The organism is Pseudorhizobium xiangyangii, from assembly GCF_020531965.1.
Lineage (GTDB): Bacteria > Pseudomonadota > Alphaproteobacteria > Rhizobiales > Rhizobiaceae > Neorhizobium > Neorhizobium xiangyangii.
In genome coordinates, this window is the sequence record NZ_JAJAWH010000023.1 from 1 (window position 1) to 57,671 (window position 57,671).

At 58.0% G+C, this 57,671-nt stretch carries 48 protein-coding genes and 1 riboswitch (1 of these 49 running past the window's edge); of the genes, 18 read left to right on the forward strand and 30 right to left on the reverse strand.

The features are described 5' to 3' along the window. Both LH464_RS24885 and napE read right to left on the reverse strand, forming a co-directional pair. A partial coding sequence (locus LH464_RS24885; RefSeq protein WP_390625012.1) for a 4Fe-4S dicluster domain-containing protein occupies positions 1-381 on the reverse strand: 381 nt, incomplete at its 3' end. Next, positions 320-511 (reverse strand): periplasmic nitrate reductase, NapE protein, encoded by a 192-nt coding sequence (gene napE, locus LH464_RS18775; RefSeq protein WP_226787940.1) that lies wholly within the window; start codon positions 509-511, stop codon positions 320-322. The genes LH464_RS24885 and napE, both read right to left, overlap by 62 nt. A gap of 307 nt (positions 512-818) precedes the next feature. Here napE and LH464_RS18780 point away from each other — a divergent pair, with 307 nt between their 5' ends. Then, positions 819-2,261, forward strand: a complete 1,443-nt coding sequence (locus LH464_RS18780; RefSeq protein ID WP_226787996.1) for a metal-dependent hydrolase family protein — start codon at positions 819-821, stop codon at positions 2,259-2,261. A gap of 396 nt (positions 2,262-2,657) precedes the next feature. Next, positions 2,658-3,869, forward strand: a complete 1,212-nt coding sequence (locus LH464_RS18785) for a M20/M25/M40 family metallo-hydrolase (protein ID WP_226787941.1) — start codon at positions 2,658-2,660, stop codon at positions 3,867-3,869. 288 nt (positions 3,870-4,157) lie between these two features. On the opposite strand, the gene LH464_RS18790 is transcribed toward LH464_RS18785, so the two are convergent. After that, positions 4,158-5,597, reverse strand: a complete 1,440-nt coding sequence (locus LH464_RS18790; protein ID WP_226787942.1) for a metal-dependent hydrolase family protein — start codon at positions 5,595-5,597, stop codon at positions 4,158-4,160. A 543-nt stretch (positions 5,598-6,140) separates the two neighbouring features. Further along, entirely contained in the window at positions 6,141-7,283 is a 1,143-nt protein-coding gene (locus LH464_RS18795; RefSeq protein WP_226787943.1) for an alpha/beta hydrolase, read from the reverse strand. Positions 7,284-7,823: 540 nt separating this feature from the next. Here LH464_RS18795 and LH464_RS18800 point away from each other — a divergent pair. From LH464_RS18800 to LH464_RS18825, 6 genes are all read left to right on the forward strand, one after another. Beyond that, the gene (locus LH464_RS18800; RefSeq protein WP_226787944.1) at positions 7,824-8,918 is read left to right on the forward strand and encodes an efflux RND transporter periplasmic adaptor subunit; all 1,095 of its coding nucleotides are present in this window, start codon (positions 7,824-7,826) and stop codon (positions 8,916-8,918) included. Further along, complete coding sequence (locus LH464_RS18805) at positions 8,915-12,004, forward strand: efflux RND transporter permease subunit (RefSeq protein ID WP_226787945.1); 3,090 nt, start codon at positions 8,915-8,917, stop codon at positions 12,002-12,004. The genes LH464_RS18800 and LH464_RS18805 overlap by 4 nt, the downstream gene beginning before the upstream one ends. A gap of 1,076 nt (positions 12,005-13,080) precedes the next feature. Continuing rightward, on the forward strand, positions 13,081-13,731 hold the full coding sequence (locus LH464_RS18810) for a helix-turn-helix domain-containing protein (RefSeq protein ID WP_226787946.1): 651 nt from the start codon (positions 13,081-13,083) through the stop codon (positions 13,729-13,731). A gap of 205 nt (positions 13,732-13,936) precedes the next feature. Continuing rightward, positions 13,937-14,875, forward strand: coding sequence for an ABC transporter substrate-binding protein (locus LH464_RS18815; RefSeq protein WP_226787947.1), 939 nt, complete (start codon positions 13,937-13,939; stop codon positions 14,873-14,875). A 17-nt stretch (positions 14,876-14,892) separates the two neighbouring features. Then, entirely contained in the window at positions 14,893-15,594 is a 702-nt protein-coding gene (locus LH464_RS18820) for a L,D-transpeptidase (RefSeq protein ID WP_226787948.1), read from the forward strand. Positions 15,595-15,612: 18 nt separating this feature from the next. Continuing rightward, positions 15,613-15,957, forward strand: a complete 345-nt coding sequence (locus LH464_RS18825; RefSeq protein ID WP_226787949.1) for a hypothetical protein — start codon at positions 15,613-15,615, stop codon at positions 15,955-15,957. A gap of 45 nt (positions 15,958-16,002) precedes the next feature. On the opposite strand, the gene LH464_RS18830 is transcribed toward LH464_RS18825, so the two are convergent. The 7 genes from LH464_RS18830 to LH464_RS18860 are packed head-to-tail and all read right to left on the reverse strand — an operon-like array spanning position 16,003 to position 21,553. Next, positions 16,003-19,098: a complex I subunit 5 family protein gene (locus tag LH464_RS18830; RefSeq protein WP_226787950.1), complete on the reverse strand. Its 3,096-nt coding sequence runs from the start codon at positions 19,096-19,098 to the stop codon at positions 16,003-16,005. Beyond that, positions 19,092-19,460 (reverse strand): sodium:proton antiporter, encoded by a 369-nt coding sequence (locus tag LH464_RS18835; RefSeq protein ID WP_226787951.1) that lies wholly within the window; start codon positions 19,458-19,460, stop codon positions 19,092-19,094. The genes LH464_RS18830 and LH464_RS18835 overlap by 7 nt, the downstream gene beginning before the upstream one ends. Before the next feature lie 23 nt (positions 19,461-19,483). After that, on the reverse strand, positions 19,484-20,182 hold the full coding sequence (gene mbhE / locus LH464_RS18840; protein WP_226787952.1) for a hydrogen gas-evolving membrane-bound hydrogenase subunit E: 699 nt from the start codon (positions 20,180-20,182) through the stop codon (positions 19,484-19,486). Then, positions 20,179-20,520, reverse strand: coding sequence for a monovalent cation/H(+) antiporter subunit G (gene mnhG, locus LH464_RS18845; protein WP_226787953.1), 342 nt, complete (start codon positions 20,518-20,520; stop codon positions 20,179-20,181). The genes mbhE and mnhG overlap by 4 nt, the downstream gene beginning before the upstream one ends. Next, positions 20,513-20,764, reverse strand: coding sequence for a hydrogenase subunit MbhD domain-containing protein (locus tag LH464_RS18850; protein WP_226787954.1), 252 nt, complete (start codon positions 20,762-20,764; stop codon positions 20,513-20,515). Before LH464_RS18850 ends, mnhG begins: the two co-directional genes overlap by 8 nt. A gap of 5 nt (positions 20,765-20,769) precedes the next feature. Further along, on the reverse strand, positions 20,770-21,030 hold the full coding sequence (locus LH464_RS18855; RefSeq protein ID WP_226787955.1) for a monovalent cation/H+ antiporter complex subunit F: 261 nt from the start codon (positions 21,028-21,030) through the stop codon (positions 20,770-20,772). Beyond that, the gene (locus LH464_RS18860; RefSeq protein WP_226787956.1) at positions 21,023-21,553 is read right to left on the reverse strand and encodes a Na+/H+ antiporter subunit E; all 531 of its coding nucleotides are present in this window, start codon (positions 21,551-21,553) and stop codon (positions 21,023-21,025) included. The genes LH464_RS18855 and LH464_RS18860 overlap by 8 nt, the downstream gene beginning before the upstream one ends. A 317-nt stretch (positions 21,554-21,870) precedes the next feature. On the opposite strand from LH464_RS18860, the gene LH464_RS18865 reads away from it, so the two are divergent. Further along, on the forward strand, positions 21,871-23,595 hold the full coding sequence (locus LH464_RS18865) for a hypothetical protein (RefSeq protein ID WP_226787957.1): 1,725 nt from the start codon (positions 21,871-21,873) through the stop codon (positions 23,593-23,595). Positions 23,596-23,617: 22 nt separating this feature from the next. On the opposite strand, the gene LH464_RS18870 is transcribed toward LH464_RS18865, so the two are convergent. The 8 genes from LH464_RS18870 to cyoA form a co-directional block, all read right to left on the reverse strand. Next, a complete protein-coding gene (locus LH464_RS18870; protein ID WP_226787958.1) occupies positions 23,618-25,450 on the reverse strand; it encodes an SLC13 family permease in 1,833 nt (610 codons plus the stop codon). 138 nt (positions 25,451-25,588) lie between these two features. Next, complete coding sequence (locus LH464_RS18875; protein ID WP_226787959.1) at positions 25,589-27,136, reverse strand: AbgT family transporter; 1,548 nt, start codon at positions 27,134-27,136, stop codon at positions 25,589-25,591. 94 nt (positions 27,137-27,230) lie between these two features. Then, positions 27,231-27,488 carry a YMGG-like glycine zipper-containing protein gene (locus LH464_RS18880; RefSeq protein ID WP_226787960.1) on the reverse strand — a complete coding sequence of 86 codons (258 nt, stop codon included), beginning with the start codon at positions 27,486-27,488 and terminating at the stop codon, positions 27,231-27,233. A gap of 299 nt (positions 27,489-27,787) precedes the next feature. Continuing rightward, positions 27,788-28,540, reverse strand: coding sequence for an SURF1 family protein (locus LH464_RS18885; RefSeq protein ID WP_390625013.1), 753 nt, complete (start codon positions 28,538-28,540; stop codon positions 27,788-27,790). 5 nt (positions 28,541-28,545) lie between these two features. Beyond that, positions 28,546-28,947: a cytochrome o ubiquinol oxidase subunit IV gene (gene cyoD / locus LH464_RS18890; RefSeq protein WP_226787961.1), complete on the reverse strand. Its 402-nt coding sequence runs from the start codon at positions 28,945-28,947 to the stop codon at positions 28,546-28,548. Next, positions 28,944-29,567 (reverse strand): cytochrome o ubiquinol oxidase subunit III, encoded by a 624-nt coding sequence (gene cyoC / locus LH464_RS18895; RefSeq protein WP_226787962.1) that lies wholly within the window; start codon positions 29,565-29,567, stop codon positions 28,944-28,946. The genes cyoD and cyoC overlap by 4 nt, the downstream gene beginning before the upstream one ends. 1 nt (position 29,568) lies before the next feature. Next, the gene (cyoB, locus tag LH464_RS18900; protein ID WP_226787963.1) at positions 29,569-31,569 is read right to left on the reverse strand and encodes a cytochrome o ubiquinol oxidase subunit I; all 2,001 of its coding nucleotides are present in this window, start codon (positions 31,567-31,569) and stop codon (positions 29,569-29,571) included. A 32-nt stretch (positions 31,570-31,601) separates the two neighbouring features. After that, a complete protein-coding gene (gene cyoA, locus LH464_RS18905; protein ID WP_226787964.1) occupies positions 31,602-32,798 on the reverse strand; it encodes a ubiquinol oxidase subunit II in 1,197 nt (398 codons plus the stop codon). Between the two features lie 312 nt (positions 32,799-33,110). On the opposite strand from cyoA, the gene LH464_RS18910 reads away from it, so the two are divergent. From LH464_RS18910 to LH464_RS18920, 3 genes are all read left to right on the forward strand, one after another. After that, on the forward strand, positions 33,111-34,454 hold the full coding sequence (locus LH464_RS18910; protein WP_226787965.1) for an MFS transporter: 1,344 nt from the start codon (positions 33,111-33,113) through the stop codon (positions 34,452-34,454). Between the two features lie 146 nt (positions 34,455-34,600). Then, positions 34,601-35,782, forward strand: a complete 1,182-nt coding sequence (locus LH464_RS18915; protein WP_226787966.1) for a glycosyltransferase family 4 protein — start codon at positions 34,601-34,603, stop codon at positions 35,780-35,782. Further along, on the forward strand, positions 35,779-37,359 hold the full coding sequence (locus LH464_RS18920) for a glucosamine inositolphosphorylceramide transferase family protein (protein ID WP_226787967.1): 1,581 nt from the start codon (positions 35,779-35,781) through the stop codon (positions 37,357-37,359). Before LH464_RS18915 ends, LH464_RS18920 begins: the two co-directional genes overlap by 4 nt. Before the next feature lie 123 nt (positions 37,360-37,482). Here the strand turns inward: LH464_RS18920 and LH464_RS18925 are convergent, their stop codons facing one another. Next, positions 37,483-38,217 carry a WecB/TagA/CpsF family glycosyltransferase gene (locus LH464_RS18925; protein WP_226787998.1) on the reverse strand — a complete coding sequence of 245 codons (735 nt, stop codon included), beginning with the start codon at positions 38,215-38,217 and terminating at the stop codon, positions 37,483-37,485. Between the two features lie 376 nt (positions 38,218-38,593). On the opposite strand from LH464_RS18925, the gene LH464_RS18930 reads away from it, so the two are divergent. The 4 genes from LH464_RS18930 (at position 38,594) to LH464_RS18945 (ending at position 43,769) form a co-directional block, all read left to right on the forward strand. Continuing rightward, on the forward strand, positions 38,594-39,529 hold the full coding sequence (locus tag LH464_RS18930) for a hypothetical protein (RefSeq protein WP_226787968.1): 936 nt from the start codon (positions 38,594-38,596) through the stop codon (positions 39,527-39,529). Positions 39,530-39,615: 86 nt separating this feature from the next. Further along, entirely contained in the window at positions 39,616-41,019 is a 1,404-nt protein-coding gene (locus LH464_RS18935) for a lipopolysaccharide biosynthesis protein (RefSeq protein ID WP_226787969.1), read from the forward strand. A gap of 130 nt (positions 41,020-41,149) precedes the next feature. After that, positions 41,150-42,433 carry a GNAT family N-acetyltransferase gene (locus LH464_RS18940; RefSeq protein WP_226787970.1) on the forward strand — a complete coding sequence of 428 codons (1,284 nt, stop codon included), beginning with the start codon at positions 41,150-41,152 and terminating at the stop codon, positions 42,431-42,433. 187 nt (positions 42,434-42,620) lie between these two features. Beyond that, the gene (locus LH464_RS18945) at positions 42,621-43,769 is read left to right on the forward strand and encodes a glycoside hydrolase family 5 protein (protein WP_226787971.1); all 1,149 of its coding nucleotides are present in this window, start codon (positions 42,621-42,623) and stop codon (positions 43,767-43,769) included. A gap of 57 nt (positions 43,770-43,826) precedes the next feature. Here LH464_RS18945 and LH464_RS18950 read toward each other — a convergent pair whose 3' ends face one another. Next, the gene (locus tag LH464_RS18950; protein ID WP_226787972.1) at positions 43,827-45,089 is read right to left on the reverse strand and encodes a hypothetical protein; all 1,263 of its coding nucleotides are present in this window, start codon (positions 45,087-45,089) and stop codon (positions 43,827-43,829) included. 545 nt (positions 45,090-45,634) lie between these two features. Between LH464_RS18950 and LH464_RS18955 the strand changes: the two genes are divergently transcribed. Further along, the gene (locus LH464_RS18955; protein WP_226787973.1) at positions 45,635-47,092 is read left to right on the forward strand and encodes a GumC family protein; all 1,458 of its coding nucleotides are present in this window, start codon (positions 45,635-45,637) and stop codon (positions 47,090-47,092) included. A gap of 121 nt (positions 47,093-47,213) precedes the next feature. Here LH464_RS18955 and nrdF read toward each other — a convergent pair whose 3' ends face one another. The 9 genes from nrdF to LH464_RS19000 form a co-directional block, all read right to left on the reverse strand. Beyond that, positions 47,214-48,188: a class 1b ribonucleoside-diphosphate reductase subunit beta gene (gene nrdF, locus LH464_RS18960; protein ID WP_226787974.1), complete on the reverse strand. Its 975-nt coding sequence runs from the start codon at positions 48,186-48,188 to the stop codon at positions 47,214-47,216. Positions 48,189-48,213: 25 nt separating this feature from the next. Next, positions 48,214-50,451, reverse strand: coding sequence for a class 1b ribonucleoside-diphosphate reductase subunit alpha (nrdE, locus tag LH464_RS18965; protein ID WP_390625014.1), 2,238 nt, complete (start codon positions 50,449-50,451; stop codon positions 48,214-48,216). Next, entirely contained in the window at positions 50,355-50,750 is a 396-nt protein-coding gene (nrdI, locus tag LH464_RS18970) for a class Ib ribonucleoside-diphosphate reductase assembly flavoprotein NrdI (RefSeq protein ID WP_226787976.1), read from the reverse strand. Before nrdI ends, nrdE begins: the two co-directional genes overlap by 97 nt. A gap of 11 nt (positions 50,751-50,761) precedes the next feature. Further along, complete coding sequence (gene nrdH, locus LH464_RS18975; protein WP_226787977.1) at positions 50,762-50,983, reverse strand: glutaredoxin-like protein NrdH; 222 nt, start codon at positions 50,981-50,983, stop codon at positions 50,762-50,764. Between the two features lie 238 nt (positions 50,984-51,221). Continuing rightward, positions 51,222-51,442, reverse strand: a riboswitch (cobalamin riboswitch). A 237-nt stretch (positions 51,443-51,679) separates the two neighbouring features. Continuing rightward, on the reverse strand, positions 51,680-52,489 hold the full coding sequence (locus tag LH464_RS18980) for a DeoR/GlpR family DNA-binding transcription regulator (protein ID WP_226787978.1): 810 nt from the start codon (positions 52,487-52,489) through the stop codon (positions 51,680-51,682). 95 nt (positions 52,490-52,584) lie between these two features. After that, positions 52,585-53,652 carry an ABC transporter permease gene (locus LH464_RS18985; protein WP_390625015.1) on the reverse strand — a complete coding sequence of 356 codons (1,068 nt, stop codon included), beginning with the start codon at positions 53,650-53,652 and terminating at the stop codon, positions 52,585-52,587. A gap of 5 nt (positions 53,653-53,657) precedes the next feature. Beyond that, on the reverse strand, positions 53,658-55,187 hold the full coding sequence (locus tag LH464_RS18990) for a sugar ABC transporter ATP-binding protein (protein ID WP_226787980.1): 1,530 nt from the start codon (positions 55,185-55,187) through the stop codon (positions 53,658-53,660). Next, positions 55,184-55,807 carry a DUF2291 family protein gene (locus LH464_RS18995; protein ID WP_226787981.1) on the reverse strand — a complete coding sequence of 208 codons (624 nt, stop codon included), beginning with the start codon at positions 55,805-55,807 and terminating at the stop codon, positions 55,184-55,186. The genes LH464_RS18990 and LH464_RS18995 overlap by 4 nt, the downstream gene beginning before the upstream one ends. Before the next feature lie 67 nt (positions 55,808-55,874). Further along, positions 55,875-56,792: a D-ribose ABC transporter substrate-binding protein gene (locus tag LH464_RS19000; RefSeq protein ID WP_390625016.1), complete on the reverse strand. Its 918-nt coding sequence runs from the start codon at positions 56,790-56,792 to the stop codon at positions 55,875-55,877. Positions 56,793-57,316: 524 nt separating this feature from the next. Here LH464_RS19000 and LH464_RS19005 point away from each other — a divergent pair. Further along, positions 57,317-57,671: the 5' end (the start) of a sugar phosphate isomerase/epimerase family protein gene (locus LH464_RS19005; RefSeq protein WP_226787983.1), read on the forward strand. It continues 626 nt past the right edge of the window; the window shows 355 of its 981 coding nt (coding positions 1-355); the start codon lies at positions 57,317-57,319; the stop codon falls past the right edge of the window.

Here is a 57,671-nt window from a genome sequence, read left to right on the forward strand (position 1 = left end):
GTTTGCCGGCAGACAACCCGCGTTGATTGTCACCACATGTTCAAAGGCGGAAGGCGCGCCATCAAACAGCGTGTCTCCATGGGGACAGACCGTCGCACACTCACCGCAAAACGTGCAGTCCCCGCGGGAAAAATCGAGTGCCGGCCAGCCATCGCGCCGGACGACAACGCCGGTGGGACAGTGATCAATACAGGTAGTGCAATCGGAACAGACCTCGGGCCGATTTCCGAGAAAGCCCGGCGGCACGACACGCCGATCATCGCGGATTCGACCGCTTAGGAGGCTTCGTCTGGAAAGGGCTTTGTAGTCCATGGCTGCCTCAAACTCCCGGCGGGCCGGGCGGGCCGAATACGATCTGGTACATCCAGACCATGAAACCATAGCCTCCGACGACTGCGACCGCGACAACAGGCCAAATTCCGAAAGCCAGGACCAGAAACGTTATGAGTTCGCCGCGCCGACGGGATCTCGGGGCCTCTTCCTTAAGGTGCTCAGTGGAAAAATCTGTCAAGACGTGAGCTCCCTCATGCGCAATCTTCTACGTAGTAACATGTCCCGGCCAGCTTGGATGTCAAGCGAAGCACGAGCTTAGACCAGCGTAACGAACGCCTCCCAGGAAAGGAAGTAGCATCGAGGCTACCTTTTCGCCTTGACGATCGTCAAGTTTGCGTCGGTTGACGGGATTTAGCGAAGAAAATCAATGGCACGTCCCGCCAAGGTCACGTCACTGTCCAGCGCCTGGCATTATGTGCGTGACCTCCGGGAACAACAACAATAGGCTGCGACGTATTCTATCGACGGGCATTCGGAGGAATGGCATGTTTCGATTAGGCAAAAAGTACCGGCACCTCATCCATGACAACGGTTGCGGTTGCGCAAATATTCTCCTTCGGGAGCGATCGCATCATCTCAGTGAATACTCCCGGCGAAGATTTCTTGCGGGCGCAGGGGCGACGGCGGTTGCGGGAGTATTTGCCGGCGCAGTCAATGCGCAGACGCCGGTGCCAATGTCCAAGATCTTACTCAGGCAGATCCGGTTGTTCGACGGCCGGTCGGATTCGCTGCAAAGCGGTGTTCAAGTCCTAACTGACGGCAACAAAATAGTCTCCATAGACAAGGCCAACAGCCCGCCGCCTTCGGATGCGACCGTCCTGGATTGCGGGGATCGGGTGTTGATGCCCGGCATGATCGACGCGCATTGGCACGCGATTTATGCTGCGGTGCCCCTGCAAGTTCTTCTGGCCGGAGATCCAGGCATCATCTTTGCCGCCTCCACGGCCGAGGCCGAGCACACCCTGATGCGGGGCTTTACGACCATACGCGACATGGGAGGGCCTGTCTTCACGTTCAAGCAGGCAATCGACACGGGCCTGATTCCTGGTCCGCGGATTTTTCCAGCAGGTGCGATGATCACCACCTCCGGCGGACACGGCGACCTGCGCATGCCATCCGAGATTCCCGCTCGAGATGGAGAACTGAGCGTCGGTGAAATGATGGGGGGCGCCGCTATTGTCGACGATGTTGGCGAGTTGAAACGCCGCGTACGCGAGCAGCTTCTGCAGGGTGCCTCACAGATCAAGCTTGTAGGAGGCGGAGGCGTCTCTTCCCCCCGCAGCCCGCTCGACATGACGACCTTCAGCGAGCTCGAAATTCGCGCGGCCGTTGATGTGGCAAGGGACTGGAATACCTACGTGACGGTGCACGCCTACGCCTCCAACACCGTCCAGCGCGCAATTGCCGGCGGGGTTGCCTGCGTCGAGCACGCGCATCTGATGGACGAAGATACCGCGAAGATGTTCGCGGATAAGGGCGTCTGGCTGAGCACGCAGCCCTTTCTGACGATGGAAGATGCGGCCTCGCAAACCGGGCCTGGTGTGGAGCGGGTCAAACAGCTTTTTGCCGGTACGCCCAACATCTACAGCTACGCGAAGAAGTACGGCATAAAGACAGCTTGGGGTTCGGATATTCTGTTCTCCCCGGAACTTGCGCCCCGCCAGAACACCATGCTGACCCATCTGTCCAACTGGTATACGAACGCCGAGGCGTTACGCATGGTTACGTCAGGCAACGCCGAGCTTCTGGCGCTCTCCAGTTTGCGCGCGCCTTACTCGGGAAAGCTGGGCGTCATCGACGAAGGGGCCTTCGCCGACATTCTCGTCTGGGACGGCAATCCTCTCGATGACATCAGGATGATTGAGAACCCCCAAGAGAATCTGAGCCTTGTCGTTAAGGATGGACGGATCTTCAAGAACAACCTGTGATCCTTGTTCAAGGAACCGGCCGCCTGACCAATAGGTGTTGCAACCTGTTTCCGGTTCGCCTGGTGTTTGCGCTTTGGAGGTTAACGGCCATGTTTTGTCGCGGCTCGGCGCAGTCCGACTTTCGGGACATACTGACGATGATCTGGATTCCACGCTCATGACTCCTCAGAACCGTCCTCTAGAATGACAGGCAGTTCGTCTGCAAAATGGATGCGAGAAGCCGAAAAGGATGCTCCCGTACCCTTGATCACATTTCCCTTCTGGCGGGGATCGCAGCCTTTGCGGTCGATGCCTTGTTAAACACGGTCGGCGCCTCCCTCATCTGCGGGCGCATACATTTGAAAGCGGTGAGGTTGGAACAGCCCGCCTCGCCGAAGGACTTCTCCAAATCCAGGGATGGAAAAAATGGAACACGCATCGATCCCATTCGACAAGGCAGCTGCGGAAGAACATCTGATGCGGTTCCTCTCGGTGGAAGGAGTGACGGGACAAGAAGCAAATATCGCATCTGCAGTGATGGACGCGCTTAAGGCTGCCGGCGTCCCGGAGGCTGATATCCGCTTCGATGACGCCAACGACCGTATTCCGTTACCAACCGAAACCGGCAACCTCATCGTCAATCTGCCAGGAACACGGCCCGGACCGCGACTGTTGTTCTCGACGCATCTGGACACAGTGCCGTTATGTGCCGGAGCGAAGCCACGTCGCGAGGGCGACCGTATCGTTTCGGACGGCACAACCGCGCTGGGCGGCGACGCGCGGACGGGCGTGGCCCTTCTTGTGGTTGTTGCGGAGACCCTCCTCAAGCACAAGCTGCCACATCCGCCAATCACACTCCTGTTCACCGTGCGTGAGGAAAGCGGTTTGCATGGCGCGCGCGAATTGAACCCGGCGGTTCTGGACGGTCCGGTGATGTGCATCAATGTTGACGGCCAACTGGCCTCCGAACTGATCATTGGAGCGGTGGGCCAGGAAAACTGGGAGGTTGAGATCAAGGGGAAGGCGTCCCATGCGGGCGTAGCACCCGAGAAGGGAATTTCAGCAACGCTGGTAGGCGCTCTCGCCCTGGCCGAGGCACAGGCTGCCGGCTGGTTCGGAAAGATAGTCAAGGAAGACGGTCGCGGGACCAGCAACATTGGCATTTTCGGAGGCAAGGAAGGCAAACCAGCCGGTGATGCCACCAATGTGGTGACCGACTACGCCTTCCTGAAGGGAGAGGCACGCAGTCCCGAATTGCCTTTCGCGACGAAGATAGCGAAAGGCTATGAGGCGGCGTTCGAAAAGGCGAGAAGCTTGGTGAAAGACGACCAGGGTGAGACAGCCGAGGTGAAATTCACTCACAAGACGTCGTACCCGCCCTTTAAGCTGGAAGAGACCAGCCCCGTGGTCGTCCGCGCGAGCAAGGCGTTGAAGACGCTGGGAATCGAGCCCAAATACTTGTTCTCCAACGGGGGGCTGGATGCAAACTGGCTCGACAAGCATGGCATCCCGACGATCACGATCGGAGCAGGCCAAGCCGAGATCCACACCATCAAGGAATATGTCAATCTGTCCGAGTATGAAAAAGGATGCCGCCTTGGATTGCTCCTGGCGACGATGGAAGTTTGAAGATCTGGGGCTCTGACGTAATCAAGGCAGTCGCAGGGACCGGTTTCCGATGAGATGACTGGAGGCCAGCGGTATTGCGATCGCTGGCCTATGCACCGTGTATTTCGACGCGCGCCGGCTCCTGCGAACCGCGGACGGAATCTCGGCAAGGCCGAGCCCGATCTCGTTATGGCCGGTGGTGCCCTGTCCGGCTCTGAGCGTCCTTGGCGCGTTCATGGGAGCGTCGATCGCGCCTTGAGCGTCCCGGTTCTCTGAGCCGGTCTTTCCGCCGGGCATCTGGCGAAGCGGTTAGTCAGAAAGCGTGTTTTTGAAGATACGCCCGTCTTTCATGATGACCTTGAAGGCAGAACCTGGATTGGCGACCAGGGAAAGGTCCTCGAGCGGATTGCCTTCGACGAGCAGCAGATCGGCAAATGCGCCTTCCTCGACCACACCCAGCTTTCCCGGATAGGGGTTGATGAAGCCTGACAGGGCCATCAGTTCGCCGTTATTGGCCGTGGCCATCGTCAACGCCTCGGCGGGGGTGTACCAGCGATCAAGCAGCGCAAGCGCCGCACCCTGACGAGCAGCGGCCGCTGGATCGAACAGGATATCTGCGCCGAAGGCCGTCTTCACATTGTATTTCCTCGCAAGTTTGTAAGCGTTCTCGGTCCCGTCGAACACCTGTTTCGCACGTCTCTGCGAAGACGGAGACATCCTTGCAAAAACCGCCGGATCATAGGTCAATGGCTGCAGGCTCCACCACACACCGGTATCCGCCATCAGCTTTGCCGTTTCCTCATCGGCAAGCTGTCCATGATCGATCACCTTCACGCCAGCGCGGATCGCTCTTTTGATCGAAGCCGGCGTATAGGCGTGAACCGCAACATAGGTGCCCCAACCCTCGGCGGCATGCACGGCAGCCTTGAGCTCTTCTTCAGTGTACTGGATAGATTCAATGGGATTATGGGCAGGTGAATTGACCCCTCCCCCAGCCATGAGCTTGATCTGACTTGCTCCGAAGCGGAGTTGCTCGCGCGCGCGCAGCCGGACTTCGTCAGGGCTGTCGGCGATTGCTGCGATCCCAATCATCTCACTATAGCTCGCAAGAGCTCCCGTGGCCCTTGGCATTTCATGGAGGAAGCGAAAATCTCCATGGCCGGAAGTCTGAGATATGAAAGCTCCGGATGGATAGATGCGCGGCCCAGCCACGACGCCCTCGTCGATTGCTCGCTTCAGCCCGAAGACGGGACCGCCAAGGTCGCGAATCGTTGTAAACCCCCTCATCAGGGTCGCCTCGGCCTCTTTCGCCGCCAAGAGGTGCAAATAGGACGGCTCTGCGCTCATCAGCAACGGTTGAGGCGTTCCGGCCATGAACGCATGCCAGTGGGCGTCGATAAGACCCGGCATGAGGACACGTCCGTCAGCCTCGATAACCTCTGCATCGGCACCCAGGTCGCCGACAGGTTCGACCGACACACGCTCAATAGTGTTGCCGCTGACAAGAACATTTGATGGTGGCGACAGCGTGGGACTGCGACCGTCGAAGACCCGCACATTCTGGAACAGAGTTCGCTTCAACGTGGCGCCGACGTCAACGGGAACGGTTGGCTCAGCGATGGTGAAGTCGTCAGCCCAACTTGGGTTACCGAGCGGCAGGGATGCTGCGATGACGAGAACACAGAAGAGGGGAATGCCACTCTTCCGCTGAAGTCCATAGAGTGCGGAGAGTACCTTACGTGCAGTCACTGCTAAAAATCCTTGTCGGAGCTTCGGATCAAGCCAAATCTCGTCGTCTATCTTCGGATCATAGCTCGCTCGCCCGACCAGTCATGGGGCGGGAATCCAAAACGTTGGCAGGCTGTCCCAAATCGGCGAGGAGGTCGGCAGCGTTATTGACAACTTATCACCTGCGGCATGATGTCTTTGCTCGGATTGGTTCAATGGAGAACATCATGCGTAACCCGTTTGCTGCCAAGCTCTGCCTCGCCTTGTTCCTCTTGACGCTCGGTTCCGCGCCTGCGCCGGCCCAATGGGTCGACGTCAATATAAGGGTTGGTTCCAGCCTCAACAGCGGCAGGCCGATTAGCTGTTCGCAAGGGGAAAGACTGCTTCGCAACCGGGGTTTCCGCGATATCCGCCGTGTTGATTGCCGCGGACGTTTCTTCGTCTACCGCGCCTGGAGGAGTGGCAGTCGGTTCGAGGTGGCAATAAACTCTCGGAATGGACGCGTGGTCGATATGCGACGCATCGGGAGATAATTTCCGAACCAAGCAAGATGGAACGGACGCCTTACTGCCCTGCAGCGGCTTGAGCCATGCCACCAAAAATGCGGTTGGGAAGAAAGACGACAAGCGAGGCGGCTCCTTCCGCCACCAAGGCGCTGTCCGCAAGAGCAGCCTGGCCCAACGAAACGGGTTCCCTCAGCACGCTACGCATCAGCGCGTCGTTGCTAACCAACTCCATGAGCGTTTTGGAATCGGCGAATACGTTATGTCTCCCGCCATCGACGTCGGACACATCGATAACAGTGACGTCACGCTCCTGCAGCACTTCAACGTCGGACCCGCTGCCAACGCGCGGCTGGCCTCCGGCAAGGCGTCTGGAAAAGCCCAAGGCGCGATCCCGGCGGGAGACGACAATCGTGAACGGTCGGGGAATATCGCCGATGTCATCCATTTGTGACAGGAACACATCGACGTCGATGTCCGGCGCAGCCAGCACAACGCCTCCCAGACGCCTCAAGGTGTCAGTGCGCCCCTGTAGCGCGAGATCGCGGAGGGCTTCGGTCACGACATAAGCGCCCATCGAATGGCCTAGGATCACAATTCTGGTTGCCCTTGTCTGCGCCGCAATTTCGATTGTCTCTGCAAGCCCCCGCCGGCCAATAAGCGCGCTATCTCGGTCAAATACGTAAAGCGGGATCGCCGCGCCCGAAGGCCATGCATAGTGAAGGGCGACCGCGCCGATATCGTAGTCGTGAACGATCTGGGCATTCCGAAAGACGCTGTCGGCGAAGTTGTTGTTGTAACCGTGAACGAAGATCAGGATCTCTCGATCCTCCGATGCGCGACGCGCCAACGCCGTGTCGAGCTGCCTGATGAATTGCTGCCGGTCATCGATCGGTTGATGGCTCTGCGCTGAAAAGTGTCTGCGCGGATCTGGAACACGGGCGCTCGTCTCCACCCGCCCTGGCCGGTGGTTCTGTGGTATTCCAATATCAAGCTCCGAAAAGCTCAACGTCTTTGAGCGTGCCGCCGAAAAAGGGAGCGACTCGTTGTCGGAGCGCGCACGCGTCGTTGCAACATAGACCGGCACGATGGCTCCCGGTTTGGCTCCAGGTGACGCTGCGGGAAGACCGAGCACAGCTCGTCCGCCACAACCGACCAAGGTCAGCAGCATGATCACGATGACGGACAATCGTATCAAGGACATGGCTCGGATCTTCTGGTTGATTTAGGCCGCGACGCTACACTGTATATACACTCAACGATAACGATCAACTCGAGAGCTTTCCATTGCCGGGTGTAGCGCGCCAACGCGACCTAAGCATCTCGCATTACTCTTCCTACCGCGCCACGACATACCGATGCTGGGCTTATAATCTGGACCACAGGCCAGAATGTCGGATTTCATGCTGATCACTTCATGTCGCCAACAGCCGTATATTCATCCCGTTGAGTACTGCTTCGCGTAGCCTATCGGCATAAGATCCGATCCATGATTTCAAGGGAGCAGCATGACCGTATGCTTACTCGGGACACCCACTCTTGGCTTTGATCCCGTCACCGAAGGCATCGATGAGCGTGACACCTTGCCAAATCTCGCACTGCTAGAGCGCGGGCGGGGCGACCTTCAGGGCGCGGAACCCGTTACTCATCTCAGGCGAGAGCATCTCCTAAACAATTCGATATTTGCAAGGTCGGGGCTCGTGGCTTCGAGCTTGTGAGCCGGTAACCTTCCGGGGGGAAGTCCATGACAATGCGTTTGACGGGATCCACAAATAGAGCGGCATTTGCGCTCCTGGCGACCTTGCTACTGGCCGGCTGCCAGGGTGAAGATAATGCCGAGGAGCGGCCCCCGAGGCCGGTCAGGACCGTCGCCGTCTCCTTCAACCCCGAGGATACCTTCGGATCGCTGGTCGGCGAGATCAGACCTCGTACGGAGACCAGTTTCAGCTTCCGGCAGGGAGGCGAGATCCGGGAACGCGACGTCGAGATTGGCGACCGGGTTGAGGCGGGAGCCGTTCTTGCTCGTCTGGATCCCGAGGATGCCCAGGACGCGCTGCGGAAGGCAGAAGCCAACCTGTTTTCGGCCCAGGCCCAGTTCCAGAATGCGGAGACCGAGCGAGAACGCCAGCAACGGCTCTATCCACGCACCTCCACGCGTCAGGCGGTGGAAGCCGCCGTTGCCCAGGCCAGCATGGCACAGGCAGGCGTCGATGCCGCACAGGCGGCATTAAGGATCGCGCAGACCAATCTAGACAACCGTGTCCTGAAGGCGAACGCCGCAGGTGTCGTGACCGCAATCGGCGGCGAAGTCGGCCAGATCGTCGGCGGCGGCCAGATGGTGGTCCGTGTTGCACAACTCGGAACGCGAGACGCGGTCTTCCAGGTTCCGGAAGCTACGATCCAAAGCACCGGCGGGGACGCACGCGTTGACGTGCAGCTTCTCAGCAATCCCGGCGTCAAGGCCATCGGCAGCGTTCGAGAAATATCGCCGACTGCAGATCCCATCACTCGAAACTTCACGGTGCGCGTCGGGCTCGATGCCGCGCCGGATGATTTCCGGTTCGGCAGCGCCGTTCGCGGAACTATCCGTCTTGCCAGCCAGCCGGCCGCACGGCTGCCGATCACCGCCCTGTTCAGCGAGGGCAACCGGAGCGCTGTCTGGATTGTCGATGGGACGACCAAAACGACCAAGCTCGTGCCGGTCGAAGTGCAGCGCTTCGATACGAACGACTTTCTCGTAACCAAAGGGCTCGAGACAGGGGACCACGTTGTCGTCGCCGGTGTGCAGCAGTTGCGTCCGGGCATGCAGGTCCGCTTGCTCGAAGGAAGCACCGAATGAACGGGGGATTCAACCTCTCCGCCTGGGCGATCCAACGGCAGAGCCTTATTCTGTTCCTGGTGCTTCTCAGCGCAGCCGCCGGCATTTTTGCCTACATCAATCTTGGCCGTGACGAGGATCCGGACTTTACCTTCAAGACCATGATTGTTTCGGCGGCATGGCCCGGGGGTACGATCGAACAGACGGTTGACCAGGTGACGGACAGGCTTGAGCGAACGCTTCAGGAAGTGCCAAACCTCGACAACCTGCGCAGCCTGACGACCGCCGGCCAGTCCATCGTCTATGTCACGCTCGATGATGCGACCCCACCCCATCTTGTAGGCGAATCCTGGTACCAGGCGCGCAAGAAAGTGGGCGACATGGTGTCAACGCTACCGCCAGGCATCCGAGGACCTTTCTTCAACGACGATTTCGGAGACACGTTCGGCATCATCTATGGTTTTACATCGGATGGGTTCAGCGACCGGGACGTCAGGGATTGGGCCTACGAGGCGCGCAATCGCCTGCTGAAGGTGGATGATATAGGCAAGGTCCAGCTGATCGGCACTCAGGACGAGACGATCTACATCGAGTTTTCGACAGAGCGGCTAGCGAGCCTTGGCCTTTCCGCGGCAACGGTGATCAGCACCGTACAGGCGCAGAACGCAGTCCTGCCGGCCGGGCTCATAACCTCGGAACAGGATCGGACCATCCTGCAGGTATCCGGCAGCCTTTCAGACGAAACCACACTGCGTGGCTTGAACATTCCCACCAGTTCAGGCTTCGTCCAACTGGGTGACATCGCCACCATTGTGCGCGGCACCGTAGATCCCCCTCAGCCGCGTTTCCGTGTCAAAGGCAAACCCGCAATCGGCATTGCAATCTCCATGGCGTCCGGCGGCGATATTCTACAACTCGGTCGCGATATCGACGCGACAATGCAAGCCCTGGAGAACGACCTTCCTATCGGCATTGACCTGACGCACGTTGCCAGCCAACCAGCCGTGGTACAGACTGCGATCCGCGGGTTCACCACGTCACTGACGCAGGCAGTAGTGATCGTCCTCGGTGTCAGCTTCGTTGCGCTGGGCGTTCGTGCCGGTCTGGCCGTCGCCGTCTCTATCCCGCTGGTTTTGGCGCTGACTTTTCTGTTCATGGACATTACCGGCATCGCATTGCAACGCGTCTCGCTTGGCGCGCTCATTATCGCACTGACCTTGATGATCGACGACACGATGGTCACCGTCGAAACGATGATGGCAAAGCTCGAGCAGGGCTATGATCGCGTCGCTGCGGCGTCCCACGCGTACACGTCAACTGCATTCCCCATGCTCGCCGGCACTCTGGTGACGATCGCCGGCTTCATCCCGGTCGGTTTCGCGAGCAGTTCGTCAGGCGAATACGCACGTTCTCTCTTCCTCGTCATCGGGTTCGCCCTGATCGTCTCGTGGCTGGTGGCCGTGCTGCTGACCCCGATTGTCGGGCTCGCAGTGCTGAAATCAGGGACAGCGACCGGGCCTAAGGAAGACAGCGCGTTCATGCGCGGCTTCAAGAATTTCCTTCATACCTGCATGCGGATGCGATTGGTTGTGGTGCTTGCAACTGTCGCATTGTTCGTGGTTGCCCTGATCGGATCAACCGCCATGAAGCGGCAGTTTTTCCCGCCATCCGACCGGCCCGAACTGATCGTCCAACTCACATTGCCTCAAAGCGCCTCACAGGCGGCAACAGCGGTCGAGGTCGCGAAGGCGGAAGAAGTCCTATCGGCCGACGAAGACGTGGCTGACTGGAGTTTCTATGTCGGCTCAGATCCGGTTCGCTTCTACCTCTCCATGGATCTACAGGCGCCGGCTCCCTCCCGCGCGCAGGCCGTGGTCATCGCAAAAAGCGTCGGTGCGCGCGATGACCTGCAGGCGCGTCTGCAAAAGACCCTGGACGAAAAGCTACCTGACATCATCGTTCGCGTCTCCCCGCTCGAAATGGGTCCGCCAGTCGGTTGGCCGATACAGTATCGCGTGAGTGGTCCTGACATTCCTGGCACGCGCAACATTGCGTGGCAGTTAGCGGATGCGCTCTATGCAACTCCGGGCGTGGTCCAGCCGAACCTTGATTGGAATGAACCTGTCCGGAAGGTTGTGATCGATGTCGATCAGGATCGGGCCCGGCTGGTGGGGCTCAATTCGTCGGTAATCGCGCAGACCTTGTTCGCAACCGCGTCTGGTGTCCCGGTCACGCAGGTCAGAGATTCGATCTATCTCGTCAATGTCGTCGCAAGGGCGACCGCCGAGCAGCGGGTCGACATCAGCACCATCCGCGCGCTCCAGATCCCGGTTGGGCCAAATCATACCGTGCCGCTCTCCAGTATCGCCACCATCGAATACCAGACGACCCTGCCCGTCATCTGGCGACACGAGAGCACTACAACCATAACGGTTCAGGCGGATACGGCAGAAGGCGTTATGGCGGCCAGCGTTGTGGAAGCCGCCACCGACAAGATTGAGGAGCTGCGACAAGCCAACCCTGCGTATCGGATCGAAGTTGGCGGAGCTGTCGAAGGCGCGGAAGAAGGCTTGAGCTCGGTCGTCGAAATGCTTCCGGTTATGGCTATCATCATCCTGATTGTGTTGATGTTCCAGCTCCAGAGCGTGCAGCGTTTGCTGCTCGTCATCAGCGTCGTGCCGCTGGGACTGATCGGCGTCGTGCTGATCATGCTGATTACCAACACGCCTGTTGGCTTCATCGCTGTTCTTGGCATGATCGCGCTCATCGGGATGATCACGAGGAATTCGGTCGTGTTGATCGATCAGATCGATCAGCGGATGGAGGAGAAGGGGCAGACATGGGGGGGCGTGATCGACGTCACCGCCCAGCGTCTCCGCCCTGTTTTTCTCACCGCCGGCTCAACGGTACTAGGCATGCTGCCGATCATCCGCGACCCCTTCTGGTCACCGCTTGCCTTTACGGTTATCGGCGGTCTGGTTGTGGCCGCCGCGTTGACATTGATTTTTCTTCCGGTGCTCTACGTCCTTTGGTTCAGAATTCCGGCAGAGGCCGAACCGGACAAGAACCCGACGACCGACGTTCAGCCGGCCACCGTGGTCGGCTGAAGAAGATTTGGCTGCCATTACAGGTTGTTCTCTCCGCCTTCTCGCTGTCTGGCACTTGGCCCAATGCAGCGATACCTTCGCGCTATTCTTTTCCAAGAATCTGCGGATTCCTCTCAAGCTTTTCTGCTCCTTCAGTGAGGGAATAATACTTGGTCTAGCAAGGCCAAGTGCCTGGCATGGTGCGAGTGTGAAAGTTGAAGGGCGAGCGGCTGAGCTGAGTGAATATGACACAATGACAGATACCTACCGCGCAACTGACTTAGCAAGTTAGAAACGGCTTTCATATCTGATAGTTGAATTGCCCGGCTTCATAGATTAGTTGTTGTGTATCGCACCCGGATTGGGAGGATCGTGTGATGATTTGAGCCGCGACTAGCATACCGCAGTAACAGTCGCGAACGCTAAAAACTCTCTACTGATCGCCACGAGAATGTTGACAGCCAGCCCTTCGCCATCCTGTATCGGGAGAAGAATGGAATGCCGCACAAACCTCGATCCGCATCGCCAATCGTTCTGGCTCAAAGGCCAAGACCACCTTTCACGTTGAAGACAAGCAGGCCGGCTGGATCGGAGGCTACCTCATGACGATCGAGGAACCCGCCGGCCATATAACTCCAGCAACGTGGCATCCGAATGAAATGAATTTCGGGAATTCCGAGTGCGAAGCCGAGCCTGCGGAACCTCTCGCCTCAAACGCCATCGCCTTGCCGTGCTTTGAGTTTTCGACAGACGAATTCGAGCCATCTGATCAATTCGACGTATGGCGAGGCAGTTTTGCGTCCATGCTTGAGCTAACACAGATCGCCCCGGGTTCGCCCCCGACACTATTTCAAGGCCGACAAAAGGTCTGGGATTTGGGTTCCCTTGTTCTCGCACAGTTCAGCACGGACGAACTGGCGTTCACGAGTTTGCCTGGCCATATTCGCCGAGACCCGATCGATCACTGGATAGTGACGCTGCTGAAGACAGGCTCCAACAGGACCGAGACAGAGAAGACGGTATTTTCGGGCGGAGCCGGAGAGGTGCAAATCCATTCGCTTGGTCGCGCGTTTGCAGGCGACATCACCAGAAGCGACATGCTGATGCTGTTCGTTCCGCGTGATTTCTCCGTTGAAACCGCGGCAACACTCGACGCAGCCGAGTTTTCAACGCTCACCAACGGTATGGGGCGACTGTTTGCGGATTACATGCTCGATGTCGCCAACCGCCTCCCGACGCTCACATCGGCCGACAGCCCCTCACTTGTGGCCGCTACGCACGCGATGATCCTCGCCTGCGTGGCCCCCTCGCCCGATCACCTGGAGGCGGCAGCCGGACCGATAGCAACAGTCCTGCTTGAAAGAGCGCGCAAGGTTATCCAGACCAAGCTCTTCGAGCCAACCCTCAACAGCGAACTGGTACGACGTGAACTCGGCATATCACGGACGCGGCTATACAACCTCTTTGAGCCCTTCGGAGGGGTGATGCACTATATTCAGCACCGTCGTCTGCTGAACGCCCATGCTGCGCTCAGGGATATTGAAGATCGGCGGCTCATTTTTCAGATCGCGGAAGAACGTGGCTTCAGTGACGGCGCAGAATTCAGCCGGGCGTTCAAACGAGAGTTCGGCTACAGCCCCAGCGACGTAAGGAAACGAGGCAAAAGCGAAATTCCAAACCGGCTGCATCTCCAGGACGCTCCCCCTGAGCAACGATTGAACGAACTTCTGCGGCGGCTGCAGGGGTAACGCAGCCGAACCGCCAACAGCCAGTCCGACGCTCCCCCCAAGATATGCTGCAAATTGGACACTCAGCCTAGGTGTGGGACTGCGGGCCAATGACTTTTATGCGCGGTAAAATAAGCTCGCGGCGGACGCCCTTTGAACATCCATCCCATAGACGGGAAAGCGCTGGAGTTTTCCGATGGCAGGTAAGTTGCGATCGTCGTCAGCGATGGCACTGGCAGCAATTGCCTTTGCTACCCTCAGCGGCAGCGTGCACGCGGCAGACCTCGTCATCGCGATGCCAAACTGGTCCTCAGGCCAAGCGACCGCCAACATTCTCAAGGTCGCGCTCAAGGAAAAATTTGCTATCGAAGCCGATGCGATCGAGATGGGTACCCTGATTGCATTCACGGGATTGAACGCGGGTAAAGTGGACATCCATCCGGAAGTCTGGTTGCCGAACCTCGACAGTCTCGTGAAGAGGTACGTCACGGACGCTTCAACGGTAGCGCTCAGTCCGATTGGCGTGCCCGCCTGGCAGGGCATCTGCGCCACGCGTTCTGCAGCCGAAAAGTACGGAGTGAGGGACGTCGCCGACCTTAGCGACGCAAGCAAGACTGCAGCTTTAGACACCGATGGGGATGGTCGAGGGGAGATGTGGATCGGCGCCCAGACCTGGTCCTCCACGCCCATCGAACGCGTTCGTGCCAACAGCTATGGCTATGCAGAAACAATGACGCTGCTGGAAATGGCCGAGGATGTGGGAATGGCCGCGGTGGACGCGGCACAGGCGACAGACCAGCCTCTGGTTTTCGCCTGCTATGCGCCCCACGCGGTGTTCAAACTCCACGATATCGTGCGCCTTACCGAGCCGCCGTATGACCCAGCCAAATGGAACATCGTGCTGCCTTCGGAGGATCCGGCATGGCTTTCAAAATCAACCGCAACGGTCGGATGGGATGCGGCGCATTATCATATTGCCTATGCGACATCATTGCGTGTGCGGCACCCTGACATTGCCAAGTTTCTGGACCGCGTGAAATTTGATCCCGAAGAAGCAATCGCCATGAGCTACGCGCTGCAGGTTGAAAGACAGGACCCGTATGAGTTTGCGAAACGTTGGTTTGCGGAAAACTCGGCGCGTGTCGATGCGTGGGTCAAGCCATGAGAAGAAGTCCTTTTGAGATGAAGCGATTTTTCGCATCTCCTGCCCATAGAGGCAACTTCTGGCGCGGACTCGCTGCCAGAGCGGCCATCGTCGTTTTCGCCCTGGGTAGTGTGTGTTCATCGGCAAATGCCGTGGAAACGCAGGTCTACGATATCAAGACGCGAACCTGGGTCGACTATGATCGAACCAAGGCCTACCAATTTTACGTCAAGAACAAGCAGGTTCCCGAGCCGTTCCGCCGGCAACTTGTCAAATTCCGGACCGCGGAAGAGCCTGGGACGATCATTATCGACGGAAACCAGCATTTCCTATACCTCGTCCAACCGAACCAGCAGGCAATACGCTACGGCATCGGCGTCGGAAGGGAGGGTTTCGGCTGGGCCGGAATCGTACGTGTTGGCCGTACCGCCGAATGGCCGACATGGACGCCGCCCGCCGAGATGGTCGCCCGCGACCCCAACGCCAGGAAATGGGCGAGCGGTCAACCAGGCGGACCGGACAATCCCCTTGGCGCGCGCGCGCTCTATCTCTACGAGGGCGATCAGGACACAATTTATCGGATTCACGGGACACCTGAACCCTGGACGATCGGACTGAGCGTTTCGTCAGGATGCATTCGCATGAACAACGACGACGTTACCGACCTGCATTCACGCGTCAAGGTCGGAGCCAAGGTGATCGTATTGATGCAAGGGGCGGCGCTCTACAAGGGCGTGTAGCAATCGGGGACCAGGAAGATGCATACGACAAGAGACAACTATCATCTTTGCCGCATCGGCCGATACACTTCGTTCCTGGGCATGGCCTCCTTTGCCGTAGCCTTGAGCGCATGCACCACCACCAATAACAACCCCGAACCGAACCAGATGTCGCGGACGATGAGCGATACGGCACCCGCCGACCTGCAGTTGCTCTGCGCAGACGCAGCGAAAGCGAGCGCACCCGCCGGCAGCAGCGCACTGCCCGTCGCCTCACGCAAGCTCGACGGAACCACCTATCAGGTCGATCTCAACGTCAACGGCGAAACGAAAGCATGCGTCATCAGCGACGCCGGCACCGTGGTATCGGTGCAGGCATCTTGATTTGAACGCAGGAAGCAGGTGCGGGCAAATCCAAGGCGCTGCCTATCACTGACCTGAGAGAGCATATCTTCCAAACACGTAGACCGCGATCACGTAATAAAGGACGTGCAGCGCATAGGTCTGGCCATTTCCGTTGTAGATCCGGCGGACCGCTCCACCCATCGCCATTGTCATATCGCATACCCCATCCCAGAAGCGGTTCGCGACCGGCGTCACGATCGGTGTGAAAACAGCGCGATAAAAACGGTAGAATTGCTCGGCATCTCTAGGAGTGGAACGGCCTCGCCGGACTCTGTAGATCACCAGGAAAAGCCCGAGAAGCACGCCCGCGGCAGCAACGCTGACAACCATGACCGGGACGGGATTCCAGTAGCCATATATCGTTTCCAGCGACATGCCCTCCCAGACAAGCGTCGAGGCAAAATAGGGATCGATTGCAGCGGAGACGGGATCCATCACGAGTTTGGGGAAGAACGATAGGACAAGGATTGCCACCACCAAAACCAACTGCGGCAGGAGCAACGGCAATGGCGCTTCCCTGATGCCGTCGTCTGCCGGCTTTCTAGATCTTGCCAGGAAGGTATAAGCCAAGCGAAACATGTAGAGAAAACCGATGAAGGTCGCGAATATGCCGACGATCGCAAGGCCGTACCATTCGTTATCCACCATCGCGCTCAAGAGCAGCCACTTGCCGCCAAAGCCTGCAAGTGGCGGCAGGCCGGACATGGAAATCAAGGCAATCATCACTGCAATGCAGGTGACCGGCATCTTTCCCACAAGGCCACCGGTCTGATCCAGCATCCTGGTGCCAGTTCGCAGGATGACGCTGGCGACGGCAAGAAACAGGATGCCCTTGACCAACAGGTGGTTGGCAACGAGGTAAAACGCCGTGACCCAGCCCAGATGGCTCATCAAAGCAATCGCAGTGATGATGTAGCCGGTCTGGCTCATGCTTGAGTAACCCAGCATTCGCTTCATGTCGTTCTGCTGAAAGGCCATTACCGCACCGGCAATCGTCGTCAGGAGGCCGATCCAACCCATGACGTGCGCCATTTCCAGGCCGGCCTCGGAGCGAATGGCGAGGTAGGTGACCATGAACAGCCCGAAGACCGCGACCTTGCTGATGACGGCCGAGAGCATCGCCGACAGGTCATCATCGGCTTCCGCATAGGCGCCGGGCAGCCAGATATGGACACCGACCGCCCCAGCCTTGATCAGGAAGCCGAACGCCAGCAAAGCGAACGCAGCTGCCGCATCCGGGCCGGACGTGGCCAATGCCGCGAGCGCCGTGGTGCCGTTGGCGCTTGCGGCAATGCCGAAACCCGCCACGAGGCAGAATGCCGAGACCAGCGAGAATAGCAGAAACTGCAAAACATAGGGATGGGCGCCCGGCCGCTGTGCGATCAGGAAATAGGAGGAAAGGGTGATGATCTCCCAGTGAAAGAAGAATTCCAGACTGGTCGTCGCACGCAGCGAACTGGCGATCGACAGAAGCAGAACCGCCAGCATGGGGTAGAAACCGCGACGAGCATCGGAGCGATAAAGGCCGGCAGAAGCAATGACCAACCCACCCGCGACGAGCAGCACGGCAAACAATCCGGGTAGCCCTTGGGTTTCTCGCACAATCCACCCACCGACGACGAACACCGAAACCAACATCAATGCACATTTGCTCCGGCTGGGCAGCCAATCGAGGATGTAGAGTGTGACGCCGACGAACAGCGGAGCGACCAACAACAGTGACATTGCGCCTGCAAGGTGAGCAGCCACGTAGCCGCTTGCGAAAAGAAGAAGAGCACAGGCAATCAACGGCACGTACTTGCCCGACGCAACTCTGATCGCCGCCTGATCGGCAAGCGGGCGCGTTGCCTGCTTGAACCAGCGGAACATGTAGGCTGCCTCGAGCAGCGAGCCGACCAGAATGACAGCGATCCAGACGTATCTCCCGCCGCCCGCCGCTTGCATGATGAGTTCCCATTTCGCCCAGAAGCCAGGGAAAGGCGGCAGGCCGGCTATCGCGACAAGAAAGACAGCAAGCACGGACAGCAGGAAGGGGCTGCCGGCAACATCCGACCAGCTATTGGCCTCGCGGCGACCGACGATACCCGCGAGCCAGAACAGGCCGGCCTTGGCGAAGAGGTGATTGATGAAGAGCCCACCGACGACCAGCGGCAGCGCCTGCTCGGCGCCAAGCTGCCACAGCAGCCCCACCGCGAGCACGAGGAGACCCATCTGCGCAATTGAGGAGTACCCAAGCATCCGCTGAACGTTAGTCTGCCTCAGCCCGACAAGATTGGAGAACAGGAAGGTTACGCCGCCGGAAATGACGAGGATTCCCAGAACTTCTTCGAACAACGGCAGCAGCTTCAAAAGGGCAAAGAAGACACCGGCTGAAACGAGAACCGAGACGATTGCCGCAATTCCGCTGCTCGCGGTCTCGTAGACATCAAGTCCCCACCCATTGGCCGGGAACGGCTTAAGCTCCAGCAGGATGCAGGACAGAACGAACAGCAGCGCAGTGATGCCGATCGGGCCGGCGATCAGTGCCCTGTTTGCGATCATCTCGTCGATATTGAGGGTACCGGTCACATGGTAGAGCAGCCCCGCGCCTAGAAGAAAGAAGGAGGAGGCAAGGACGGTGGCCATGATGTATTTGAAGCTCGCAGCCAGGGCTGCAGGCGATCGATCGGAGCCAAGGAGACCGTAGGTGGCGATCGAAACGATCTCCAGAAAGACGAACTGGTTGAAGAGATCGCGGGTCATGATCATGCCGTTGATGCCCATCGTCAGGATCAAGTAGAGCAACAGGAGCACGTAGCGTCCGCGAAGACGCTCCCAAAGATGCCACGCTCCGAGCACTGCCACGACATTGACCCATAGAGAGAAGAAGCCTTCCCAGGCACCAAAGCGAAGGTTGATCGAAAAGGGCGGGACGCTACCTGCGGTCAGAACCTCAATTGTCGCCGCACCATGATGGATCCGCCACAGACAGACGCCGGAAATGACCGTCATTCCGAGCAGTGCGATGATAAATCCCATCGCCGGCAGCGGCTTGGCGATGCGTGAAAGCAATGGAATGAGGAAGCCGCTGCCGAGGCCGAGCAGGAAGATATTGAGCGGCTGGAAGAGGCTCTCTACCATCTGGACTCCGTCAATGCGTCGATCGACAAGGTCTTCCTGGTCTTATGGATGCGGATCGCGAATGACAGCATGATCGCCGTGACCGAAAAACCGATCACAATGGCCGTGACGACCAATGCGGAGGGAATGGGGTCCACCGCCCTGCTCGCGGCCTCCCCGGCATTCAGCGCCTCGTCGATAATCGGTGCCGTGCCGCCGGTTACATAGCCAGTTGCGACCAGAACAATGTGCATCCCGGTGTCGACAAGTGAAAATCCGATGATAATGCGCAGAATATTACGATGCGTCAGCATCCCCCATACGCCAACGAGCATGAGCATAAATCCGGTGGCGAGAAGTATCTGCGATACGGGCAAACCCATGGCCATCCCTTGTCTGTCGGGTCTCAACTACGGAAGCGGTCGATGACGACGCTGAGTTCAGCACCGACCTTGATACCCAGCAAAGCCGAGATGAGTGGGATGGCGCCTGCGCTGAAGAATGCCCCGAACTCGCCCAGCGGCAGGATGCGGCTATCGAGGAAGCCGCCTGCAAAAACCATCCCAAAGATGCCGATGCTGACATAGAGGACGCCCGCGAGCGATTCCGTAACGCTGAGAAACCCGTGGTGGATTGGCCCCCTCGGATCGGCGAGCATCAGCAGCATGACGCCAGAAGCAACGACTGCACCTCCCTGAAATCCGCCGCCCGCCGAGAGATGGCCGTTCATGATCACGTACGCTCCGAATACAAAGACGAGGGGGAGCACAATTTCCGCGCCGGTGCGCACCAGTTCGCTCGGTTCCTTTCCCCTGCTACCGGATGACTTCCGGGCAGGTGGTTTCCCGCTCACCTCCTCCGCCAGAAGCAGGCCGACGCTTGCTGCCACCATGAAGAGTACGGCAACCTCTCCAAGCGTGTCGAAACCACGAAACGAGATCAAAATACCCGTCACCACATTGGGGGCGCCAAGATCTGCCGGCACGTGCGTCAGATAATAGATGGCCAAGTCCGACAATGACTGACGCTCGCTGTAACCAGCGACGAGAGAACCGAAGATGACGCCGAATGCTACAACCGCAAGCAAGCTGAACACGCGGCTCATGGCGAGCTCTCCTTAGCAGCGATACCATCTTCATCCCTGAGCGCATCAACCACCGTGCCCACCATGGGTGCGCCTGCCGCATGGGCAGCACGCGACAGAGCGTGGGAAGAAAGCGGATTGGTCATGAGAACGAAATAGGCAACGATCAGGAGCTTGAGCGCCCAATCCGGATGATGGATGCCGAGGCCACTGAGAACGAGGATGTTCCCCAGAGTGGAGGCCTTCGTTCCCGCCTGGATGCGGGTAAATACGTCAGGCATGCGCAAAAGGCCCAGACCTGCGGAGAACAGGAAGAACGCACCGACCAGAATGACGATATTGCCGATCAGCTCACTCATCCCCCAGTCCCTCACCACCGGTCTTACGGATCGAATAGAGGAAAATCAGTGTCGCAAGGCCCGAGCCGATGGCCGCTTCGGCCATGGCAACGTCCGGGGCTGCAAGGAGCACGTATGAGACGGCTGCAAACAGGCTGGCAAGCCCGGCACTGACCATCGCCGCCATCATGTTTCTGAGCAGGACCGCCAGGACGCCACTGATCAAGATGCTGCCGCAAACCAGAAGGACCAGCAGTTCGAGCATGGCGATTACGGCCCCTTTTCGAGAAAGCGGGCGATGGCGAGAACCGAAAGAAAGCTCAACAGGCCATACACGAGCGCGACGTCGAGATAGACGAAGCGGCCCGATATGTCGGCGTAAAGGGCGACAAGAGAGATCGTCACGACCGTTAGCATGTCAATGGCGACAACCCGGTCCACCGCAGTTGCGCCAATTACCAGCCGAACCACCCCGAAGACGATGCTGAAAAAAATCAAGACGATGGCGACCTGCAAGATGATGTCAGCCAAATGCCGCCTCCAGATGTCGTCGAAAGGGACCGATGATCATTCGGCTTGCTTCTTCCGGATCGGACGTTCTCACGTCCAGCAAATGAATGAACAGCGCGTCTCCCCTCAGGTCCATAACAAGGGAGCCAGGAGTTAGGGCAATTGAGTTGGTCAACGCCAACCGACCGATCGAAGATTTGAGTGGCATGTTGACCTTGACGATACCGGGCCGGATATCGATGCGAGGAGCGTAGACGTAGCGCAACATATTGATGTTCGCCTTCACCAGCTCGCAGAAGAAGACGCAGGTGTAGGCCAGGAGATGGTAGGCCGTACGGGGAGCCGCCTGGATTCGCCAGACATCACCGCGTCGGATGAAGATGACTGCAACGACCAGCGAGACAAGTGCACCGGTTGCGACAATAGGAGGTGCCACGGACGAATTGATCACCAACCAGACGGTGAAACAAACAATCCAGAGAACGATCAGGCCGCCGAGCAGACCTGATGCGGTCCGTTGCGTTGTTCCCTGGTCCTCCGGCATGGGCAGGCCTTCCAAAAATGGCGATTGCTATTGGCACTACGAGAGGCGCTCAACTCATGCACGTGACGTTCAGGACATCTTTCGATCCCGGATTTTTAGCCGGACGAACGGCAGCTTAGCACCGCGCGCGCCGCGCTGTGATCGGCAGAAAATCCGGAAATTTCGCTTGCAATCCTAGATGCCACCGCTGTTGCGCAGTTTTGAGTATGACCTCTTGACCCTTCTTCAAAACAGCGAAATCAATCAGCAAGATACCCGTCGGCTGTGGTCGTGTATTGTGCGGACCACAGCCCAGAGGCAACAACGGATCGCTCGCCATGAATGAGAATGCTCCGAACAAAGGGCCTGTCGTCGTCGGTGTGCGTGGACTTGCAAGTCTGGATCCTCTCAGTGCGGCGGAAGCAAAGGTCGTCGCACACCTGCAATCAGGCGATTTCGACAGGCTTGGTGATGGTTTGCGGCCGGAGATGGAAAGCCCGGAACGGAACGTCCGTGCCGAGCTCCTTCGCCTTCTTGTCCTGGGCAAGGAGGGTTATCGCCTGCATGAAAAGGGACTGAGACTGAGCGGAGCCTGGATAACCGGAATTCTGGACCTTGAGGGATGCCGGGTACCGCGTGACATAGGGCTGAAGGACTGTCACTTCGAAGCCTCGCCCGTTCTGCGATCGGCAATCATAGACAATCTGTTTCTTGATGGATCGGTAATGCCCGGCCTGCGGGCGGATCGGCTTGAGGCCCGAGGCTGCGTGTCGCTGCAGGGCGCGACCGTAAACGGCGAAGTCCGGCTTCCCGGAGCACGACTTGGGGGAAGCATCGAGGCTGACGGAGTCGTCATCACGTCGTCTGACGGGCTCGCTGTCAACGCGGAGGACCTCGAGGCAAGAGGAGGAGTCCTGCTGCGGGGCGCCACGGTGCGGGGCGGCATTAATCTATCGTCGGCTCGGATTGGTGGCGATGTCAACGCGGTCGGCGCCCGGATCGAACGCCCCGGCGAAGTTGCTTTTAATGGCGACGCCATGGTTGCAGGAGGTGATCTGGCACTCAGGGGAGTAACTGTTGCAGGCGAAACCAGATTCCAGGGCGCTCACGTTGGCGGTGATGCAGACTGTACATCGGCCTCACTATCCCACCCGGAAGGTCATGCGCTGAGGTTCAATCGGGCAAAGATCGACGGTGCATTTTTTCTGCGACAGGGTGCCACCATCGACGGTGCGCTCGACCTGACGGCGACGACGATCAACGCAATCGAGGACGAACAGGCGAGCTGGCCCCGGTCCGGCGATCTGCTCCTGAACCGCTGCCAATATGGCGCCTTCACTGGCGGGCCTGTCGACGCGGCAAGCCGGCTTGACTGGTTGTCGCGCCAGACACCTGGCCGATGGGGCTCGGACTTTTGGCCGCAACCCTATGAACATCTCGCGACCGTCTTGTCCGAGATGGGGCATAATGAAGATGCGCGCGAAGTGCTTATTGCCAAGGAGCGGTTGCAGCGCAGCGCGCGCCGTGCGCGCGCCAAAAACCCCGCCCTGAAACTCATCCTGACGATTATAGATGGCATACTTGCAGTGACCCTCAGCTATGGACGGCAGCCCCTGCGCGCGATGCTGTGGGTCATTCTTTTCTGGTTAATCGGGACCGGCGTGTTCTCGGTCGCTTACAACGCAGGCGCGATGAAGCCCAACAGCCCGGTCGTGTTACGGGCCGTCGAATGGACCCTCTGCGATCTTGAGCAATCCGAAAGCCGCTATTTGCCGTCAAGTGGATTGACGCTAAGCGGTCGAGCAGCACCGGGAGAAAACCAGCTCACTTGCTTCCGCAATCAGCCGGAAGCCGCCAGTTACCCCGAGTTCAATCCCTTGATGTATTCACTCGACGTGCTTTTGCCGGTGTTGTCGATCGGGCAGAAGGATTTCTGGCGGCCGGATTCGATGAAGCCGAACGGACCTTTCACGTTGAAATACTACTTCTTCCAGTCGATCGTGGGGTGGGCTTTAAGCCTTCTCGCCGTGGCCGGTTTCTCCGGATTGGTCAAATCGAGATAGCTTCCCAAGGAACCGGAAAACTTCAAAAGCGCCAGATCAGCGGCACGATGAAGACCGAAACGACGAAGAACCACAACAGCAGCGGCAGACCCAGCTTCCAATAGTCGGTGAACGCGTAACCGCCGGGTGCCATTACCATCAGGTTTGTTGGTGTGGCAATCGGGGTAAGGAAGGCCGCAGCAGCGGCAACCGCTGTACTCATCAGCACCGGACGCGGGGAAATTCCCATTGCAGTCGCCGCCGCAACGCCGATCGGGATTACTATGAGCGCGGTTGCAGTATTGCTGATAAGTTGCCCCATGACCGCCGTCAGCACGAACAAGCCTGCGAGCAGGGCAACGGGACCGGCATCGCCGACGAGGCTTACAAGATGGTTCGCCATCAGTTGTGCGGCACCGGTTTGCACCATGGCCGTGGACAGTGGCATCATCGCGCCAACGAGAATGACAGTCGTCCACCCGACCGCACGATAAGCCTGATCAACGCTCATGATGCCAGAGAGAACGATCGCGCCTGCGGCGAGCAAGCCAGCGACCGCAGGCGGCACGAGGCCGGTCGCAAGCAACAGCACCATCGCAATCAGAATGGCGACGGCCTTTCGTGCACCCGGGCCCATAGGCACGGCCTGGCGCCGAACCAGCTCCGGGGAATTGACCACCAGCACGTCTGGATCGTCGAGATGTACGTCGAGGGCCTCCCAGGTGCCCTGCAACAGCATCGTATCACCGGCTTTCAACACAACACCACCGGCATTGCTGGTTAGCTGCCCGGCAGAAACGTCCGCGTCACCACGCTGCACCGCCAGCACGATCAGGTCTCCACTTTCGGTGACCATTCCCGGAAAGACAGTCTCACCGATCAGGCCCGAGCGCGGCGGTATGACGACCTCGGCCAGGCCGGATCTACGGTTGAATAGCGTCTCCTCACCCTTGCCATGCTTTCCATCATCCCGAAACGCTAGATGCATCTGCGCCGAAAATGCGGCTGCGGCTTCGGCATCGCCACGCACGAGAAAGTGATCTCCCTCCGCCAGAGGCCGGCGCAAGGGACCCGTCGTCTCTCCATCCTGAACCGCCACAAGCTGCAGCCCTTCATATGCCGAAATATCGACTTCTGTCGGGGGCACGCCGATGTAGGGCGAGCTTGCACGAAGCCGCATCTGGTAGATCCCGCTCGCAAGGCCGTACTGCTCGACCAGCGTCTTTGCATGCTGACTGAAATCCGCCGGCATGGTCGCGCCATTCCGCTCGGGAAGCAGCCTCTGTCCGAACAGTATGATGATCACCATCGTCCCTACGAGGAGCGGCACACCCACAAGCGCAAACTCGAAAAAGCCGAAAGCGCCTACACCCGCGTCCATACCTGCATCAGACACCAGCACGTTTACCGGCGTGCCAGTCAAGGCAAGCATCGAGCCTGCATGCGCGGCAAAGACCAATGGCATCAACAATTGCGAGGAGTTGCGCCGGAGACGAACCGCGATGACGACGACAACCGGAAGCAATGCCGCAACGGCCCCATTGACGCTGATCAGCGCGGTTAGAAGCGAGACAAGCGTCATGGTCAGGACGAGCAGGCGGGTTCTGCTTTCTTCGCCAGCACCGCGTATCAACAGTTGTCCCGCCCAGGCAGTAACGCCCGTGACTTCAAGTCCTGTACTGACGACGAATAGCGTGGCAATGAATATGACTGCCGGATCACCGAAGCCGCCAAGCGCCTGGCCGATCGTGAGAACCCCGGTCGCCCACAGCGACAGAGCGGTCAGCATTGCCACCGCCACGACTGGCAGCTTGTTCCAGACGAAAAGTACGACAGCAACCGCGATGATTAGAGCTGTATACGCTATGGGACTCACGCCATCCCCTCCCCTCCTTGATCGGCCATCAGAACGACTGCGTCACATGATTTTCTGCGGTGGCACTGTCGAGGGAGTAGATCTGGTGGTCATGGCATTCATCCCATATCCGAAATTAAGTATCAGGTTACGGCGTAATTACAGGCCCCAAGGCAAGCCGAGCGCTTTCCACACTGCGAAAAGCCCGGTCCAGAGCACGAATATCAGCACGACATAAGGGAGCATCAGGGACACGATCGTGCCGACACCCGCGGACTTGTCGTATTTCTGGGCGAAGCCGACGACGAGCGCGAAGTAGGCATTGAGCGGCGTGATGGCATTCATCGGAGAGTCGCCCACGCGATATGCGGCCAGAACAGCCTCCGGCTCAACGCCGAGTTTCATCAGGAGCGGTACGAAGACGGGAGCGAAGATGGCCCATTTTGCAATCGCGCCCGTTAGCAGCAGGTCGATGATCGCAACCACGACGATGAAGCCGATCAGCAGCGGCAGAGCGCCGATATTGGCTGCCTGGAGGACGCCCGACAAACTGAGCGCCATGACCGTGCCAATATTGGTGTAGGTGAAATAGGCGACGAACTGGCTAAGCACGAAGAACAGGAAGATCGTGCCGCCCATGCTCTTGATCGACTTCTCGATCGCCGCAATGACATCAGCCAAGGTTCGCATCGTGCCCGCGCCGATACCGTATGTCCATCCTGAAACCAGAAAGACCAACATGATCAGGGCAATAAGGCCGTTCATGAAGGGCGAATTGCCGATGAGTTCGCCAGTGGTGGGATTGCGCAACGGCGCGCCGCTCGGAAGCGTCAGAAGGAGGAACACTACAACAAGACCGATGAGCCCGTAGAGGGCGAACCGCAGGCCGCGCGATTCCTGCTCGGTGAGCGTCGCTCCCTGACTCTGTACACGACCTTCGGCAGCTTCAGGATTATACTCGCCGAGCCGCGGCGCGATGATGCGATCGGTAATGAAGGCAATCACGAACGTCAGGAACACCACCGAGGCTATTGAAAACCAGACGTTGGACGCCAGGCCAATCGATCGCGCTGGGTCGACAAGATGCGCCGCATCATTGGTAAATTCCACGAGGACGGCATCAAGGGGCTTGATCAACATATTGACCGTGAAGGCCGCGGCCACGGCGGCGAAGCCAAGCGCCAGGCCGGCAAGCGGGTGCCGCCCGACGGCAAGGTAGGCGACGCCAGCCAGAGGTATCAGCACCAGATAGCCGGCATCAGCCGCGATGCTTGCCAGAATGCCGACAAAGGCCAGGATGTAGGTCAGCGCCCAGCGCGGCGAAACAACGACGAGCTTGTGGATCAGCGCCGTAACCAGGCCTGATTCCTCGGCAACGCCCGCGCCGATCATGGCCGCGATCATCAGCCCCACGGCGGTGAAGCTCATGAAGTTTGGAATGAGCGAGGAGTAGAGGAAGCGGATACCCTCCACATTCAGCAGGCTGCGGATTTCCGTCGATGCCTGCTCGATCTCCTGCGTGTCAGGGTTGATGCGCTCATAGGTGACCGCCGCTCCAAAAGCGCCGAGCACGGCCGACAGAACGATCACAATTCCGATTAGGATCAGGAAGATTACCACAGGATGGGGAACCATGTTTCCCACCTTCTCGACGCCGTCGAGAAATCTCTGCATGGTGGTTTTTGGGGCGGTGGCCGCTGTTGCCATGACTTCCTCTACTCGGTGCGATCGGCGGGCTGAAGCTTACTGGGTCGCCCGCTGGACGACCCTCTCGGCATTCGTGATAAGTCCCTGCTCAGTGTCAGCGTGGGCAGTCTGCGATATAGCGCCGGCCATTTCGATCTTGGAACTCGCATTGGCCGGGTCGTCCCGCGGCATTTCCGATCAAAGCCCCTGATACGCCACCGATTGCAGCACCGACGGCTGCGCCGCGGACATCATTGGTAACCACTCCACCAACAACTGCGCCCGTCGCTGCGCCCATACCCGCACCCCGTTCGGTTGAGGAGCAGCCTGCGAGCGAGATAACGGCAAGCGCCGAGACGACTAATATTCTCATTACTTTCCCCTATCCAACGCGGCGACGTACGAGACCGGATTCGCACCGGAATCTATGCGCCTACAACGCGAGTATAGTGCTGCCTGCGACTCGCTGTGACCGGCACAGAATCCCGGAATTAAGCTCTAGGTTCATTTATCCGCGCTTCAGGAGAGGCGATTTCCCAGCGTTCTTAACGCACAAAACTGCGGCTTCATCGGCCGGCGTCATGGTGTCTGCGGGCACATGTTTCAGATGAGAAAGCGGAAATCCACGGCCCGAATCCGGCCGGCAAGGGTGCCGTTCAGATGGCGGCGATCCTAGATGATGAGGCGACGATGGATCGCATAGGCCGCCCCAGCACTCATGAGCGCCAGGAAGTACCATGTCGCCGCATAAACGAGGTGCGTGTTGCGAAAACTGACAACCGTCATGCCGCCGACCGGAAGACCGCCAGGATTGGGCGTTGCGTCGGCATCAATGAAATAAGGTGCGACATTTGCCAGCCCTTGCGCCGCCGCTATCGCTGCAACATCGCGGGAGTACCATCGGCCGTTTGCCGGATCGTTCGATCGCAAGAAGGCGCCTCCGGGCTCCGGCATGCGCAGAAGCCCGGTAATCACTATCGTTCCACCGATCTCTCCCGCCGATCGGGTCGACAGATCGCGGCGATCGGACGGCACGAAACCGCGATTGAACAGGATGATCGAGTTGTCCGACAGCACCATTGGCGTCATGACCCAGAACCCCGCACCCCTTTCGGTTACGGCCTGGACCAAGACTGCCTTGTCATGGTCGAGGAAACCCGTCGCCTTGACCCGACGGTATTCGTCCTTGTCCTGGCCGATGTCGGGCCACTCCGAAGGAGGCGGCGCGGGCACCGGAGCCGCGTGAATGCGCTCCTCGACACGGGCGATGAGGTCCAGCTTCCAAGACAAGCGCTGGACCTGCCAGGTCCCCAACACGACGAAAATCGCCGCCAGTGCCAACATCGCTCCCGCGACGAGGCGAGATCCGGCAGGACTTGCCCCGCCTTCCTCTCGTGCCTCGCGGTTTGTATGCACCCTGTTCATCGCCCTTAAGGCATGTTCCTCATCATCTCGTGCGTCATGGGCATCATGTTCGCATTGAGATGATGCATAACCCAAAGCGAGCCGGCCAGCGCGATGCCGACGATGATCAGCGTGAAAATGAGCGCCATCATCGTCCAGCCGCCTTCCGACTTGGTGTTCATGTGCAGGAAAAAGATCATGTGAACGACGATCTGGATCGTACCGAAGATCACGATCGCGGCAATCGTGGCGGTCTTGCTTTCCAGGACCTCGCCCATGACCAGCCAGAAAGGAATTGCTGTCAGGATAACCGATAGGACGAAGCCGATCACGTAACTCCGGAGCGTCCCATGGCCGGCACCGTGCCCATGGCTATGGCCATGGTGAGCTTCGTGCGCATCTTCCTGTGAAGGGGCTTTAGCGGTCATCCGACAACTCCCATGAGATAGACGACAGAGAAGACACCGATCCAGACGACGTCGAGGAAGTGCCAGAACATGGAGAGGCACATCAGGCGACGGCGATTTTCCGAAATCAGGCCATGCATCTTGACCTGTACCATCAACGTCACAAGCCAGATGATACCGAAGGTAACGTGCAGACCGTGCGTGCCGACCAGGACAAAGAAGGAAGACAGGAAGGCCGACCGGGTCGGACCTGCACCCTCCTGGATCAGATGGTAGAATTCGTAGAGTTCCAGCCCCAGAAAGAGAAGTCCGAACACTCCCGTAACGCCGAGCCAGAAGAGCGTCTCCGCCTTGGCGTTTCGTTCCATCTGCAACATGGCAAAACCATACGTGATGGAGGAGAGGAGCAGCATGGCCGTATTAATGGCAACCAGCCCCAGATCGAACAGGTCGGCCGGGGAAGGCCCGGCCGCATAGTTGCGCCCCAGCACCGCGTGGGTGGCAAAGAGCACGGCGAAGATGAGGCAGTCGCTCATCAGATAGAGCCAGAAACCCAGCATGGTGCTGCCTTCGGGATGATGATCTTCCGTGAGGTAGAACTGGGCTGCGTCGGGTGTTTCTGCGTGTGTCTTGTCTGTCATGTCAGATCCGTTCCGCCAGTAGCCTGGAACGCGCGTCTTCGGTTGCGGTCACTGTTTCGACGGGAATGTAGAAGTCCCGCTTGTAGTTGAATGTGTGTCCGATCGACACGGCGATGATGGCGATGAAGGAAACGGCCGCCAGCCACCAGATGTACCAGATCAAGGCGAAAGCGAGAGCGATGCTCAGACCTGACAGGATGACACCCGTGCCGGTATTCTTGGGCATGTGGATTCGCTTGAAGCCGGCAAGCGGACGCTCGTAACCGCGATTCTTCATGTCGTACCAGCTGTCATGGTCATGCACGACCGGCGTAAAGGCGAAGTTGTAGTCCGGTGGCGGCGAGGAGGTCGACCACTCGAGCGTGCGGCCATTCCAGGGGTCGCCACTCGTCTCACGCAACTGGTCACGTCGCAGATAGCTGACCACCAGCTGTATGATGAAGGAAGCGATTCCAAGCGCGATCAGGACGGCGCCGAAAGCGGCGATGATGAACCAGATCTGCAGCGATGGGTCTTCGAACTGGCTTACACGGCGGGTAACGCCCATCAGTCCCAGCACGTAGAGCGGCATGAACGCGAAGAAAAAGCCGATCTGCCAGAACCAGAAGGTCATTTTGCCCCAGAAATCGTCGAGCTTGTAGCCGAACGCCTTTGGCCACCAATAGACGAGGCCAGCCATCAGACCGAACAGCACACCACCGATGATCACATTGTGGAAGTGAGCAACGAGGAACAGCGAGTTATGAAGCACGAAGTCTGCCGGCGGGATCGCCAGCATGACACCTGTCATGCCGCCAATGACGAACGTCACCATGAAGCCAACGGTCCACAGCATCGGAACCTCGTAGCGGATACGGCCGCGATACATCGTGAAGAGCCAGTTGAACATCTTCGCTCCCGTCGGAATCGAGATGATCATCGTCGTGATGCCGAAGAAGGCATTGACTGAGGCGCCCGAACCCATGGTGAAGAAGTGGTGCAGCCACACGAGGTAGGACAGGATCATGATCACGCAGGTCGCGTAGACCATGGAGGCATAGCCGAAGAGGCGCTTGCCGCAGAAGGTGGCGACCACTTCCGAGAAAATGCCGAAGGCTGGGAGAATCAGGATGTAGACTTCCGGGTGACCCCAGATCCAGATGAGGTTTACATACATCATCGGATTACCACCAAGGTCATTGGTGAAGAAGTTCGTCCCGACGTAACGGTCGAGCGACAGCAATGCGAGTGTGGCCGTCAGGATCGGGAAGGTGGCGACAATCAGAATGTTGGTGCAGAGCGAAGTCCAGGTGAACACCGGCATCTTCATGAAGGTCATGCCCGGAGCGCGCATCTTGACGATCGTGGCGATCAGGTTGATCCCCGACAACGTCGTGCCGACCCCTGCCACCTGCAGGCCCCAGATGTAGTAGTCCACGCCGACACCGGGACTGTAGTCCGCTCCAGACAACGGTGGATAGGCCAGCCAGCCGGTTCGGGCGAACTCACCGACAAAGAGCGAGATCATGATGATGATGGCCCCGGCGGTTGTCATCCAGAACGAGAAGTTGTTGAGGAACGGGAACGACACGTCTCGTGCGCCGATCTGCAACGGCACGACGTAGTTCATGAAGCCCGTGACGAACGGCATCGCTACGAAAAAGATCATGATCACGCCGTGCGCCGTGAAGATCTGGTCGTAATGGTGGGCGTTGAGATAGCCCTCATTGCCATTGAAAGCGATCGCCTGCTGGATGCGCATCATGATGGCATCGGCAAAGCCACGAAGCAGCATGACGATCGCAAGGATGATGTACATGATGCCGATCTTCTTGTGATCGACAGTCGTGAACCACTCGTTCCAGAGATAGCCCCATAGTTTGTATTTCGTGATCAAGGCTACGATGGCGAGACCGCCGATCACGACCGCCACAAACGTACTGATGATGATCGGGTCATGCGGGATGGCTTCCCAGGAAAGCCGCCCGAAGATGAGTTGTGTCAGGTTGGTGTCGTCGAACATAGGACTGTCCAAATTCTATTTAATCTGCGGCCTCAGGGCTGCGTGGAACCGTTTGTGTTCAGTTGCGGCGGTGCCGCACCCTCCGAGCCTTCGGCCGGCGCCTTATGGCCTTGGTGCATGTCGTGCGTGTCGTGGTTCATCGAAGGCGGCTGCTGGTCGCCGTCCACGCCTTCCGCCGGTTCCTCGCTGCGCGCCGGATTGCCTGTGGCGGGGAACGTCGCGCCGGGGGCTGCCTCACCATGCCCACCTGCCGGCCCGGCATGGCGATTGTCGTGCTGGAGCTTGGCACGGTTTTCGTGACTGTCGACGCCCGCGCCGCCCATCATGTCGATGTGCATCATGTCGCGCATGCACATCTGTCCAGGGCGAACACACATGTTGAGTACGGCGTCGTAGAGACCATCCTCGACACCGGCAAAAAGGCGGACCGGCTCCCTTATGCTTGGCTTTTCGAGCTTCAGGAAGGCATCACGGTTGAGCATGGTGCCATTTTGCTTAACCCGGGCAATCCATTCGTCGAAGCCCCCCTGCTGCAGACCGTGGAACCTGAAGCGCATATGGGAGAAACCGTCGCCACTGTAGTTTGACGATATCCCCTCGTAATCGCCTTCCTTGTTGATCACCGCATGCAGCTTCGTTTCCATGCCGGGCATGGCGTAGATCATGCCCGCAAGCGCGGGAATGTAGAAGGAGTTCATCACCGACGACGCCGTGATCTGGAAAGTAATCGGGCGATCGACGGGAGCCGCCATCTCGTTCACGGTCGCTATTCCGTACTCAGGGTAAAAGAACAGCCATTTCCAGTCGAGCGCGACAACCTGAACGGTCAGCGGCTTGACGTCAGCCGGAATTGGCCGCTCGGCATCGATGCGGTCCAGCGGCCTGTAGGGGTCGAGCTTGTGGGTGCTGATCCAGGTGATAGCCCCCAGCGCAATGATGATCGCCAGCGGTGCGGCCCAGATGATGACCTCGAGTCGGGTGGAGTGATGCCACTCGGGATCATATGTGGCAGCCGTATTGGATTGCCTGTAGCGCCAGGCAAAGAACAACGTGAGGAACAGCACCGGCACAATGATGATGAGCATCAGGATTGTCGAAACGACGATCAAATCCCTTTGCTGTGCGGCGATATCGCCAGACGGCGACATCACGACCATATTGCAGCCAGTCAGCAGCAAGACGGGCAGCAGAAGAAGGGGTCGAAGGGCGGACTTAAGGAGATTGGGCATCTCGGGCTCAATTTTTTTGCGTTTTGTCTAGTTCCGACTAATCGCGGAAGGCACCACTCGGAATGAGGTCCTTTGTCGCAGCGCAGCAATCTGCCGCACTGCAACAGAACAATATCGCTTCGGTTTGGCAGTTGTTGCCTACCGTAGTTTGATGGCCCAAATCGGCCGCCCGTGGGTATCTAGGGCGCTATCGCAAACGACCAGAGGGGGAAATGCAGCGAAGTTTCCGCTTTTTTCCAAGTCGTTCCTTGATCCCGACGGTAGTTTGATCAACATTTCCCTGAGCAGGGCAAATTTTGCCAGGAGGAAGTCATGAGTACCGTCGTCAACCCCACATCCACTGGCCTTGAGGAAGACGCGCGCCGCATCCATGACGACAAGCCGATTTCGCCTGGCAGTATCGCCATCGGCGTGATTATCGGCCGCATGTCCGAATTTTTCGATTTCTTCGTCTATGGCATCGGTTCGGTGCTTGTCTTCCCAAGGCTGATATTCCCGTTTGTTTCGGACCCGGTCACAGCCACTCTTCTGTCTTTTTCGATATTCCCTCTCGCCTTCATCGCACGGCCCGTCGGATCACTCGTTTTCATGTGGATCGATCGCCACTATGGGCGCGGAACGAAGCTGACAATTGCGCTTTTCCTCCTTGGCGGCTCCACGGCATCCATCGCCTTCCTGCCCGCCTATGATTCGATCGGCTATTGGGCCATTGCATTGCTGGCCCTCTTCCGGCTGGGACAAGGCTTTGCTCTTGGCGGCGCCTGGGACGGTCTCGCATCGCTCCTGAATCTTAACGCTCCCCCGAATCGACGCGGCTGGTACGCGATGATCCCGCAGCTCGGAGCGCCGATCGGCTTTGCGCTGGCGAGTGTCCTTTTCGGTTATTTTGTCGCCAATCTATCGGAAGAGGACTTCCTCTCTTGGGGTTGGCGGTATCCATTCTTCGTCGCCTTCGCAATCAACGTTGTTGCTCTGTTCGCCCGCCTGCGCATCGTTGCCAGCAAGGAATTCGGTGCAGCCATGGAGGCGCAGGAGTTGCAGGCGCGTCCGGTTTTCGAGATGCTGAGCAAGCATGGTCATGACGTGGTCCTCGGTGCCTTCGTGCCGCTGGCAAGCTTTGCCATGTTCCACCTGGTGACGATCTTTCCGTTGAGCTGGGTGACACTCACCGGCGGACAGACGCCAGCTGAGTTTCTATGGGTGCAGGTGGCAGGCGCAGCGGTCGGGGTCGTTGGCATTGTCTTGTCAGGCGTCATCGCCGATCGTATTGGCCGACGCAGTCAATTGATGATCGGTGCCGTGATCATCGCGATCTTTTCATTCTCGGCGCCCTTCCTGCTGGATGCTGGCGGAAAGGGCCAGGACGCCTTTATCATTATCGGCTTCGGCATCCTTGGCCTGTCCTTCGGCCAGGCCTCCGGCGCCGTTTCCTCGCGTTTCAGCCAGTATTACCGCTACACGGGATCAGCTTTCACATCCGATTTGGCTTGGTTGGTGGGAGCCGGCTTTGCACCACTGGTGGCACTCGGTCTTGCCAGCAATTTTGGCATCATCTTCATTGGCGGCTATCTCATTTCCGGCGCGATCTGCACGCTGGTTGCACTCAGCCTCAACCGGGCCCTGACCCCGGGCATCGAGCCCGGTCAGCAACGGTGAGAAAGCCAGAGATGCCGGGTGCAAGGCCCGGTATCTCATTTGTCTAATCTTTCTTCGTCAGTCCGTTCGGAAAGATTGTTGCACCTTCCGTAATCAATAATTGATCTTTGAATGTTTTGCATGACGGCGAAGCTTCGGAGTTCGCAATGTCAGGTAGTATCACGCCCCGGCCACCACGCCTTCTGTTTCTGCAAACACAAGCGGAGATGGCGGGAGCCCAGGAGGTGTCGCGCCTGCTAGGAGAACAACTGTCACAGCAGGGGGCGGATGGTGAGCCCGCCTGCGCGGTCCATCACCTCTTTCTCTACAAGAAAACATCGGGTTGCGATCATTTTCCGAACGTTCGCTTCGCCGCAGAGGAACGCCCGACCAATATGCGCTCCAGCTTGGGCCTTCTGAAGAACCTGATATCGGCCATTCGTGATATCAGACCCGATGTACTGTTGACCTTCCAGCACTACGGCAATGTCGTGGGGGCACCTGTCGGCCGGCTATTGGGCGTACCGCATATAATTGCGAACCACGTTTCGGCACCTCTCACCATCAACCGAGCGGTTCGCGCGCTTGATCGCGTCATCGGCCTCTCCGGCTGCTACGATACCATCACGGTCAACTCTCATGCAACGTGGCGTGATTACAGCTCCTACCCCACCCGATATGCCCGTCGCCTGGTGCATATCCCCCATGGCTTTGCACAGCGCATGGCGCTGCTGCAGAAGCCGGACGCCCGAACAAAGTTCAGCTTGCCACAAAACGTCCCGCTCATCGGCACCGTCGCGCGACTGCATCCGTTGAAACAGATCGATCTGGCGATAAAGACCCTTGCCTCCTTGTCGGAGGTTCATCTTGCCGTTGCCGGACAGGGACCGGACCGGCCGCGCCTGGATGTCATGGCAGCCGAGCTTGACGTCGCAGACCGCGTGCACTTCATCGGTGAAATCCCGCCGAGCGAGATCGGCACATTCTTAAGCAGCCTTGATGTCTTTGTCTTTCCAAGCGCCGCCGAAACATTCGGATTGGCGGCGGTGGAAGCGGCCCAGGCAGGCGTTCCGGTGATTGCCAACGATCTACCGGTTCTGCGTGAAGTGCTTGAGGTCGATCAGTCGCCGTGTGCAGTGTTCATCGATGCCAGTGACACCGCATCCTTCGCCGCAGCAATAGATCAGCTTCTGACTGACGATCGGCTTGCTCACGATCTTTCCCAGAGAGGCCGCAGGCTCTCCGAGCGATATTCGCTCGATGCCATGGTGGCGGGCTATCGGCGCCTGATCAACGGCAAGCGTAACGACAACCAGCGCCAGAACGATGATCCCAGGATACGAGCATGACGCTCCCGGATCACCCTGAACTGTCCATTCTGATCGTCGTAGACAGCGATGCACTATCCGCATTCATACCGGCACTCGCAACACTCTTGCGCCGGGAGTTTTCCGCTCAGGTCAAGCTGGAGGTAGTTTCGAACGGCAGTGGTTCCGACGCGGCGCCGCTTGCGACGCTGCTCTCGCTGGAAAAAATGATCGTTCGCCGCAACAGGCCGTGTTGGGCCGATCGGATAGCCAAAGCCGATATCCACGACTTGCTTGAGACGCGCAGCAACCAATCCTTCTCTTTCGTCATTGACCTGACGAAAGGCACACAGAAGCACGCTCAGCCCGTTTGGAGACCGCTCTACAATGGAGCTGCCGGCGAGCCAGCGCTCGCATCGTCCCTTTTATTCCTCGGTACGCCGAAGATTTCCATCTCCGTTCAACGCGAGGCTTCGGCACAACCTGCCATCATATGCGGAGGCACCGCGTCGCTCGAAAGCGCAGCAGGCATCGGCGGTGCGATGGAAGCAGTCTGGTCGCGCACAACCATGCTTCTCGTGAAGGCAATCCGTGGTGAACTTCAAAAGACAGGCAGTCAGGCTTGTGACCTGCAGGATGCAGCCGAGGCGCCACTAATTTCAACCGGCGCAACCCTCAGGTATGGGGCATCGGCATTGGCGGCAGCGGCGGCAAATGCCGCCTACAGCTTGTGCTGTCATCGTCCGCATTGGCGTGTTGGCTGGCGGTTCTCCAACATCAGCAATGATGTGTGGGCGAGCCGAAGCCTCGGGGGCGCGACATGGAACATACTGAAGGATCCAATCGATCACTTCTACGCGGACCCGTTCCCGGTCTTCTGGCGCGGTCGGGACTATATTTTCTTTGAGGATTTGGACCACAAGACCCAGAAGGGCATCATTTCGGTTGTCGAGTTTGACGCTGAGGGGCGCCCGGGGCCTCCGATCCCGGTTCTGGAGGAGCCATGGCACCTCTCCTATCCGTTCATCATCGAAGCGGATGGCGAGATCTGGATGATCCCGGAAGCTTCATTGAGCGGTCAGATTACCGCCTATCGGGCCATAGAGTTTCCTTGGCGATGGGAAAAGCATGCAACGCTGGTTTCAGATGTCGAAGCGGGGGATGCGACGATCGTGGCCCACAACGACCGGCTCTGGATGTTTGCAGTGATCCGGCAAGGAATTGGCGGTTACTCGGATGCGCTGGCTATGTGGTCATCCGGACATCTCTTCGGTCAATGGCAGCCGCACCCAGCAAATCCCGTTCTGATCGACGATCGCGAAGCTCGCCCGGCTGGTGCCATGGTTCGGCGAAACGGGCAGTTGCTACGCCCGGTCCAGGATTGCCGAAGCGGGTATGGTGCGGCGCTTGGCCTTGCCCGCGTGACAAAGCTCGACGATGAGGGGTTTGCACAGATCGTTGAAACCCGGCTCGCACCCGGATCGTCATCCTGGCCTGGCAGGAAGCTCCACAGCCTAAATGGCAACGGGAGGCTGGAAGTCATCGACGGCAGTGTTCCGCGCCCCAAAATGCCACTTGCCCGCCATCTGGTCGACCGGATCTATCGGCCCGCCACATAACCTCGAAAACACAGGTTACGGGTGGGAGCCGGAGGACGTTCCGCGTCTGTCGATGCGATGCGCCGGCCAGTTTGCCAGCACGCTATTCTGACGATGCGGCGCTACGGCTGTGACAGAACACCACTAGCTTGAATGGCGGAGCAAGGCGTAGACGGCAATCGGATTTGTCATGAGGTATCGAACCGTAAGGCGCCGGGGTTCGTTTATCATGCGATAGGCCCATTCAAGGCCTGCGCGCTGCATCCAGACAGGCGCCCGCGGATTCTTGCCCGAGAGGAAGTCGAACAGGCCACCCGACGTCTTGACGACACCGACTTGCAGCTTATCCAGATTGCGGCTGACGAATTTCTGCTCAAGCGGAAAGCCCAGTCCCAGCCAAAGAATGTCCGGCCGCACAGCATTTATTTCGGCGACAACCTCCTCTTCCTCTGCCGGTGGGAAGTAGCCGTTACGTCGACCTACAAACCTGAGACGTGGGTATGCCGATTGCATAGCGGCAACCGCCTTGGCGTTCACGTCCTCATCACCGCCCAGGAAGTAGAAGGTGACGCCGGCGCGCTGGGCGCGGGCTGCCACCGCATGAACCAGGTCCGTGGTGGCCACTCGCTCAGTAATCGGCCTTGCAGAAAGCAACTTGGAGAAAAGAACCATCGGTGTGCCGTCAGGATGGATCTGGTCAGCTTCCATCATGAGATCATGATAAGTCGGGGTACGATTGCAAAGAGCCAGCACCTGGCCATTGGCCGAGGTGGAATAGAATGGCCGCGTGTCAGCGCCGCGAGCGCCAAGCGCACGATCAATGAAGCCGTCTGCCGTCTCGTCGATGGTCAGACGATCTATCGGAAGCCCCCCCAGCACGGTTGTCGCTGCTTGCTCTGCAACCGCGTGCGGTTTTGTGTCTGTCGTATGATCTGTCGTCCGCAAGCCAATACCCAACCCATGAAGCGTACACTACCGGCTGGAATAGTCGCACCTGGAGTAACTCACAAACAAAACGTTCGACTACCGTTAATATATAAATTTATATACATATAGTTGAACATTTATATTAAAATAATAATCAATATAAAATGGATTTAGTTACCATCCATTAAGCATCCGCTCTTCTTTCTAGCCACGTTAACGCTAAAGCTCGGCAAGATAGGTTAGTTCCCACCAAGGCGGCCGACCCGGCCATCAGATTGCCTGGTCAGCGAGCAATCCGGACACGCAGAGTTTTGTGGGAGCAGTTGCAATGAATGCACCGGTGATGAACCAGGACATTATCTCCAATTGGGAGCAACGCCACGGACGGTTGTTCGGCCATGAGGTTGTCAAACTAAACCACCGCCTACGAGAGACTGGCTTGTTTAGCCGCGAGGCTGTCGGACGCCTTGTTGAACGTTGCCCGCCGCACGAGTTCGGTCTTGAAGCTATGGACGACAACCCCAACAACCCACATCGCCTGTATGGAATACGCGGCGACGCAAGTGGCCTGGATGTCATCGACGCCATTGAAAAGGGGCGGATCTGGATGAACATCCGTCGCGTGATGGATTGGGCACCGGAATACCGAAAGCTGCTCGACGAGGTCTTTGCAGAATTCCAGTCACGCATGCCGGGTTTCAATACATTCAAGCGAAACCTGGGAGTGCTGGTCTCGTCCCCGAATGCGAACGTCTTCTACCACGCAGACATCCAGGGCCAATCGCTTTGGCAGATCGAAGGAGTGAAGAAAGTTTATCTCTATCCTCGCTCGGAAGCCTTTATCAGCGGTGACCAGGTAGAGAAAATCCTTCTGCGCGAGACAGATGAGAGCATGCGCTACGAGCCCTGGTTCGACGAGTATGCGGACGTGATCGACTTGCAACCAGGGGAGATGGTGACGTGGCCTCTCTATGCACCGCACCGGGTCCACAACCATGACTGCCTCAACATCTCGGTAACGATGGAGCACTGGAGCCGGGAAACTTGGAACTCGTATGCAGTGCATTACGGCAACGGTGTGCTGCGGCGGACGATCGGCTGGAATAACGCCTCGACCGCACCAAAGGGACTACACGTCTATCCGAAGGCCGCGGCGGCGTTCCTGTGGAAGAAGATGGGCAAGCAGATTGCAGGCGACGTCGTCACGAAGCGCGACTTCAAGATCGACGCAAGCTCACCGGATGGACGCGTTGCGCTTAAATAGCCAGTCCCACCCTCGTTTGCTGGCCCTCGGCGCCGTCTATCACCACGCCAAACCGTTCAAAAACCTATTGCGCAAGATGGTGCAGCATGTCCGATAGCACGTCCTCACCTCTTCCTGGCAATACCAGCCTCGCCTCCATGATCCGGCGGGTGGCATCTATCGCAATGCGACCCGAGATGCGGGGCATAGCCACCGTCATCGCCTTGAAGATAATGATGGTGACCTTCAATTTCACTCTCATAGCGCTGGCGGCACGCGCACTCGACACGGACGGCTTCGGTCACTACTCCATCCTGTTTTCGGCCGCAGGATTGTTGCTCATAGTCGGGGCTGCCGGCCAGGAGCTATTCGTCATACGCTCCTGGAACGAGTATGCAACCACCGGTGACACTGGCCATGCAAAAGGCGCGATGTATTTAAGCCTCGTCCTTTGCCTGGGAGTAAGCACCGTCGTCGCTGCATTATTCTACGCGCTGACGGCAGAGGCTTTTGGAGCCAACACCATTCTGGCAGTGACGACCTTCCTTTTCCTAAGTGCTCCCCTACAGGTGACCAGTCATCTGTTGCGAACGGCCGTGGGCGTTCCAGCCGGAGACGGTGTCGCAAACTTCCTTCAGATAATCCCCGCAATCGTCTATCTGGCCGCATGCCTGGGCACGGACACAGTTGCCACCGTGTCCGGCGTCTTCACCTTCCTGTCTGCCGGAGCATTTGCCGGTCTCGTCACCCATTTCATCATGGCAGCACGGCTTATTCTGCGGACGCTACCGGACTGGCCACGCACCAGACCGAAAGTGCTCCGTCGGGAATGGCTTTATCGCTCAGGTCGCCTTCTGGTTGTCAATACGATCGAAGCAACCAATCAACATATCGACGTCCTCCTGATTGGGCTACTGATGAGCCCAACGGCGGCAGGCGCCTACTTTGTCACAGTTCGGCTCGCGAACCTCTTTGCCGCCGCGGCCGATGCCATAAATCTGTTCGCCACGCGGCATTTCTCGCGCCTCTATCATGGCCCGGATCGTCGCGAGCTGGACAAGCTGCTCGACGGCATCGCCTGGATCACTCTTGGTTTCATAGGGGCAGGATTGCTGGCAATCGGCGCCGGGGGGTATTTCGCATTGCGCATCATTGATGAGGCGTATGCGGACAATTTTCCCGAGCTTCTCGTTTTATGCCTGGGTACCGCAGCGCTAGCCATCGCCCGTCCGAGCGGGTCCATCCTGATGCTGACGGGACATGAGACGCGATATCTTGCTACCATTGCGGCGGCGGCCACCCTGCGGGTGATCGGCCTGATTGTTCTGACGCCGAGCCTCGGGGTCATGGGCGCAGTCATCGCTACGGCGATATCGTTCATACTGACGGCCGTTGTGCTCCGCCGATTGGTAACAGCTGCAACGGGCTTCGACGCAACCATACTGCGGCTCCTACGCCCCAAGCCGCAGCCTGCCACTTTGGAAACCCAAAGCAAAGGGGCCTCACCGTGATCAACGTCAGTGCGATGTTTAAACAAGATTAGCTAGTCGGGCGTAAGGTCCAAAACAATCCATAGTTGCCGCCAACCTGTTTCTCGCGGTATTCGGCCACGTCGAGAGCTCACGGCAGCACGAGGAATTAATGATCGAAAAGGTTGCAAGTAACACCTCCCGGCAGCCATCTGCTGAGTGTTTTCCATCGCCACTTGGCGTCGGATATGCCGGAGGTTTTGTTGTCCGCGTCTATACCGATGTCAGCCGAGCCACCTTAGAGCAGCTGCAGAATTCGCTACATGGAGACGTCACCCACACGGCGTTTCAGGCCGCGTCCTTTCTTGCCCCCTTCTACGAGCACGCGGGAACCCATGCGACGTCACTTCTCGTGGAAGTCGCACGCGTGGAGGACAGCGGCTCCTTGATGCTCATGCCGTTGTTGATGCGGCAGAGCTCGGGCATCGTCAGGATAGAAGGTGCAGATCTCGGCTTTGCCGACTACGTTGCGCCGATTGCTGTGGAAGGGCTCAAGCCATCGGCAGATGAACTGGAAGCGATACGCCAAGCCTTCCTGGAGGCGCTACCGCAGGTGGATCTGCTTAGCCTGAAGAAAATGCCGAGAGAACTGGGGTTGGCGACCGTCAATCCCTTCGCCCAGCTGCAAGGTTCCGCCAGCATGGGAATAGCAACCAAAGTTCTCGATCTGCGCGATGCAACGTGCCCTTCACACTACAAACGATCCGGGATCTACAAGGACGGCATGAGGCAGCTGCGCAGACTGCGCAAGAAAGGAACCGTCGATTTCCGCGTGGCATCGACAGCTGAGGGTGCGGAGCAACTCTTTGCGGAACTCGTCGATCAAAGGCGTAGTCGCTTCGAGGCAGTGGCAAGGCCTGACCCACTATCCGACCCAGGTGTGAGGGAGTTTTATCGCACCTTGATTTGCAATGGAGTGCCGCAAGGCACGGTGCTGTTCGGAGGACTGTTTCTCGATGACGTCTGCATCGCCACCGACCTTGGCCTTGTCCACGACAGCACCCATTTCGGGATCTTTACAACGATGCGTAGTGGTTCTCTGAGCAGTTACTCGCCCGGCACCATTGCATTCATGCTCATCCTTGATGAAACGGTAGCCCGGGGGATCGACCATTACGACATCGGCGTGGGCGAGTTTCCGTACAAGGATCGGCTAAAGGGTCACTGTCGCCCCTTGTACGAATGGAACAAGGCGCTCACCTTCAAAGGTCATATTGCCGCTGCAGAACTGACCCTCCGACGAAATGTGCGAATAGGCCTCAAACATTATCCGGCGCTTCGTCGGCCCACGGCGTGGTTGAGGCAGATGCTTAATTCGTTCCGCAGGTGGCTGCCCACTGGTGGTCTGGCCATCGCAGATTTGCCTGGAGTAATAACGGTTCTGCCATTGATCTAGCGGGCTCGTCCTCGGCAATGCGGGAAGAACTAAGCCACTCTGCCCAGTCAACAAATTAACCATCGACCGTTAAACCGCTTTAGGAGGCGCCTGCTTTAAGTAACGCCTTAAGCTCTGATAATATTGCACAATATTGGATTGATCGGTGCCCTCGCCTTCCATACCAACGCACACCGCATGCGCCCAAATGCGAACTACCGTTTTCGCACCGATCCAGACGCTTGTTCGCCTGGGGTCGTCGGCAATTTTCTTGTTGTGCTTTACTGTTTATGCCGCGATGGCCAACGGCCATTGTGTGGCCCCAAGGGATTTCCCCAATCCCGAACTCCTTGCAACCATGCGCAAAGGCGTCAACTTGCCGGGATGGGACAGACCTGATGTGTCCGGGCGTCCATCGCTTGACCAACTGAGAGCACTTCGGGCGGAGGGTTTCACGCACATCCGGCTGCCACTGGACAATGGCCCGTTCGACGGCGATCAGGCGACCGCCTATGTCGACAGCGTGTATGAGCAGGTCATCCTGCTGTTGAGCCTCGGGTATACCGTTTCACTTGACCTTCATCCCGATAAGACCGTAGGGCAACTGTTTGAACAGAGTCCGGCGGTAGGCTCGGCCTACCTGGCTAAGATGTGGGTTCCACTCGCACGCATGGCTCGGATGCTTGACCCCGAAAAGGTGGCACTCGAGCTCCTCAACGAGCCTCAAATCGGACAGGACAATTGGCTTGCGGCAGCCGAGCAGCTGATTGAGCTTCTTCGGACCATCGTTCCGGACCACACAATTATCGTGGGACCACCAGGCCCGCAACGCCATGAAACTCTTTCGGGGATGCGGCCGTTTGCGGATAGGAACATTGTCTATGCGGTCCACTACTACGATCCGTTCCTCTTCACTCACCAGGGTGCCACCTGGGGTGCCACAGATGACCCATTGCAGCGCCTCGCCGATCTGCCGTTTCCGGCCTCGATCGAGGACGAAGCAATAGCAAAAATAAAAAGCAAACTGTCAGCCGCCGGCGAAAGTGCCTCGCTCAAGGCGTTGAATGAAGCGCTTGAGGAGCCGTGGACCGAGGCCGGCATCGCACAGGCATTCAACACAATGGCCGACTGGGCATCCGCCAACGAGCGGCCGGTGATCGTAAATGAATTCGGCGTCCTGTCCTTTGTCGCGCCGAGAACGGCCCGCCTGCAATGGCTGGAGACTGTCAGTCGCCTGGCGCAAGCCCGGTGCATCGGCCGGGTTCACTGGGACTTTAGTGACGGCTTCGGTCTGATCGATCACCAGACCGGGCTGCCGGACCCGGACACCATCACGGCGCTGAACGCACCCGGGTGAGGACGCGCAACCAATGGGAGACCGGCGTTTAGCGGTCCCTGAGGCGAACTGTATTCTCTAGGCTTGTCGGATCACATCAGAGCGGATCGCCGCTCCAAGGATCATCCCGGCAAGGCCGAGATACATCGCAAGCGACAGCGGGGCGAAATAGGCCTCCTCCTGAAAGAGCCCGGTACCCACGACAGCCAATATGGCAAATGAAACGGCAGCGTGAAGGCTATTGCCCGTCCGTCGCGCCAATTGGATGACCGACCTCGAAATCCACGCATAGGTCCCGATCACCAGGAAGGCAAAGATGCCGAGCTGGTACATCAATACGCCCACGGAGCTCTCCACGGGAAACGGCGTGCGCCCCGCTGCTTGCGCATCTCCCCACTGAATTGAAGCGAAGAGTGGCGAAAGATTGCCTCCAGCACCGACACCGTGCCCGATCGGGTTGCCAGCAAAGTCCTGCATCCCGGCCATCAGGCCCAGCACATGATAGTCCCCAATCTGCTGGCCAATTATGGTGCCGACCAGCGCGTAAACCGCGACCATGAAAATCTGCGCCAGGAACGCGACCCGGGTTCCGAAAAGCCACCAGATCGACCAGCTGATGCCGACCATGAAAAAGACAATCAGCGGGCCTTTGGCATTGCATAGAAAGAGCAGAGCAAAAAGGAGGGCGGCCTGAATGAAATGTCCTCGATACAAGGCGAAAATGCAAAAAAAGGCCAGGCAGTAGGCAAAGCTGATGGCATGCATATTAGGTCCGAACATGCGCATCATCTCGATGCCAAGGTCACTCAGCAGGGGCGAGTTGAAGAAATCTATTATGAACGTGTCGGAAAGTGTTGTGACGACCTCCCCCGTTCGCGACGCCTGCTTGTCATAGGCGAGTGTCTCCCAATTGGATCCGCCAGCCAGCGACCAATAAGTTTCGCCATTGGTATAGTGGAGCCATACCTTTCGGTAGAGAAACTCCATGGCACCGCACAGGATCGCCAGAATAGCGGAAGCAGTCATGGCCGGGCCAAGCCGCGCCGGATGAGAGCTGAATACAACAAGGCATATCTGGAAGAATAGCAGGGGCGTTGCGAGATTTCGGAGGCTGGCAATCGCCGCTAGCCCATAGATCGCAAAGCCAATCACGAAATAGATGCCGATAACCACGAGGCTGGCGATGCTGATCTTCAGGAATGGAATGAGCGCCGGCGGATAACTTTGGCGGCGCGACAGGAAGATCACCGACAGGGTCAACCATGTGACGCAAAGAAGGAAGAAATTATACGCCCTGATCATGTCAAAATCGTCGGCGGTCTGGATATGATTGGCGATCAAGGAGACGATCAGGTTCTGGAAAATGAACGAGAACTGGATTGCCACGATACTTGTCGATGGCGAGCAGATGGCGCAGGTGCTGGCGACAATGATCACGGCCAGAAGGCCAAGAACAAGATGAACCGAATGAGCAAGGAGCGGTATGGCGACGATGGCCATCGCGAGCATCACAGTAAGGACTGCTCGAACGGCGCCGGCCAGTTGCGGAGGAATTGGTAGAGGATCGTCGGCAGGGCGAAGACTGCCGTCCGCTCCTCGTCCCCCCTCGATGTAGGTTCCAACCCGCACTCTCAAGCCCTTCGTTTCCTGTCGGATTCCTTCTTTCAGGCATGACATTAATGGAAGGCGCTCACCGGTTGGTTAACCGGCGGTTCAACAATTCGTCTTACCACTTATGAAACTCTGTCAGCTTTGCCTTCAGGAGAAGAACTTTGTCGGGTTGGGACATGTCCAACGAACCTGCTCGGCCCATACATGAGGGCGCGGGCCGCGAGTGGCCGGGCGAAGCCGTGGGATCAAGACAGCACTCCCGGTCTCCAGACGGCTTGCTCGATCTTACGTCCCTGATACGGCTTCTGCTCGAAAAATGGCGCACGATAGTAGCCGTTACTGCGGTTGTCGCAGCCATTTTCATTACCGTCGCGTTCGTCTTTCCTTTTTCGTATGTTGCATCAGCCATCGTATTCATCGACCCGCGGGAAACGAGGGTCACTCTGCAGGAAGAGGTGCTCTCGCCTATCGGGACCGATGCTGCCGTGCTCGAGAGCGTGGTGCAGATCGTAAAGGCCGATGGCTTCCTTATCGAACTGATGAAAAAACTAAACCTGCTTGAGGGGGCTGGATGGCAAGCCAGTGAAGCGCAGGTCAGAGCGCTTTCCGATCTACGCAAGAAGATTAGTATCGAGCGGATGGGTGCCACGTACCTGGTGAGGATTTCCTATCACGGCGACAATGCCGGCCAAGTGGCGAAAGTGGCGAATGAAATTGCCGCGGCATTCGCAGACGATCAAAACGGCTTGCGCAGCGGTGCGACGGTGGACGCTTCGCGTGCATTGTCTGATCGGCTGGTGGAGATCCGCGCGAAGCTTAATGCGTCCGAGGAAGCCATTTCTCGCTTTAAGGCTGACAACAACATCGTCTATCTCGATGAGCGCAACACTGTGAAGATGAGGCAGCTCGCGGATCTTAGCCAGCAAATGGCACTTGTGAAAACCGCGGCGGAAGAAGCGGAGGCGCGCTATCAGGAGCAGGTCACGAGCGGCACTTCCAGCCGGTCAACGACACAAACCACCGATGAGAGTGAGCAGCTCGCATTCTTGCGCAGGCAGCAAGCGCAATTGATGCAGTCTCGCGCCCAGCAAACACAAATCTATGGCCCCCGTCACCCGACCCTCGTTCAGACGAACCAGATGATCGACAACATCGACCGTCAGATCGCCCAGCAACGGGATGCTGTCAGCTCCCAACTGAAGTCCGAACGGGAAATTCACCTTGCCAAAGAGCAGCAGCTCACAAACGAGATTGAAACGCTGAGTGCTGCGATCTCGCAAGCAGAGGCAGCGAAGGTGAAGCTTGCGGCTCTTGAGCGGGAGACAACCGCCGACCGCGAACTCTACCAGCAACTCCTCAGCCGCAATAAAGCGACAAACGAGCTTGCCCAGCAGCCGTCGAACAACGTGAGGGTTGTGTCGCCCGCAGTCCCACCCTTGTCCTCCAGCCGCCCCCCCTTGAAGCTGCTTCTGCCGGTTATCTTGTTTTTCAGCCTGGCGGCGGCGATTGTCGCAACAACCCTGATGAACCTGCGTTCACTCCGCTCCGCGTCAGGCCGGATTACTGGGAGAGAGCGCTACGACGACCCAACAACAGAGCCCGCCACGCCGCAGACTTCACAGCCACGGCCCGTCGGTTCTCTTCTGTCCATCGGATTGAGTGATCAAGCGCGGCCGGATGGATTTCACGACGGGCGCTCCACTTACTCGCGAACGCAACGCGGAGTCCGCTGAGAACCGGTGGCCTAGACGGGTGCTAGGAAACTCCGGCACCTTGTCCCCAATATCGCCTTTCACAGATAGAATACTGGGGTCGCTGCTGAATTGCGGTCGTAGCGTTTCGCCCTGGCAGCTTTCAGAATGCCCAGTCCTCGTCTTCCGTGGCGACCGCCTTGCCAATGACATAGGACGAGCCGGAGCCGGAGAAGAAGTCGTGGTTTTCGTCGGCATTCGGTGACAGCGCCGAAAGGATCGCCGGATTGACTTTGCAGGCCTCCGACGGGAAGAGCGCTTCGTAGCCGAGATTCATTAATGCCTTGTTGGCGTTGTAGTGCAGGAACGTCTTGACGTCCTCGGTCAGCCCGACGCCATCATAGAGTTCCTCGGTGTATTTCGCCTCGTTGTCATAAAGCTCCAGGAGAAGATCAAAGGCGAAACTCTTGATTTCCTGTCGTTTCACCTCGGACAACCGGTCTACGGCGCGCTGGAACTTGTAACCGATGTAATAACCGTGCACCGCTTCGTCGCGGATAATGAGCCTGATCAAATCGGCAGTGTTGGTAAGCCGCGCGCGGCTCGACCAGTACATCGGGAGATAGAAGCCCGAATAGAACAGGAAGCTTTCGAGAAAGACCGAGGCTACCTTCTTCTTCAGCGGATCGCCGCTGTCGTATTGCTCCATGATCAGCGCCGACTTCTTCTGCAGGAACTCGTTCTCCTCCGACCAGCGATAGGCATCATCCACATCCGGCGTCGAGCACAGTGTGGAGAAGATCGAGGAATAGGAGCGCGCGTGCACTGCCTCCATGAAGGAGATGTTGGAGAGCACGGCTTCCTCGTGCTGGGTCGCGGAATCTTCCATCAACCGCACTGAGCCGACGCCGTTCTGGATAGTGTCGAGCAGGGTAAGGCCGGTAAAGGCCCGGATCGTCAGTTGCTGTTCTTCGGGTTTAAGTGTCGCCCACGAAGGAATGTCGTTCGACAAAGGCACCTTTTCAGGGAGCCAGAAATTGCTCGTAAGGCGGTTCCAGACTTCCAGGTCCTTGTCGTCCTCGATGCGGTTCCAGTTGATGGCGCGGATGCCGCTTGCGGGTTTGATGGCGATATTCATGAGTGCTGTCCTTGCAGATGGCCAATCAAAGCGCGCAGGAAACGCAGCCCTGCACTTCCGTGCCGGATAGCGCCATCTGGCGAAGGCGGATGTAGTAGATGGTCTTGATGCCCTTCTTCCAGGCGTAGATCTGCGCCCGGTTGATATCGCGGGTCGTCGCCGTGTCGCGGAAGAACAGCGTCAGCGAAAGGCCCTGATCGACGTGCTGGGTGGCCGCAGCATAAGTGTCGATGATCTTCTCCGGGCCGATCTCGTAGGCGTCCTGATAGTAATCGAGATTGTCGTTGGTCAGATAAGCAGCCGGGTAATAGACGCGACCGATCTTGCCCTCTTTGCGGATCTCGATCTTCGAGACGATCGGATGGATAGAGGAGGTGGAGTGATTGATGTAGGAGATCGAACCGGTCGGCGGCACGGCCTGCAGGTTCTGGTTATAGAGCCCGCCCTCCATGACGGCCCGCCTCAGTTCCCGCCAGTCCTCCTGCGTCGGGATAGCGATACCGGCCTTTTCGAACAATTCGGCGACGCGCGCTGTCGCCGGTAACCATTCCTGTTCGGTGTATTTGTCGAAATAGTCGCCGGCAGCGTATTTCGAATTTTCAAAGCCTTTGAAACTATGGCCGCGCTCAACCGCGATGTGGTTGGAGGCGCGGATGGCGTGATAGGTCACCGTGTAGAAATAGATATTGGTGAAATCCACACCCTCCTCTGAGCCATAAAAGATGCGCTCGCGGGCGAGATAGCCATGCAGGTTCATCTGGCCCAGACCGATCGCGTGGCTTTCATCGTTGCCTTTGGCAACCGATGGCACGGAGCTGATGTGGCTCATGTCGGACACGGCGGTCAGCGCGCGGATCGATGTTTCGATCGTCTTGCCGAAATCCGCGCTATCCATGGCATTGGCGATGTTCAGCGAGCCGAGATTACACGAAATGTCCTTGCCCATATGATTGTAGGACAGGTCGTCGTTGAATGTGCTCGCCTCGCTCACTTGCAGGATTTCCGAGCATAGATTGCTCATCGTGATGCGTCCGGCGATCGGATTGGCGCGGTTCACCGTGTCCTCGAACATGATGTAGGGATAACCGCTTTCAAACTGGATTTCGGCGATGACCTGGAAGAAGTCGCGCGCCTTGATCTTCCTCTTGCGGATCCGACCGTCCTCGACCATCTCACGATACTTTTCCGTTACCGAGATTTCGGTGAACGGCACGCCATAGACGCGTTCTACGTCGTGCGGTGAGAACAGGTACATGTCCTCGTTGTTCTTCGCGAGTTCGAAGGTGATGTCGGGGATGACGACACCCAGCGACAACGTCTTGATACGGATCTTCTCGTCGGCATTCTCGCGCTTGGTGTCGAGGAAGCGCATGATGTCCGGGTGATGGGCGTTGAGATAGACCGCGCCCGCCCCTTGACGAGCACCCAGCTGGTTGGCGTAGGAGAAACTATCCTCCAGCAGTTTCATCACAGGAACAACGCCGGAGGACTGGTTTTCGATCTGCTTGATCGGCGCGCCCATCTCACGAAGGTTGGTGAGCGACAGGGCAACGCCGCCGCCGCGCTTGGAGAGCTGAAGCGCGGAATTGATCGAGCGGCCAATCGATTCCATGTTGTCTTCGACGCGCAGGAGGAAACATGAGACGAGCTCGCCGCGCTGCTTTTTCCCCGCGTTCAGGAAGGTCGGCGTTGCCGGCTGGAAGCGGCCGGAAATGATCTCGTCGACCATGTCGCGCGCCAATGCCTCATTCCCTTGCGCCAAGGCGAGCGCCACCATGCAGACCCGATCCTCATAGCGCTCCAGATAGCGTTTTCCGTCAAACGTTTTCAGCGTGTAGCTGGTGTAATATTTGAACGCACCGAGGAAGGTCGGAAACCGGAACTTCTTCTCAAACGCATAATCGAAGAGGTCACGCACGAAATTGAACGAGTATTGGTCCAGCACCTCGCGCTCGTAGTAGCCCTCCGTCACCAGATAATCGATCTTCTCCCTAAGGTTGTGAAAAAACACGGTATTCTGGTTGACGTGTTGAAGGAAATATTGCTTGGCGGCGAGCCGGTCCTTGTCGAACTGTATCCTGCCGCCCTCATCAAAGAGGTTCAGCATGGCATTCAGCGCGTGAAAGTCGAGCGGTGTCTCGGTGCTTTTCTTCGTTTTGTCGAGCACTAGCGTGTCCAAAATCGTTCCAATCCGTGTTTCACTTTGTCGACGTCTTCCTGCGTGCCGAGAAGCTCGAACCGATAGAGGCACGGCACCCGGCATTTGGCGGAGATGATGTCGCCGGCAATCGCGTAGGCTGCACCGAAATTTGTGTTGCCGGCGGCAATCACGCCCCTGATGTTCGATCTATTGTTCGCATCGTTGAGAAAGCGGATCACCTGTTTCGGCACCGCGCCTTTCTCCGAACCACCGCCATAGGTCGGCACGACCAGCACGAATGGCTCATCCGCATTCAGCGTCTCATCGCCACCGATCGGGATGCGCCGGGCTGGCAGGCCCAGCTTCTCCACGAAGCGATGGGTATTTTCCGACCGGCTGGAAAAATAGACGATCTCGCCCATCACCAATTGCCCTATGCGAGCCCGCTGATCATGTCCGGACGGAAGCCGGCCCAGTGCTGCTCTCCGGCAACAACAACCGGAACCTGCCGATAGCCAAAACCCTGCACGAGTTCGAAGGCTGCGCTGTCGGTCGATACGTCGATGATCTCGTAGTCGATGCCCTGGCGGTCAAGCGCACGGGTGGTCGCCGTGCATTGAACGCAGGCGGGCTTGCTGTAGACGGTGATGCTCATGGAAATCCTCGTGCGGATAAAAAGACATGCGGGATCGTTCGGACATCCGCCGAGATCCGGGCGATAGGAACAGGGATGAAAGCAACCGGAACGCTAGGCGGGGCCGGTCACTCGCGTGACGTTGGACTGAAATACTGCGACATGGACTTCACCCCGAAGTGGCTCATGCGGAGAATTCGGGGAAGCGTGGATTGCGGACGTTCCGCACCCAATCGCGACCTTCCGGACACCCCGCCCGTGGACGTTTCGTATCGAGGCAGGTCTCCTGGCTTGCGGGTCGTTGCATTCATTCTGCCTTCCCGAGACCATTTGCGGCCTCAGTGGCGTAATCGAACGAATACTCACCGCTCACAGTTGCGGGGGCAGCTCCGGCTTGGCGATCATCATGTCCGCCGACCGAATTCCCATCTTAGCCTCCAACTCTTGCGAATCGAAGGAACCTCGAACACTAGATATAGTATATACGGTGCGTTTTTCGTCAACGACTACATCCGATTGGACCCATAATGCCTGTGGACAATCGCGGGCGCAGCGCGACGCGTCAGGACGCGGGCACCTGGAATAGGGCCAGGGATCGGACGACGCGGATCAAGGAATGACACCGTTCCTCGTCGGCAGCCCCTTTGGGTCAAAGCCTAAACCGGTGGAAACGCTTTGGCAGTTTGGTGCTCGACGGCCGTTTACAATAGGAGCGTTTCAGGTAGCGACCAGCAACTCGATGCCACGCTTTTCAAACTCCTTGGCATCGCGGTCTGAAATTCCGTCATCGGTGATGAAGGAATGGATGACATCAAGCGAGCCGAGCCGGGTGAAGGACGATTTGTTGATCTTGGTGGAATCTGCCACGAGGTAAACATGGGCTGCCGCCTTGATCATCGCCTCCTTCAGTTGAAGGTCGGCGAAGCTCGGATAGGTAAGCCCGGCATCGAGTGCCACCCCTGCGGTCGCAAGGAAAAGCTTGCCAGCGAAAATGTTGCGGAAGTACTCCACTGACTTGTCACCTGACAGCGAAAGCGTCGGAGACTTGAATTGTCCGCCTGGCATATGAACTGCAAACGTCGGCACGGCCCCGAGAATAATGGCGATGTTCAACGCATTGGTGATCAGAGTAAGGTCGCGCCTGTTGGTAAGACGCATGGCGATCTCGGTCGTTGTCGTGCCGGCGTCGAGGATCAGCGTTTCACCATCTTTCACAAGGCTTGCCGCCAGGGCACCGATCCGCCGCTTCTTGTCCATGTTCTCCTGATGGTGAAGCGTCATGGTCCCGGCCTGCGGGCTTATGCTGTTGAGATAGGCGCCACCGTGCTCCCGGGTGATGAAACCGTCATTTTCAAGCCGCTCAAGATCCTGACGGATGGTCGCTTCCGAGACATGGAACGCCGATGCCAACTCGCGCACGCGCGCGGAGCCTTCCTCCTGCAGCCACTCGAGAATGCGTCGACGCCGCGGCTCTGACAAAAGCCCGATCATGGACTCCGAACTACCGCTTTCTGTCTTTGCTTCCATAAAGGCCTGTCCAAACTCCCACAATCGCAAATAAACGAAAGCGTCTCGATTCTAATGTCGGCGACCCATACAATAACAGACAGGAGGTTGAAACCTCAATTGACCTGTTGCTGCAAGATTACCTTCGCCTGAAGCTTCTGCTGAACTTGGTCCACCACGACAGCAGCGATGATGACGAGCCCCTTGATCACTGTTTGCCAGAATGACGACACGCCCATCATGATCAGGCCATCCGCAAGGATGCCGATGACAAATGCACCGACTATGGTGCCGCCAATGCGGCCGCGACCGCCCGACATCGACGTACCGCCGAGAACTGCGGCAGCAATGGCGTTGAGCTCAAACGTCTCACCAGTCGCCGGGTGGCTTGCCTGCAGTTGCGAGGAGATGATCAGCCCGACAAGCGCAGCGCAAAAGCCCGAGAACATGTAGACGAACAGCTTCGTTCGATCGACATTAACGCCTGAAAGCGCAGCCCCGCGCTCGTTTCCGCCGACGGCGTAGATGTGACGACCTAGTGGCGTGCGGGCGGCAAGATAAGCCGCCAGCAGCGCCACGACGATCATGATCCACACAGAGAGCGGAAAACCGAGGAACGATCCAGATCCGATAAGCCGAAATGTGTCGGAGCCATAGTCCGGGTTTCCCCCAAGGTTGGGAAAAGTTCGCCCGTCGGAAAAAAGAAGCGCTGCGCCGCGCGCGACATAAAGCGTGCCCAGTGTGGCAATGAACGGGGCCACATTGAGCTTTGTTATCAGTAATCCGTTGATCCATCCGACTCCCACCCCGACCACGAGAACCATCAAGCAGATCTCGATCGTGTTGAACTGGATGCTGTATCCGATGCCCAGGAACCCGAGATCAATGCCGTAAAGCACGAGATATCCGGCAACCATGGCGCAAAGCCCAACGATGGAGCCCACGGAAAGATCGATGCCTCCGGCGATGATGACGAAGGTCATTCCGATTGCCAGAAGTGCGTTGAGGGCAACGTGCTTGGAGATAATCAGCATGTTGCCACCGGTCAGAAAATTCGGCGCAGCAATGGCAAAAAACGTAAAGACCAGGATAAGCGCGACGAAAGTGCGCATGTGCAAGAGAACGAGAAGGGCCGATGTCTTCGATTCGCCTGTTTCCGTCTTGGCGCCTCTTGCAGTGTCGATGCTGGTCATAGTGTATCCACCCTGTTCAGATTTGGCGTGGCCGCAGAGACAACGTCCGCGGCGTTGGCACCAGCCGGAAAGCTACCGGTCAATCTGCCATTGGCCATCACAAGAATTCGATCAGAGAGAGCAAGAACCTCGTCCAGATCGGATGTAACGAAGAGTATGCCGAGCCCGTCGCCGGCGAGACGACGCATGGTACGGAAAATTTCGGCCTTTGCACCGATGTCGATGCCGCGTGACGGCTCGTCCATGAGCAGGATACGCGGCTGCGTCATCAAGGCCTTGCCGATGACAACCTTCTGCTGGTTTCCACCAGAAAGGCTTGACACGGGATGTTCAAGACTGGCGATCTTGATCGCCAGTCGCTTGACGAATTCGGCAGCCTTGCCAGCCTCTTCCTTGAGGCTGAGGTGGAAAATCCGGGTAAAATCCTTGAGTGACGAGAGCGTCAGGTTCTCACGGATCGTCATGATCTGCACCAGGCCATCGCGCTTGCGATCTTCCGGAATGAGCGCCAGTCCACGCTTAATCCGCCCTGAAACGCTCTTCTCCCGGACCGGCGCGCCGCCTATGAAGAGCTTGCCGGACGAGTTTGGATGCTGGGCCATGATGCATTCGAGCAGTTCCGACCGGCCCGCCCCCATCAGCCCGTAGAGACCGACGATTTCGCCCGCCCGCACCGACAGCGACATGTGGTCTACGGAATAGCCTCCCGCTGGCCTGGGTAAACAGACGTTCTCCACGCGAAAGACTTCATCACCGAGTGTGTGCTCGACAGTCTTGGGGAACTCCTTGGAGGCGGTGCCGATCATGTTGGCGACGATCCAAGGGATATCGACGCCTTCCATCGACCGCGAGCCGGTGATGACGCCATCACGCAGGACGGTGATGTAGTCGCCAATCCGGATCAGTTCTTCAAGCCGATGCGAGATATAGACGATACCGACGCCTTGGCGCTTGAGATCGCCGATCACGCGAAACAGCACATCGACTTCCGTGGCCGAGAGTGCCGATGTCGGTTCGTCCAGGATGAGGATACGGGCATTCTCGGCCAGAGCCTTGGCAATCTCTACGATCTGTTGCTGGCCGATACGCAGATTGCCAAGCGGCATGTCTGGGTCGATATCCTGTTCCAAGCGCTTCATCAGCGCTCGCGCAGTTGCGGTCTGCGCTACGCTGTCGATATGAATGCCGCCAAACGTCTTTTCGTGGCCCACAAAGATGTTCTCGGTCACGGTAAGGTTTGGAAAGAGGTTTAGCTCCTGGAAAACGATACCAACGCCATGTCGGGCAGCTTCCGTCCGGTCGGCGAAGGCTACGACTTTCCCGTCAAGCTCGATTGTGCCGCCATTCAGCTGCTCGACGCCGGAAATAACCTTCATCAATGTCGATTTGCCCGCCCCATTCTCGCCGACGAGAACGTTGACCGCGCCCATCCGAAGGTCGAAGTCGACATTCTTCAGCGCTTGCGTACCGGGGTAGATTTTTGATCCATTCCGTATGGATAGGCCTACGAGATGTAAGTCACTCATGGCCCCACCTCGACCGCGACCGGCGTGATGAGCGGGATTTCGTTCGCTGACCGGATCACCACCGCGCCGACAAAGTTTACCTGCTTGCCCTTCAGTCCGCCCTCGGGTGCCGGCACCACCGATACTGCCTTGTCGTTTAGCGCACGGCCGAGCTTGGCATATTCGATCTGGTCTCTGAACGTGGAGAAGTCGTAAAGGTTAGTGGTATCGCGTAGCGCCGTTCCCTTCACCACCGGTCCCAGCTGAAGCGCCGCATCCGCCTTTCCGTCGCCGTCGAAGTCGAGCTCAGCCGCAGCAGCCTTGGAGGCACGGTTCTCCGCCACAACGGTCGCTTTTCCCTTCACCGGAAAATTCCAGCCCCCACCGGCTCCACCGACGCGGACCCCGTAGCTTTCCCCTGCCTTGTCCAGACCGCCACGGATGGCGTCACGCAACACTACGATATCCACCGCCTTCTCGGTCAGTGCTGGCACGAGCTTGGCATCAAACGTCGTTTCCACGTGCTCAGCTATCGGGTCCGCCGACGCCTCGCCATTTCCACTGCCGGTCTTCACCAGCTTGCAGCCCGAAAGGCACAGAAGCGCGAGCATGCTCGCGACGAGGAGGCTGTAATTCTTCATCGGCTGACCGCATTCATTTGCATCAGGAAGCGCCGCCTGGAGTAGACGTCCAGGCGGCGTCACGGCATCAGTTCGTCAGTGCGAACGTCTCAAGCTTCGGAGCATTGTCAGCATTGATCAGAATGCAGTCCATCAACTGCTTTTCCTCAAGGCCGGTCGACCCAGTCTTGATGAACTTGTCGGCCTGCTCAACCGCAAGCTGGGCTTGCTGATAAGCCGGCTGGAGAACGGTGGCTTTAATGCCACCCTTCATGATGGAGTCACGAACATCATTCGATCCGTCGAAGCCGACGACGATGACGTCCTTACGCCCCGCAGCCTCAAGCGCCGCATAGGCGCCCATGGCCATGGTGTCGTTGCCGGATATGACGCCCTTGATGTCAGGATGCGCCTGCAGCATCGATTCCATCACGGTATAGGCTTCCGTCTGAGACCAGTTCGCGGTCTGTCGAACGACCATCTTCATATCCGAATACTGATCGATCACGTCATGGTAACCCTGCGAACGGATGCCCGCATTGGTGTCTGATTCCTTGCCGACGAGTTCGGCGTAATTGCCTTTCTCACCCATCAGCTTGACGAACTCTTCGGCGCCGAGCTGCGCGCCCTGGTAGTTGTTGGATACGATCTGCGAAACCGCAACGCCGGCTGTCGTGATCTCACGATCGATCAGGAACGATGGGATATTCTTGTCCTTGGCCTTTTGAACGGCCGCGACCGACGCATCCGCCCCGGCATTGTCGAGTATGATCGCCTTGACGCCGGCGGCAATTGCACTGTCGAAGAGTTCGTTCTGCTTGTTCGCATCGTCATCATGAACGAGGATCATCGTCTCGTAGCCCAGCTCCTTCGCCTTGGCTGCGGCCCCGTCGGCTTCCGCCTTGAAGAATGGGTTGTCATGGCTTGGCGTGATGATGGCAATGGTGTCGGCGGCAAGCGCCACGCCCGACATCGCTCCTACAATACCGAGCGCGGCCGCGGACATGAGGATACGTTTAGTGAATTTCATTGAAACCTCCCGTTGTCGGAAAACCACCCTCCCGTGGCTTCTCTTCAACAGACTATCGATTGCTTTCGTTTATTGTCAATATTTTTTTGGAGTCTGCGGTTTGTCGACATAGCGCGTAGTGTCCGGCCGTTCTCGTGCTGCAATGCGGCATCCGGGAGGACGGATTTGCCGAAGCAGCTAGAATAATCTTGAACACGCTCTCGTTTTATGGGAGATAAAGTCATTAAACGAAAATGATCGAAAGCAGTCGGTAGGCTGCTGTACGTGGTTGTTGATGCGCATTGCCCCATCTCGGGAGGAGTGGATGTGAGCCGGTTCGCTCGAATAATTACTGTTGAAAGCATCGCCACGGGATGCCGGAACTCCCTTGTCGCGCCTGCTCTCCGTAGTCGCGCTGATCAGCGCCAAGGCGCTGCCGTCGACACGCACAGCCAAGGGCGGACCAACGCAAAGCCTGTCGAGCCTGGCTGCTCGCTCAATCAGACATATGGAGGAAATCTATGACTGAACAACGTTTTGGCGCCGGAATCTGGCACTTCGCCACCTATCTCGATCGCTATGCCACCGATGGCTACGGCGTTCCGCGCAGCATCATTGATGCAATCGATCTGGCAGGCCAGGTCAAGGACCTGTCGGTCGTGGACATCAACTATCCCTTCTTCGGCGGCGACTTTTCCAACGCCCAGGTGAAGGAAGCGCTCGATCGTAACAAGCTTGGTGTCATCGGCATCACGCCTGAGATTTACACGCGCGAGTTCGTCAAGGGCTCGTTCACCAATCCTGACGCGGGCGTTCGCCGCCGCACCCATGAATTGGTAACCGAGGCCTGCGATCAAGTCCGTTATTTCGGCGCCG

Bases quoted from the DNA above. Each gene is read 5' to 3' on its own strand.
- LH464_RS18825 (WP_226787949.1), top strand. From the start codon at position 15,613: ATGCATACGACAAGAGACAACTATCATCTTTGCCGCATCGGCCGATAC.
- LH464_RS18795 (WP_226787943.1), bottom strand. From the start codon at position 7,283: ATGTCCTTGATACGATTGTCCGTCATCGTGATCATGCTGCTGACCTTG.
- LH464_RS18930 (WP_226787968.1), top strand. From the start codon at position 38,594: ATGAATGCACCGGTGATGAACCAGGACATTATCTCCAATTGGGAGCAA.
- mbhE (WP_226787952.1), bottom strand. From the start codon at position 20,182: ATGAGCCGCGTGTTCAGCTTGCTTGCGGTTGTAGCATTCGGCGTCATC.
- mnhG (WP_226787953.1), bottom strand. From the start codon at position 20,520: ATGAGTGAGCTGATCGGCAATATCGTCATTCTGGTCGGTGCGTTCTTC.
- LH464_RS18990 (WP_226787980.1), bottom strand. From the start codon at position 55,187: ATGAGTGACTTACATCTCGTAGGCCTATCCATACGGAATGGATCAAAA.
- nrdH (WP_226787977.1), bottom strand. From the start codon at position 50,983: ATGAGCATCACCGTCTACAGCAAGCCCGCCTGCGTTCAATGCACGGCG.
- LH464_RS18805 (WP_226787945.1), top strand. From the start codon at position 8,915: ATGAACGGGGGATTCAACCTCTCCGCCTGGGCGATCCAACGGCAGAGC.
- cyoC (WP_226787962.1), bottom strand. From the start codon at position 29,567: ATGACAGACAAGACACACGCAGAAACACCCGACGCAGCCCAGTTCTAC.
- LH464_RS18830 (WP_226787950.1), bottom strand. From the start codon at position 19,098: ATGGTAGAGAGCCTCTTCCAGCCGCTCAATATCTTCCTGCTCGGCCTC.
- LH464_RS18865 (WP_226787957.1), top strand. From the start codon at position 21,871: ATGAATGAGAATGCTCCGAACAAAGGGCCTGTCGTCGTCGGTGTGCGT.
- LH464_RS18920 (WP_226787967.1), top strand. From the start codon at position 35,779: ATGACGCTCCCGGATCACCCTGAACTGTCCATTCTGATCGTCGTAGAC.
- LH464_RS18815 (WP_226787947.1), top strand. From the start codon at position 13,937: ATGGCACTGGCAGCAATTGCCTTTGCTACCCTCAGCGGCAGCGTGCAC.
- nrdF (WP_226787974.1), bottom strand. From the start codon at position 48,188: ATGAATATCGCCATCAAACCCGCAAGCGGCATCCGCGCCATCAACTGG.
- cyoD (WP_226787961.1), bottom strand. From the start codon at position 28,947: ATGACCGCTAAAGCCCCTTCACAGGAAGATGCGCACGAAGCTCACCAT.
- LH464_RS18945 (WP_226787971.1), top strand. From the start codon at position 42,621: ATGCGAACTACCGTTTTCGCACCGATCCAGACGCTTGTTCGCCTGGGG.
- LH464_RS18850 (WP_226787954.1), bottom strand. From the start codon at position 20,764: ATGCTCGAACTGCTGGTCCTTCTGGTTTGCGGCAGCATCTTGATCAGT.
- LH464_RS18940 (WP_226787970.1), top strand. From the start codon at position 41,150: ATGATCGAAAAGGTTGCAAGTAACACCTCCCGGCAGCCATCTGCTGAG.
- LH464_RS18980 (WP_226787978.1), bottom strand. From the start codon at position 52,489: ATGGAAGCAAAGACAGAAAGCGGTAGTTCGGAGTCCATGATCGGGCTT.
- LH464_RS18800 (WP_226787944.1), top strand. From the start codon at position 7,824: ATGACAATGCGTTTGACGGGATCCACAAATAGAGCGGCATTTGCGCTC.
- LH464_RS18935 (WP_226787969.1), top strand. From the start codon at position 39,616: ATGTCCGATAGCACGTCCTCACCTCTTCCTGGCAATACCAGCCTCGCC.
- nrdI (WP_226787976.1), bottom strand. From the start codon at position 50,750: ATGGGCGAGATCGTCTATTTTTCCAGCCGGTCGGAAAATACCCATCGC.
- LH464_RS18875 (WP_226787959.1), bottom strand. From the start codon at position 27,136: ATGGCAACAGCGGCCACCGCCCCAAAAACCACCATGCAGAGATTTCTC.
- LH464_RS19000 (WP_390625016.1), bottom strand. From the start codon at position 56,792: ATGTCCGCGGCCGCGCTCGGTATTGTAGGAGCGATGTCGGGCGTGGCG.
- LH464_RS18785 (WP_226787941.1), top strand. From the start codon at position 2,658: ATGGAAAAAATGGAACACGCATCGATCCCATTCGACAAGGCAGCTGCG.
- cyoA (WP_226787964.1), bottom strand. From the start codon at position 32,798: ATGCCCAATCTCCTTAAGTCCGCCCTTCGACCCCTTCTTCTGCTGCCC.
- LH464_RS18860 (WP_226787956.1), bottom strand. From the start codon at position 21,553: ATGCCGGAGGACCAGGGAACAACGCAACGGACCGCATCAGGTCTGCTC.
- LH464_RS18780 (WP_226787996.1), top strand. From the start codon at position 819: ATGTTTCGATTAGGCAAAAAGTACCGGCACCTCATCCATGACAACGGT.
- LH464_RS18995 (WP_226787981.1), bottom strand. From the start codon at position 55,807: ATGAAGAATTACAGCCTCCTCGTCGCGAGCATGCTCGCGCTTCTGTGC.
- cyoB (WP_226787963.1), bottom strand. From the start codon at position 31,569: ATGTTCGACGACACCAACCTGACACAACTCATCTTCGGGCGGCTTTCC.
- LH464_RS18880 (WP_226787960.1), bottom strand. From the start codon at position 27,488: ATGAGAATATTAGTCGTCTCGGCGCTTGCCGTTATCTCGCTCGCAGGC.
- nrdE (WP_390625014.1), bottom strand. From the start codon at position 50,451: ATGCCGGGTGCCGTGCCTCTATCGGTTCGAGCTTCTCGGCACGCAGGA.
- LH464_RS18885 (WP_390625013.1), bottom strand. From the start codon at position 28,540: ATGAACAGGGTGCATACAAACCGCGAGGCACGAGAGGAAGGCGGGGCA.
- LH464_RS18810 (WP_226787946.1), top strand. From the start codon at position 13,081: ATGCTGATGCTGTTCGTTCCGCGTGATTTCTCCGTTGAAACCGCGGCA.
- LH464_RS18820 (WP_226787948.1), top strand. From the start codon at position 14,893: ATGAAGCGATTTTTCGCATCTCCTGCCCATAGAGGCAACTTCTGGCGC.
- LH464_RS18915 (WP_226787966.1), top strand. From the start codon at position 34,601: ATGTCAGGTAGTATCACGCCCCGGCCACCACGCCTTCTGTTTCTGCAA.
- LH464_RS18910 (WP_226787965.1), top strand. From the start codon at position 33,111: ATGAGTACCGTCGTCAACCCCACATCCACTGGCCTTGAGGAAGACGCG.
- LH464_RS18835 (WP_226787951.1), bottom strand. From the start codon at position 19,460: ATGGGTTTGCCCGTATCGCAGATACTTCTCGCCACCGGATTTATGCTC.